A 57,671-nucleotide genomic window follows, 5' to 3' on the forward strand; every position below is an offset into this window, starting at 1 on the left:
CGTCCAGTCCCGCTTCCCGCGAAGACTTGCGCGCGCCGGCCATGATCACCGAATCCGCGACCCGAAAAGCATAGGCCAGGGGCTGTTCGATCACCTGCCGGCGCTCCTGCTCGATCACGCGCATCAGCGTTTCCTGCACCACGTCCTCCATGCCTTCGGGGTCGCGCAGGCGCCGGCGCACATAGCTGCGCAGCCGCCCGAGCCCGGCGGAAAGCTGGCTGGCGACATCGCTCATGTACATCGGCGGCAGTCCGGCAGGAAGCTCTGCATGTCCGGCGATCCATAAAATATCCGGCCCATATGAGGCCTGCGATGAAGAGTGTCGTCAGGACAAAACGGGGACAGGTGAAATCCGTGCATCTCTGTCAGAACCGGTATCGCAGCCCGGCGGAGAACACGCGTCCGCTGCGGGTCCGGGCGAGCAGACGCCGCGCGCTGCGGTCGGTGTACTGGACCACCGGGGCGTCGGTGAGATTGCGTCCCTCGATCAAGGCCTGCATCCTTGCGCCGATTGCCAGGTGAGCCGCGAAATCGAGCGTCAGGCTGGGCTTGATCCACTCACCGATATTGCCGTTGTTGCCGATCCCGACGCGGTAGGTGCCGCGATAGGCCGCGGCCACGCGAGCGTCCCAGCCGCGCCCGGTGTAATAGAGCGTGGTATTGCCCGACCAGCGCGAGAGGTCGATCAGCGGCAGGCGGACAGTACCGCTGTCATAGGTGACCTCGCTCCTGCCCGAGGCGAACGTCACGTTGGCGGCAAGGCCCAGGCGGTCGAGCGGCGCGGGAAGAAAACGCAAGTCGCGCTGGATGGCCGCCTCTACCCCGAAGATGGACGCTCCCGATCCGTTAACCGGCTGGATGACGTTGTAGAGGATCGAGCCGTCCTGGTCCTGGTAGAGGAACTCCAGCGGATAGCCGGTCTGCGCGTAGGGTATCACGCTCGTCTCCGAGGTGATGAAGGAATCGAGGTGCTTGTAGAACAGGCCGAGCGAAGCGTAGCCGTCGCGGCCCCAATACTGTTCCAGCGAGAGGTCCAGCGCATCGGAGGTGAAGGGCTTGAGTGCCGGGTTGCCCGAGGTGATCGTGCCGCCGAAGGGCGTGGCGTTGACTTGCGCCGCGGCGCGCAAGTCCGCCACATCGGGCTGGTTGAGATTGCGGCTGGCCGCCAGCCTCAGCAGGAGATTCGGGCGCAGGGTGGCGCGCGCCTGGAACGAGGGCAGCCACGCATCGCGGTGGCTGCGCTGGGAGACGCGGTACTGGCTGGCGTCGGTGCTGGCCTTGCCGGAAGACAGCATGTCGACGCGCTGGTACTGAAGCCCGATCTCGGCCTTGATCGGCCATGGCCCGAGCCCCGTGTCGAATGCCGCCAGGGCGAATGCCGCGTAGCTGTCTTCGTGAACCGCATAGCTGGTGCCGGGCATGTCGTCGGTGCCGGAAAGCACGCGGTTCTGCCCGGTGGCGGCGAAAGTGCGATCGACATCGGCAACGACATAGGGCGCCAGGGTCTTGCCGGGCAGCAAGGTGGTGACGGCGGCCAGCCCGCTTCCCGCCGGGTAATCGACCCGCACGCGCCGCTCGTAGCCGCCGTTGCCGAAATAGCGATAGATTCCGCCGAGCTTCAGGGTTGCGCCGGGCGTGAGCACGCGGGCCACTTCGAGGCGGGCGGTGGCGTTCTGGTTCAGAATGGCATCCTCGCGCGTGTCGGCCCGCATCAGGCTCCATTGCGCGGCATCGGCCGGATCGAAACCATAGCGATTGCCGGTCTCCGATCCTGTCGCGGTATAGCTGAAACTCTTGCCCTTGGCCTGGAGGAAAACCTTGTCGAACACCGGCTCCTGGAAATCGCTTCGGGCATAGCCGAGCCGGGCGGCGATCGTGGTGGCATCATCCAGCGGGGCTTCGAGCGAAAGCACGGCCTGCGCGAATGCGGTATGATCGGCCGTGCGCTTGCTTTCCGAGCGGAAGTCGACGCTGCTGAACTCGGCGGCGGCCATGGTGTCTCCCGCGATCGTCACCTTTTCCAGGCGCTGCGTGCCGGTGACGTCGGCGGTAAGGCCGTTCGTTCCCGCCGCCGCGAGCGAATATTCCTGCCGGTCGTTCGCAAGCCGCGCATAGAGCATATCGAGCGCGATGCGCAGGCCCGTGTCGCTCTCGTGCTCGATGGCGCCCACGAGGTTCAACCGCTCGAAGTTGTTCGTCCAGGTGGAGTAACTCTGCGCGCGCGACATGTAGACCGGCTTTCCGGTCCCGGTAAGCCGCGCGCGGTCCTCGTCGCCCACACCGGCGCCGATGTTCTCCTCGCCGAAGATGACCGGCACCCAATCCCAGTTGCGATAGCCATATTCGGTCACCCGGTTGCGGCTCCAGGACGCCGCGATCAGCAGTCCCCAGGCCTCGTTCCTGCGCGACAGCTCGGCGGTCACTTGCGGTGTCACGCCGTGGCTGTTGGCACCGGCGCGGCCCTGGACCGAGAGCAGGGTGACCGGCCCGGTCTGTTCCAGCGGACTCACAGTGCGCAGCGCCACCGTCCCGCCGACGCCGCCCGCATCCCGGTCGGCCGACCAGGCCTTGAGCACTTCGACTTCCGAGAACAGCCCGGCATCGAAGATCGAGTAATCGAACCGGCGCTGGCGGCTGACGGAGCCGCGATTGTCGAGACCGGACGCGGTGGTTGCCAGCGTCTCCATGCCGTTCAGCGTGGTCCGGGTGAACAGCGGGCCCAGGCCGCGAAGCGAGACTTGCCGTCCTTCGCCGTTATCCCGGCTGACCGCGATACCGGGCAGGCGTTGCAGCGCATCGGCGGCATTGTGATCGGGAAAGGCGGCGATGTCCTCCGCCCGCGTGACTTCCATGATCGACCGTGCGGTCCGCTTGGTTGCGGCCGCCTGGCGTAGGCTTTCCCGGTAGCCGGTAACGAGGATCGGCGGGCCTTCGGTCTCCGGGGGATGGCTGGTTGGAAGCGGCAACGCAGCCGGTTCGGGCGCGCTCGGCATAGACGCCCGCGCCTCCATCACCACGAAACCGCCCGGCATCCGCCGGACTTCGACCGGGAGGCCCTGCGTCACATGGGCAAGTGCCTGTTCGACCGTCAGGCGCTTGTTCACGGCATGGCGGCTGCGTAGATCGGGGCCGACGGAGGTGACGATCTGCACGCCCGATTTCTGGGAGATCATCCGCAGCACGTCGGCAAGACGACCGGAAGGAATGTGAAAGGCAATCGCGCCGTGTTCGGGGACCGCCTCGCGCGCGGCGGCGCTCCCGGCCGCCATCGGGGCGGCCAGTGCCAGAACCATGCAGCATGCGACGCGCCGACCGCGAACCTTGGGAAACACGAGCCCTCCGGCGCGGGCGGCTATCAGGGCGGGATGACGGTTATGTGACCGTTCCGGGGGCGGCTCGATCGCAATGCAAAGGCGGGGGGCAAACCTTGCCCCCCGCCTTCACTTCATTCGATGGATGCGGTCTGCGCGGCCGTCAGAACTCGAAGCGGACGCCGCCCATGATCGTCGTGCCCGAGCGGGTGTTGACGTAGAGCCGCTTGGTGCTGTCCGAGTATTGCTTCTCGTGTTGGTTGGTGAGGTTGATGGCATCGAGCGTCAGCTGAACACCCTCCATCACCTTGTAATGGGCGGACATGTCGACATAGACCGTTGCCGCATAGCCCGAGAGGTCCTGATCGAGACCCAGCGTGCTGGTGATCGGCGCCGCGCTGTAGACGTAGCTGCTGCGGTAATTGGCAGAGCCGCGAATGTCGAACTTCGCATCCTGGTAATAGAGCGTGATATTGCCGTTGTACTTGCTCAGCCCTTCCAGCGTCGTGTTGGCGCCGCCTGCGTACATCGTCGAGTAATCGTATTTCGAGTTGACGTAAGTGAAGTTCACCGCCGTACCGAAGTGGTCGAAGGGCGCGGGCAGGAACGTGAAGTCGGTCTGCGCGGCGAGTTCCAGTCCCCAAAGGTCGGTCTTGCCCAGGTTCACCGGGCGCGAGAACGTGGTGACATTGGTGCTGCCGGTCACGCCCGCGACGAGGTCGGTGGAAAGACCGGTCTCGCTGTAGGGCACGTCGTTGACGGTCTGGGTGGTGATGAAGCCGTCCAGCGTCTTGTAGAACAGGGCGGCGCTGACGGAGCCGACCTTGCCGAAGTAATACTCGACCGAAAGATCGAGGTCGGTGGACTTGTAGGGCTTCAGCGCCGGATTGCCGATCGAGACCGAGAGTTCGCCGTTGTCCCCCACGGAGACGGTCCCGTTCACCGCAAGCGATCCGAGCGCGGGCCGATTGATGTTGCGCGCCGCCGAAGCGCGGACGACGAGGTTCTGCGTCGCATCGAAGATCAGGTTCATGGCCGGCAGGAAGCCCTGATAGCTCGACGACACGGAGATCGGCGCTTCCGCGCCGCCTACCGTGCCGATCCCCGCCGAAAGAATATCGGTGTGATAATAGCGTCCCCCGATGTTACCCCTGAACGGCATGCTGCCAAGCATGTGGTTCCAGTCGTACTGAAGGTAACCGGCGGCGGTGCGCTCCTCTACCGAAAAGACGCTGTTCTTGCTGATCAAATACTTGCCGCGATCGATCCCGAGCGCGGACAGGGCCTTGTCATAGTCGACGATCACCCAGTCCTGGCCCTTGTAGCCTTCGTAGACTTTCGCATAGTCGCTCATATCGGCGCTGACGGTACCGTTCTTGAACCCGGTCAGCAGGGCATCGTTGTAGGTGCGCTTGAAGCCGGAGTTCTCGAACCGGCGCCACTCGCCGCCGATCGAGATCTTGTCGTCAGGCGTGATTTCATAGGCCAGGCTGCCTTTGACATTATCGAAGGCGCTGTCCTGGAAGCTCTGGTTCATGTCGATTTCGTGGGCGTGATAGTTCGACGTATCGCCGGTGTCCCAGCCGTAAGTATTGGAAAGCGCATAGCTTCCCCCGCGATAGTCGGTCACCACATCGCCGTAGGCCTCGGTGTAGAACTGGTCGCTCAGCGGCATGTCATAGCTGGAACGCTCGATACCGCCGAGGAACGTCGCCTTCAGGCCCGGCACGATCTCGGCGTCGCCACTGAAGGTAAGCTGCTTGAATGTGTTCGTGGCTTTCTGGACACGCGTCTCGGTCGCGGTCTGCCCGCCCGAGACATCGAGGTAGGTCACCTCGTTTTGATCGTTCCACTCGATCGCGTTGATGGTGGAGTTGGGATAAGTCACACCCGCGAAAGTCTGCCCGCCGCCCAGCCAGGTCGAGCCGCCGCCGCCGCGCGAGGCCAGATGGGTCTCGAAACGATCGGCCTTGTACTTGCCGTAGAGGCCGTCCAGCGTGAGGTGGACGGTATCGACCGGATTCCATTGCGCCGAAGCCGTCACGCCGAGGCGGTCCTGCGTGCTGTCCCATACCGAGAGGCGATTGCCGCGCGCGAAGCGCAGCGTGCCGGAGTTGATCTTGTCCCGCTCTTCCTGCGTCAGCGCCGAGATGTCCGAGCCGTTGGCCTTGTTCAGGCGCCAGCGATAGGTGTCCACGCCGGTTTCGCGGGTCTGGCGATGGCTGTAGGCGGCGGAGACGAGAATGCCGAAATCGCCCCAGTTCTTCGAGACCAGTCCGGTCAGGCGCGGCTGGAAGTCCTTGGTCAGGGTGTTGGTGCCGCCCGAAGCGGAGAAGGCGACTTTGGTGCCCTCGGAATCGAACGGGCGCGCGGTATAGAGGCCGACGGTGCCGGCCAGTCCGCCCTCGCTCTGCTCGGCGGAAAACGACTTGCGCACGTCCACGCGGCTGAATAGCTCGGCGGCGAAGATGTTGAAGTCGAAGGCGCGATCGCGCGTGCCCTGGCCCCGGCTGTCCTGCGGGGAATCGACGTTGCCCAGCACTTCCATGCCGTTGAGCTGGACGCGGGTGAAATCGGGACCAAGCCCGCGGAGACTGACGCGGCGCCCTTCGCCCGCCTCGCGATTGATGGCGACGCCCGGCAGGCGCTGCAACGCTTCGGCAAGGTTGAGGTCAGGGAAGGCGGCAATGTCCTCGGCAACGATCGAGTCCTGGATGATCGTCGCGCTGCGCTTGACGTCGCGGGCGCCCTTGAGGCTGGCGCGGAAGCCGGTGACGACGATGTCGCTTTCCGGCTGAGGGGCCTGTTCGTCTTCGGCAAAGGCGGGCTGAATAGCCGTCGCGCTCATGGCGATAGCGGTCGATGCCAGCCAGAGGCTGCGCTTGGTCCACATCTGAATAACTCCCCGATCTTCGGTTTCACAAGGCCACGAGCAGGAACATCCGTGGCGGTCGGGGGTGGAGAGAGTGCGCGGCGGGTATCGGGGACAATAAAGTTGTGAAAGTTAGGGGTCAGTTTTATTGCATTTCCGTTTCAGTGCCTTTTGGTTAGATTTGTTCCTCCGTATGTGACTTGTAAATCTATAATTTGTTATACCATACATTTTAAATAGAGTAGTTGTTTTTGGAGATAATTCATAATCATCTGATATATTAATAGAGATATAGTAAACTGTTTTAATATTCTATTTTAAGTAGTTCATAAGAATCCGAGGAATTCCGGATAAAATGGAAGGCCCGGCTAGGTGCAATTATTGCTCGGGGCCCAAGACTGCCAGGTGCACTCACCGGAAGCGGCGGCTATCCCGGTAGAGGGCGGGAAGCGTGCGTGTCGGGAGACGGAAAATTCCGCAGCGCATCAAAATATATGGGCAGGAACGTCCGTTTGCCCCCTCATTCCTCTAGAATCAGATTAACACCCTGCAAGCCGCTAAATGATTAATTTGGCCGGCAAGAACCCAGAGGATAAAATGCGCCAAGTTATCGCAGTCGCGGACTCCGTGACGGTGCGTTCCGCTCGCGAGTTCGCCAGTGTTCTTTCCAATGAATTCGACACTGGGCGCGATAGTGAACTTGATCTGTCTGCGCTGAAAGATGTGGATCTTGCATTTATAGAAATAGTTTACTCTGCCCGCGCGCAATGGGGGGTGGCGGGTCGTGAACTGCGTCTGACGCATCCCGTCCAGGGCGCGGTCCTGCCGCTGCTCGAACGTGCGGGCTTCCTCACGGATATCACCCCTCGGGATCTCGAATTCTGGTTCCACGGAGAACTGCCGCAATGACCGCCTCTATCCTTACCGTCGACGATTCCCCCAGCCTCCGCATGGCGATCCGTATCGCGCTGACCGGCGCGGGCTACGACGTCACTGAAGCGGGCGACGGCGTCGAGGGGCTCGCTGCAGCAGGCGCCAAGCGGTTCGACCTCATCATCACCGACCTCAACATGCCCAACATGGATGGGCTGACGATGATCCGCGAACTGCGCAAGGCACCCGAACAGGCCGGCATTCCGATCATCTTCCTCACCACCGAGAGCGACGATTCGATGAAGCAGCAGGCCAAGGCCGCCGGTGCCACCGGCTGGCTGGTCAAGCCCTTCGTGCCCGAGCAGCTCATCAAGGTCTCGCGCAAGGTCCTGGGCCGGTGAGCACGCAAGACCCGATCGCGGCGTTCCGCGTCGAGGCGGGCGATCTGCTCGACCAGATCGAGCAGGGCCTGCTCGATCTCGGCCACCGGCTGGACGACCGCGCGCTGATCGACGAAGTGTTCCGGGGCCTGCACACGCTGAAGGGCTCGGGCGCGATGTTCGGCTTCGACGCGCTGGCCGAGTTTACCCACCACTGCGAGACCGCTTTCGACCGCGTGCGCAAGGGGCTGGCCCCGGCGACGCAGGAACTGGTGGCGGTGATCCTTTCGGCGCGCGACCACATGCGCGCGCTGATCGAGGGCGATGGCGCAGGGCTGGAAAGCGCCGGCGCCGCCATCCTCGCGCAGCTTCAGGACGCGATCGAAGGCGCCTCGGACAGCGAGCCCGCCGCTCCTGCTGCTCACGCATCGAAGGGCTGGCGCCTGTTCTTCCGCCTTCCAGCCGAGGCCATGGCCAATGGCACCAACCCGCTGATGCTGCTCGACGAGCTGCGCGACCTTGGCGACTGCCGGATCGTCGCGCGCACCGATACGATCCCGCCGCTGGCGGAACTGGTGCCGACCGAATGCCACATCGGCTGGGATGTCGAACTTCGCGGCGACATCTCGCGCGACGACATCGACGACGTGTTCATCTTCGTGATGGACGACATGGAACTGACCATCGCGCCGCTGGACGTCGAGGCGGCGCCGGATCAACCTGCACTAATATCGGTCGAAGCCCCGTTGGAAGTCCCCTTGGCAGCCAAGGCCGAAGCGCCCGTCGCCGAGGCATCCCCGATGGCGCAGGACGGTCCAGCGAGCCGGACGCCCGCCAAGCCCGCCGGAGAAAGCGTGCGCGTGCCCGCCGAGCGGCTCGACGAACTGATGGACCGCGTGGGCGAACTCGTGATCGTCCAGAGCCGCCTTTCGCAGCTTGCCAATGGCCACGGCGCGGCGGCCGGCAGCGAACTGGCGCTGCGTTCGATCTCGGAGGAGATCGAGCGGCTCGCGGGCGAACTGCGCGATACCATGATGGTGCTGCGCATGGTGCCCGTCGCCAGCCTGTTCAGCCGTTTCCGCCGTCTGGTCCACGACCTTGCACGCGAGACCGGCAAGACCATCGAACTCTCGACCGAGGGCGAGACCACCGAAGTCGACAAGACCATGATCGAGCGTCTGGCCGACCCCATGGTCCACCTGATCCGCAATGCCTGCGACCATGGCCTGGAAACGCCCGAGGATCGCCTTGCCGCCGGCAAGCCCGCCGCCGGGCAGGTCCGCCTCTCGGCCCATCAGGCGGGCGGCGAAGTGCTGATCACGATCCGCGACGATGGACGCGGCATCGATCGCGCCCGCGTGCGTGCCAAGGCGGAAACGCAGGGGCTGATCCAGCCCGGCCAGTCGATCTCCGACCACGACCTGCTCCAGATGATCTTCCATCCCGGATTCTCCACGGCGGCACAGGTGACCAACCTGTCCGGGCGCGGCGTCGGCATGGATGTGGTGAAGCGTACGATCGAAAGCCTGCGCGGCGCCATCGACATCGCCTCGGCGCCCGGCGAAGGCTCCACCGTGGTGCTGCGCATTCCGCTGACCCTGGCGATCATCGACGGACTGCTCGTGCGCGTGGGCGAGGGGCGCTACGTGATCCCGCTCGGCGCGGTCGAGGAATGCCTCGAACTCAGCCTTGAGGAAGACCTGCGTTCGCGCGGCCGCAGCTTCATCACCTTGCGCGACCGGCTGGTGCCGTTCCTGCGCCTGCGCGAAATCTTCGACACCGGCACGCGGCCCGATCCGCACCAGAAGATCGTCGTCATCGCCACCGGCACCGAGCGTGTCGGGATGGTGGTGGACCAGATCATCGGCAGCCACCAGACGGTCATCAAGTCCATGTCCCCGCTGCACCGCGACGTCGCGACCTTCGCGGGCGCCACGATCCTGGGCGACGGCGGCGTCGCCCTGATCCTCGACGTGGCGCAGCTCGTCATGCTCGGCCAGAACCAGGAGGAGCGGCTGCGCGCCGCCGGATAAGCTCTATGCCCGAACAGACAGCCACGCAGTGGGATGCCGCCGGCAATCTCGAAGTCCTGACCTTCAACCTCGGCGCCGAGACTTTCGCGCTGGAGGCCACGCTGGTCCGCGAGATACTGGACCTGCTCCCCGAAACCCGCGTGCCCGGCGCGGCGCCGCTGCTGGGCAGCGTCGTCAACTTTCGCGGCAAGATCATCCCGATCGCCGACCTTCGCCTGGCATTCGCCATGCCCGCCGCCGAAGCCACGGTCGACAGCCGCATCGTGGTGATCGAGACCGAAGCGGAAGGCGAGACGTTCCAGATCGGCATTCGCACCGACAAGGTCCACGAAGTGGCCACGCTGCAACGCGCCGCCAGCGAGGAGCCGCCCGCCGTCGGCATGCGCTGGCGCCGCGATTTCGTTCGCGAGCTGGTGCGCCGGCAGGACGGCGTCGTCGTCCTGCCCGACCTTGCCGCAATCTTTCGGTCGCTGGCCGGGGGGAACGATCCCGCCGTGGCCCAGCCATCCACAGTACATTGAGCCGGGGAACCGAAATGCGCGCAACTATCAAGCTGAAGCTCTGGGGGACTTTCGGGCTCCTGCTGATCATCATGGCCTCCGTCATCGTGGTCGGCGTTTCCCGCCTCGCCACGCTCAATGACGCCGTGGGCGATCTCGTTGCCGGCCCAGCCAAGCAGCTCGACCGCGCCCGCGCGATCGATAGCGGCGTCAGCATGATGGTTCGTTCCGAAAAGAACCTGGTCCTCGCGAGCGACCCGGTGGAACGGCGCGAACTGGAAACGCGCATCACCACTTGGCGCGACCGGGTGGAGCAGGAAGTCGAGCAGGCCAATGCGGTCGCCTCGGAAGGCACGCGGGCAAGCTGGGCGCAGCTGCGCGAGCAGTGGAATGCGTTCAAGCCGGTGAACCAGCAGGTGAGCGAACTCAGCGCCCATGACAAGGCTGCTGCCGCCACCCTGACAATGGGCGAATCCCGCGATCGCGCCCAGGCCGTGACCAAGACCGTCGAAAGCCTGGTCCAGGCCCAGCAGCGCATGATGAGCAAGGCCGACGAGGATACCGAAGCGACTTACGGTTCGGCGCGTTCGCTGATGATCGGCATGGGTCTTGCCGCCGTGGTGATCACCCTGATCGCCGCCGCCTATCTCGCGCTGCTGATCTCGCGCGGGCTGAAGGCAGCCGGAGATGCCACGCGCCAGGTGGCCGAAGGCGACCTGACCCGCACCGCCGAGGTTACCTCCAACGACGAGATCGGTGATCTGCTCGGCAACGTGAACACCATGATCGAGCGCCTGCGCGGCGTGGTCGGCGATGCGACCGTGGCGGCCGAGAACGTCTCGGCGGGCAGCCAGGAACTCTCGGCCAATTCCGAGCAGGTGTCGCAGGGCGCGACCGAGCAGGCCGCCGCTGCCGAACAGGCCTCGGCCTCGATGGAAGAGATGGCCGCCAACATCAAGCAGAACGCCGACAACGCGGCGCAGACCGAGAAGATCGCGCGCCAGTCGTCGAAGGACGCGGAATCCAGCGGCGTCGCCGTGGAGCGCGCAGTCGGGGCGATGCGCACGATTGCCGAGAAGATCGGCATCGTCCAGGAAATCGCCCGCCAGACCGACCTGCTCGCCCTTAACGCCGCCGTCGAGGCGGCCCGCGCCGGGGAACATGGCCGCGGCTTCGCGGTGGTCGCCTCGGAAGTGCGCAAGCTGGCCGAACGCAGCCAGCATGCCGCCGCCGAGATCGGCGCGGTCTCCACCGAGACCGTGCAGGCGGCAGCCGAAGCGGGCGAGATGCTTTCCAAACTGGTGCCCGACATCCGCCGCACTGCGGAACTTGTCTCGGAGATAAGCGTGGCCTGCCGCGAACAGGATATCGGCGCGGCCCAGATCAACGAGGCCATCCAGCAGCTAGACCAGGTGACCCAGCAGAACGCCGGAGCCTCCGAGCAGATCTCGACGACCTCGGAAGAACTCGCCGCGCAGGCGGAGGAGCTTCAGGCCTCGATCGCCTACTTCCGCACCTCCGATGGCGGCAGCCGCCGTTCCATGGCGCCCGCGCCGGTGCGCAAGCCGGCACAGGTGGCACGCAAGGCCGCCCCGGCGGCGGTCCGCAAGCCGCGTGCGCTATCGGTGGCCGAGCAGCAGGCCCGCGTTCGCGGTTTCGCGCTCGATCTCTCGACCGGCGGTCCCGACAGCGAGGACGACGCGTTCAGCACCCACGCGGCCTGACGCCCCTCACACCGACTTCTCATTACCGACTTTCCCCCCAATCCGCCTTCCAGGATTCCCATTGCCATGCGCGCTACCATAAAGATGAAACTGGGCGTGACTTTCGCCATCATCCTGATCCTGCTTGCAGTGGTCGTCGGCGTCAGCCTGACGCGCCTCGGCACGCTCAACACCGCGATCACCGATCTCATCGACGGCCCGGCCGCCCGTCTCGACCGGGCGCAGCAGGTCCAGGTCGTGTTCGGAACGCTGGCGCGCAACGAGCGCAACATGACGATGACGAACGATCCGGAACTGGTGAAGGAATTCGACGACAAGGCCACTCGTTCAATGGCCGAATTCGACCGTCTGCTGGATGAGGGCGAGGCGAATGCCGCAGCCGAAACCAAGCAGACCTGGAGCGAGATGCGCTCTTCGTACGAGACCTTCAAGCCGCTGGACGCGCGCATCAGGGCGCTGGCACGGGCCGGTCAGAACGAGGAGGCGGCAGCGCTGGCGTTGGGCAATGCCCGCGACTCGCTGGACCGCGTGACGAAGCAGACCGAGGATCTCGTGGTCCGCGCCCGTCAGGACATGGAGCAGGTCGATAAGGAAACCGACGCGCTCTACGGCTCGGCGCGCGTGACGCTGCTGACGGTCGCCGCCGTCGCCTTCATCGGCGCGCTGGTCGGTGCGGTGTGGATTTCGCTGATCGTCTCGCGCGGTCTCGGCCGGGTCGGCAACGCAATCAACGCGGTGGCCATCGGCGACCTCGACAACGACGTGGAAGTGACCTCGAACGACGAGATCAAGGACCTTGTCGACACCGTCAACAAGATGACCGCCAACTTGCGCGTCAGCGCCGCCCTGGCCGACAAGATCGCGGACGGCGACCTGACGGTCAGCCATAAGCCCCTGTCGGAACAGGACAAGCTGGGCCATGCTCTCGTCCGCATGATCGAGCGCCTGCGCGGCGTGGTGGGCGATGCCACCGTGGCCGCCAACAACGTCGCAAGCGGCAGCCAGGAACTTTCCTCGACCTCCGAACAGGTCTCGCAGGGCGCGACCGAGCAGGCCGCCGCTGCCGAACAGGCCTCGGCCTCGATGGAAGAGATGTCGGCCAACATCAAGCAGAACGCCGAGAACGCCGCCCAGACCGAGAAGATCGCGCGCCAGTCGGCCCAGGACGCGGAAGCCAGCGGCATTGCCGTCGACCGTGCGGTAGGCGCTATGCGCACCATCGCCGAGAAGATCGGCATCGTGCAGGAAATCGCCCGCCAGACCGACCTGCTCGCCCTCAACGCGGCTGTCGAGGCGGCGCGCGCGGGTGAACATGGCCGCGGCTTCGCCGTCGTCGCTTCGGAAGTGCGCAAGCTTGCCGAACGCAGCCAGGGCGCTGCCGCCGAAATCGGCGCGGTTTCGTCCAATACGGTCGATGCCGCCACCGAGGCGGGCGAGATGCTCTCCAAGCTGGTGCCCGATATTCGCCGCACCGCTGAACTGATCTCGGAAATCAGTGCCGCCTGCCGCGAACAGGACATCGGCGCGGGCCAGATCAACCAGGCGATCCAGCAGCTCGACCAGGTTACCCAGCAGAACGCCGGGGCTTCGGAAGAGATTTCCGCAACGTCGGAAGAGCTGGCGGCCCAGGCCGAGGAACTCCAGGCCTCGATCGCCTACTTCCGTGTCGACGATGCCGGCAAGGCCCCCCGTGCCGCCGCCAGCGCACGTAAGGCAACGCCAATCAAGACGGCCGTGAAGGCGCCCGCGAAGCGCCCTGCGGCGGCCGATGGCCAGGCCCGCACCAACGGCTTCGCGCTCGACCTCGCCATGGGCGGCCCGGACGCCCGCGACGACGCCTTCGGGATGCACGCGGCATGAGCGACGTCCAGGAGATCCAGGCCGTTACCTTCGGCCTGGGAGCGGAGATCTTCGCGGTGCCGGTGACACTGGTCCGCGAGATCCTGGACTACCGCGAAACCTTCCGCATTCCGGGCGGGCCGGACTACCTGCTCGGCCTCACCGACATGCGCGGTGAAGGCGTGACCACGATCGACTTCCGCCTGCGGCTGGGCCTGCCGCAGGCGGAGCCGACCCCGGCGACGCGCATCCTGGTGGTCGACATCCCGCTGGAGGACCGCGTGCTGGTGCTGGGGCTGGTGGTGGACCGTGTGATCGAGGTCACCAGCTTCCGGGCGGACCAGATGGGCGGCGCGCCGGACGTCGGCGTGCGCTGGCCGTCCGAATATATCGGCGGCGTGGTGAAGCGCGAGGAGGGCTTCACCGTGCTGGTGGACATGCCGCGCATCTTCTCGGCCGAGGAAGCCTCGCGCCTGTCCTTTGCTGCCTGACGTCCTTCGCTGCCTGACCCTCAATTCGAATTTCCGGAGCCGCGCAGATGACCGCAACCGCGCAAACGACAGCCTTGGCCAGTCGCAATTCGTCCAGTGCCCCCGCAGCGGCACACCCGGGCAGCGACCCGATGAGCAAGCGCAATTTCGCGCGGCTGGCGGCCTACATCTACGACTATTCCGGTATCAAGATGCCCGAGAGCAAGAAGACCATGCTCGAAGGCCGCCTGCGCCGCCGCCAGCGGGCGAGCGGCGCGCGCACGCTCGACGACTACTGCGATTACATCTTCGCCGCTGAAAACCTGGCGGAGGAAGGGCTCTCGCTGATCAATGCGGTCACTACCAACAAGACCGACTTCTTCCGCGAGCCCGGCCATTTCGACTACCTGAGCAAGGTCATCCTGCCGGAAATGACCGCGCGCGGCGTGCGCACGATCCGCGCTTGGAGCGCTGCCTGCTCGACCGGGCCGGAACCCTACACCCTGGCTATGGTGCTGGACGATCATGCCGATACTCAGGGCGGACCGGACTATGGCATTCTGGCCACCGACCTCGATACCGACGTGCTCGAAGCCGCGCGTGCCGGCATCTATCCGGCGGAACTCGTCGATCCGGTGCCGGATGCCCTGCAGCGCAAATATGTGATGTTCCCGCGCGATCCGGCGCGGCGCGACGTGCGCATGGTGCCCGCGCTGCGCAGCGCGATCGGCTTTGCACGGCTCAACCTGATGGACGATCGCTACCCGGTGGGCGAGCCGATGCATCTGGTGTTCTGTCGCAACGTCCTGATCTATTTCGACAAGCCGACCCAGAAGCAGGTCGTCTCCCGCCTGGTCGATTGCCTGAAGCCGGGCGGCCACCTGTTCCTCGGCCACTCGGAATCGATCACCGGGCACGACCTGCCGCTGACCCAGGTGGCCAATACCGTGTTCCGGAAGGGCTGAGGCGATGCTCGCGAACAGGAAGATCCGCGTCCTCGTCATCGACGATTCCGCCAGTGTCCGCCAGGCGATGACCACGATCCTTCAGGAAGATCCGGAGATCGAGGTGATCGGCGCCGCGCCCGATCCGTTCAGCGCCGCCCGCCGCATCCAGGAGGAAGTGCCCGACGTCATCACGCTGGACGTGGAAATGCCGCGCATGGACGGCATCACGTTCCTGCGAAAGCTGATGTCGCAGTGCCCGGTGCCGGTGGTCATGTGTTCGTCGCTGACGGAAGAGGGCTCCGAAACGCTGCTCCAGGCGATGGAAGCGGGCGCTGTGGACGTGATCCTGAAGCCGCGCATCGGCGTTGCCGACCATCTCGCCGAGCACAACCTCCAGATTCGCGACGTGGTGAAAGGGGCTTCCCGCGCGCGGGTGCGCGGACGGCCCTCAGTGCGCGAGGCAAAGCCGGAAGGCCCGCAGAGGAAGCTGACCGCCGATGCCGTGCTGCCGCCGCCGAGCGGCCGGGCCATGAGCCGCACCACCGAGATGGTGGTCTGCCTGGGCGCCTCCACCGGGGGCACCGAGGCGCTGCGCGAAGTGCTGGAGGCGCTCCCCGCCAATGCGCCGGGCGTCGTCGTGGTCCAGCACATGCCGGAGAACTTCACCCGCGCTTTCGCCAAGCGGCTGAACGGCCTCTGCGAAGTGGACGTGAAGGAAGCGGTGGACGGCGATCCGGTGCTGCGCGGCCATGTGCTGATCGCGCCGGGCGGCAAGCACCTGATGCTGGAGCGGCAGGGCGCGCGCTATCACGTCGCGGTCAAGGACGGTCCGCTGGTCTCGCGGCATCGTCCTTCGGTGGACGTGCTGTTCCGCTCCGCCGCGCGCGCGGCGGGCTCGAACGCGGTGGGCGTCATCATGACCGGCATGGGTGACGATGGCGCAAGGGGCCTGCTGGAGATGAAGCAGGCCGGCGCCCGCACGTTCGCGCAGGACGAGGCGAGTTCGATCGTCTTCGGCATGCCCAAGGAGGCCATCGCGCGCGGCGCGGCGGATCGGGTGATCCCGCTCGGCGCCATCGCCCGCGAACTGCTGGCGGCGACCAACCGCTGATGACGATGCAAGAATACGGCCAGGAACAGAGATTGCAGATGACCGATATCGCCACTTTCCCCGAACCCGTTCTGGCCCCATCCGTCCCGGCTGCGCCCTCGTTTTCAATGTCCCTCGATACCGGACCTTCGCTGGCGGAAATGAGCGAGGCCATCGCCGGCATCGCCGGAGGGCTCGACGCGCGCTTCGTGGCGGCGGGCACGGCACTGGCGCGGGCCTATGACATCGTCGAGGGGCTGGTCGGCGCGCTTGAAAGCGTGACCAATGCCTTCGAGCGCGACGCCGCCGATGCCGCCGTGGGTAATATGCGCGGCACCGCCGATCGGCTGATGCAGTTGCCGGCGATCCAGGCCGCGCGCAAGGAGGCGCTTGTTTCGATCGAGCGGGCCGGAACCGCGCTTTCGCACCAGATCGACCAGGTCAACCGCACGCTGAGCTTCCTGCGGATATGCGGCCTCAACATCAAGGTGGCGGCGGCTGGCTCGGGCGACTTTTCCGGCTTTGCCGATAGCATGTTCGTCAAGCTGGACCTGGGCGAAACCGAAATGGAAGGCCTCTCGCGAGAGATCGCCTGGCTGGCCGAAGCCGTGCCCGCGATGTTCGAGGTGGAACGCCAGCTGGCCGGGGAATGCGCGCTGGTGATCCCGCATATCCCGCGCAAGCTGTCCGACGATGCCGTGGCCTTGCAACGGCATCAGATCGATCTTGCCGAGCGCGCCTTGCGGATCGCGGAAGTGGCCCGCCATATTCGCGCGCAGGTCGGCACCGCGCTGGGCGCGCTCCAGGTGGGTGACAGCACCCGGCAGCGGCTGGAGCATCTGGCCGACGGGCTGATCGATATCGATGCCTTCATCGCCGCCCCCGGCGAGCTTCCGGCGGATGTCGCAGCCCTGATCGCGGACCACGCCGTGGCCCTGATCTCGGCGCAGGCGGTGGATACGCTGGAGACCTTCCAGCGCGAATCCCGCCTTCTCGCCAGCAGCCTGCGCGGCATCGGCCCGAGCGCCGCCAGCCTGCTCGAACTGCGCGAAGGGGGTGATTCCGAAGAAGGAAGCGGAGACGGCGTGTTCCTCCACCGGCTGGAGCGCAGCGTGGCAGACGTGGCGAGCGTGACCGAGCGGCTGCGAGAGGCCGATGCCCGTTCGAACCGTCTGAGCGGCCATGCCTCGAAGACGGCCGAGAACCTGGCGCAGCGTCTGGCGACGGTCCACCGCATTACCAGCGACGTGCAGCAGATGGCCTGGAACACGGACCTTCGCTGCTATCGCATGGGTGCGGAAGGGCGCGGACTGGCCGTGGTGGCGTCCGAAATTCGCGGTTTCGCCGCCACACTGGCGACGATCGCCTCCGGAATCGCCCAGTCATTCGACGGACTGACCGCTGCCGCTGCCGTCATCCGCGGCTCCGAGGACGGCGCTCCCGAGGATGTGGGGGCAGCCCTGACGGTATCGCTCGACTGCATCCGGGACGGCGGCGATCGCATGCGCTCCGGCCTCTCGGCACTCGACGAGGGCGCCGTCTCGGTCACGGCGATCCTGGAGGAAACCACCGGCGCGATCGACTGCGAGGAAGACGTGGGCGGCCCCCTCATGGCGATCGCCGAAAGGCTCTCGGGGCTCGGCCGCGAGGCAGCGGAAATCCCCGAGGCGGGCGAAGCGGCCTTTGGCACCTTGCTGGGATCGATCGCGGCGCGCTACACCATGGCCCGCGAACGCGAGGTGCACCGGGCCTTCCAGCCCGGCGCCGAAGCCGCGCCGAGTGCCGACCCGTTCGACCTCGATGACGACGATTTCGACGACGGTCTGTTTTAAGCAAGACGCGGTTGGGCGGGGTGTCGACACCGCCCGTTCGCGGGAAAGGTCCTCCGGCTTCAGTCACAAGACCTGCCCGGTTACGAGATCGCTCCCTCGCGTCCCGTTAGGCCAGGTCGCGCACTTTGGGTTCGCGGGCCCAGTGCCGCTTGGTACCGACCTTGATGAAGTCCTCCACGGGGATCACGCCATCGTCCTTTTCCACGCCGGCCTTGTCGAGGATCACTTGCGTGCCGGGGCAGTGGGCGATCGTCTTGCAATGGCCGAATGCGTCCATGAACCACTGGACCGCCGCTCCCTGCGTAGCCAGCTTCGCTGCCGCCTCGGGCATCAGGATGGACGCCACCGCATCGAACAGGACTGACGGCGATCCTGCCAGCTGGCCATCCGCCTCCAGCGTGCCGCCCTTTACCACAATGCCGCCGACCTTGGGTGCGACCAGGAAGGCGGTGCCGCCAGCCTTCTCGATCTGCTTGCGCAGAGTGTCGATCGCGGCCTTGTCCGATCCTTCCGCAAACAGGATGCCGACCTTGCGACCCGCCAGCGTATCGGCGGCCTTCTTCTGGATAGACAGGGCATCGGATGGCGCCATCTCGACCGGCGCACGCGCGGCTTTTGCCTTTTCGGGCAAGTCTATCGCCAGCCCTTCCGCCACGCGCTTTGCCAGCGTCTCATCGACATTGCGCAGGCGCGAGACGACCCGCTCGCGCACATGGGCCAGCGCCACCTTCGACAGTTCGAAGACTATGGCAGAGGCGATGTGCGCCTGCTCGTTGTCTGTCTGCGAATGATAGAACAGCGCGGCCTGGCTGTAGTGATCGGCGAAGAGTTCCGGCCGGATCCGCAGCTTTTCGCCGGGATCGTTGCGCTCCGCATTGTCCGGGAATGTGGTGAAGCCGGTTTCCGGGCAGGCGCGCGGGCCGCCGCTTTCGCCCGCATCGGGAAGGCTGTTCGGCTCGTAGTTCGCACGGCCGGTGGGTATCAGCGTTTGCATCATCCCGTCGCGCTGGAAGTTGTGGAATGGACATTTCGGAGCGTTGATCGGGATCTGGTGGAAGTTCGTGGTGCCCAGGCGCGACTTCTGCGTGTCGAGATATGAGAACAGGCGGCCTTGCAGCAGCGGGTCGTTGCTGAAATCGATCCCTGGGATCACATTGCTGGGCAGGAAGGCGACCTGCTCGGTTTCCGCGAAGAAATTGTCGACATTGCGGTCGAGCGTCAGGCGTCCGACGATGTCGAGCGGGATTTCCTCTTCGGGGATCAGCTTGGTCGCATCGAGCACGTCGTAGGGCTGCTTGTCTGCCCAGGCTTCGTCGAAGACCTGCACGGCCAGATCCCAGGCGGGGAAGTCGCCGGCTGCGATCGCTTCGAACAGATCGCGCCGGTGAAAGTCCGGATCCGCACCGGCGATCTTCACCGCCTCGTCCCAGACCAGCGATTCCATGCCCAGTACGGGGCGCCAGTGGAACTTGACGAACCTGCCTTCGCCCGCCTCGTTGACGAAACGGAACGTGTGGACGCCGAAACCTTCCATCATGCGCAAGGAGCGGGGGATCGCGCGGTCGGACATGGCCCACATCACCATGTGGAGCGTTTCGGGCATCAGCGATACGAAATCCCAGAAGGTATCGTGGGCGGAAGCCGCCTGCGGATAGCCTCGATCCGCCTCCATCTTGACCGAATGGACAAGGTCCGGAAACTTGATGGCGTCCTGGATGAAGAAGACCGGAATGTTGTTGCCCACCAGGTCCCAGTTCCCGGCCTCGGTATAGAACTTGACGGCAAAGCCCCGCACGTCGCGGGGGGTGTCGACGGAGCCCGCACCGCCTGCCACGGTCGAGAAACGGACGAAAGCCGGGCAGGTCTTGCCAGCCTCCTGAAAGATCGCCGCCTTGGTCAGTTCGGGTATCGCCTTGGTGCATTCGAAGACGCCGTGCGCGCCCGATCCGCGGGCATGGACGATGCGTTCGGGAATGCGCTCATGGTCGAAGTGGAAGATTTTCTCGCGCAGGATGAAGTCTTCGAGCAAGGTCGGGCCGCGTTCGCCTGCTTTCAGGCTGTTCTGGTTGTCGGCGATGCGGTGGCCGAAATTGTCGGTCAGAAATGCGCTGGCATCGGTCGCCTCGCCTGCGAGATCCTGGTGAAGTTCGCCGCCGTGGCCGGCACGCGCCTTGACGTTCGTCTGGCCGAAGCCGGGGCTGATTTCGTCGAGAAAATTGCTAGCAGCCGGGCTGCGATCCTCGGGGCGGGTTTCCTTGGGGTCGGGCATCGGGAAATCTCCTGACAATCGATAAACGGGCAAGAATAGGCGGGCAGGGGGCGACGGGCCTTCACTCTGCTAGTCAAATTCGCAGCGGCAGGACCCGTTCCCCGCCTGGCTCTCTCCTCGTCGCGCGGTCGGGGGAATTGGGCGCTGGGCCTCATTCGCTTCATGTTTGCGCGGCAGGTGTTGCGTCGCGAGCATATCCAGATGGCCCTCTATCCGCGCGACGCGTTCGTCGCCGGAAGGCAAGGGGGCTGGGACAGGATCCAGCGTCTTCCCCGCAAAGAAGTCGCGGGGAAGCTAACTGCTATTCGGCCTTCTCGGTCGTGCGTTGGGCGCCGTCATGCTCCTTTACGCCCGTTTGCTGTTCCTGCTCGAGTTCTTCGGCGTGCCAGAGGTTGCGTCCCGCGAAGACCAGGACAATGACGGCGAGCAGGATCGCGACCACCATTATTCCGGCGCGCCCGAGGCGACGCGAACTGGGCTTGTCCCCTTCCCGCATCATTGTCCCGTGTTCCGGGCGCGCTGGTCTTCGGGGTAGTCTTCCGGCTTGACGGTTCCCACCGAAGGACGATCCCCGATTTTCTCCGGCTTCTGCGGCCCTTCCGTCTGGTGGTGCGGGTCGACTGCATCGGGACGGGCGTCTCCCAGCGCGCCGCGCCGGGCTCCGGTAGCATCGGTGTCGGACATGATACTCTCCATCAGGTGGCGAAAGTTAAGCGCGCCGCAAGCCGGCTCGTTCCCGCACTGCGGCTTCTTTGATTGAAGATGATATAACGTATCATTGACAGCTGCGACGATGCGCCGCTAAGGCGATGATACATTGTCACATCGGGGGTTGTTTTGCGTTTCAGTGGTTTGTTCGTGTCCGGCGTTCTTGCGTCCGGCTGTCTGGCGGTGCCTGGCTTCGCTCAAGAGAGTTTGTCCGTCGATCTCGACGTGTCTGATCCCAGCGAAAGCAAGGATATCGTTGTGACCGGCAGTCGCTTTGGCGGCCGCACGGTCACCCAGTCGGCAACCCCGGTGGACTCGGTTTCGCGGGAGGCAATGGAACAGAGCGGCCGCGTGGACGTGATCCAGATGCTCAAGGTCCAGGTTCCCAGCTTCAACACGCCCCGGCCGATCGCTTCGGGCGTGGGCGACTATCTTCAGCCACCTTCGCTACGCGGCCTTGGCCCCGGCGAGGTTCTGGTGCTGGTCAACGGCAAGCGCCGCCACACTTCGGCGGATCTCAACGCCAGCAACGGCATCGGCCGCGGCGACGTTTCGGTCGACTTCAATGCCATTCCCTCGCTTGCGCTGTCGCGGGTGGAAGTGCTGCGGGACGGTGCTGCCGCCCAGTACGGTTCGGACGCGATTTCCGGCGTCATCAACATGATCCTCGACCGTTCGGTCGGAACCCGCGCGCAGGCGACCTACCTCCAGACCACCAAGGGCGACGGCGAGACTTACGAAGTCAGCGTGTCGAGCGGGCTGCGCATCGGCGATGACGGCGTGCTGCGGCTGACAGCGGCCTATCAGGATCACGGCGCGAGCAACCGCGCGCGCGCCGATACACGCCAACAGTATTTCGGCACGAACGCGGCGGGCGCCCTGGTCATGCCATCCAGCTATTACGGCTCGGGTACAGGCCTGACGGCGCCGAACGGCGCACTCGATCCGCGCGAGGCGGGCTTCGACCGCAATGTCTTCTTCCAGGGCGACCAGCCCAATACGAACAAGCAGATCTTCTACAACTTCGTGGCGCCCATCCCCGGCGGGGCGGAATTCTACTCGTTCGGCGGATACAATCGCATCGATGGCGACATCACCTATTTCTTCCGGCGCGCCGGACAGGACGAAACCTTACGAACGCTCTATCCGGACGGCTACAGCCCCGGTCTGAAATCGCGGGTCGAGAATTTTTCGACCGCCATCGGCCTGCGCGGCGACGATCTGGCCGGCTTCGGCTGGGACCTGTCGAGCGCCTACGGCGTCAATTCGCAGGATCTGACCTACAAGAACAGCGTCAACGTCTCGCTAGGCGCCAATTCGCCGACCCGCTTCTATCGCAGCGGTGCGGACTTCTATCAGTGGACCAGCAACCTCGACCTTACGCGAGAGATTCCGCTGGGCGATGCCGACCCGCTGAAGATCGCCTTCGGACTGGAATATCGAGAGGAAACCTACCGGCTCTTCTCCGGCGATCCGGCCGGCTATGTCGATGGCGGGGTACCGATCCTCGACGGTCCGAATGCCGGCAAACCGGCAATTCCCGGCGCCCAGCCCGGACCCAGCAACGGCCCGGACGACCGCGCGTCGCTCGGTCGGCACAGTTATGCGATCTATGGCGAGGCGGAGAAGACCTTCTTTGACCGCCTGCTCGTCTCCGGCGCGATCCGCCATGAGAATTACTCGGATTTCGGCACGACCACCAATTTCAAGGTCGCGGGCCGCCTTGGTCTGATCGGGGACTGGGCTTTGCGCGGTTCGTACAATACCGGCTTCCGGGCACCGGCGCTCGCGCAATCGGGATACAACGCCTCGAATACATTGATCCTCAATGGCGCGCAGGCGATCGTGCGGGTTGCGGCGGTCGACACCGCAGCGGCGCGGCTTGCCGGGGCGACCGACCTGAAACCGGAAACATCGAAGAATATCTCCATCGGGACCGTGTACCAGACCGGCGGACTGACGCTCACGCTCGATGCCTACAATATCAAGGTGAAGGACCGCATTGCGATCTCCTCGACCTTCCAGGACAGCCGTCTGACCAACTATCTGGCCGCCAATGGACAGTCCGGCTTCGCGGCAATTTCATTCCTGACGAATGCCGTCGATACGGATACCAAGGGCGTCGATCTGGTCCTCAATTACCGGCACCGCTTCGGAGACGGCAGCCGCCTGGGCCTGACGCTGGCAGGCAATTACAACAAGACGACGTTCGACCGCATCGCAGGAACGCCCGCTCCGATCGCGGCGCTCGGCATCACCACGCCCCTGTTCGATCTCACGCAGCAGTTGCGGTTCTCGGACAGTCTTCCGCGCAACAAGGTGACGCTCGATCTGAACTACACGCGCGGGCCGTTCAGCGTCTCGGTTACGAACACGCGGTACGGTGAGGTTTCGACGGTTGCCTTGACGAACCGGACGCCTGCGCAGATCGCCGTGTTGACGCCCGGCTACGATACCACGCTGGTACCTGTCGCCGGCAGCGCCAACTCCGACATCATCCAGCATTTCGGCGCGAAAGTGCTGACCGACCTGGAACTGTCCTGGCAGGCGACCACAGCGCTCCGCCTGAGCGCCGGCGCCCAGAACCTGTTCGATGTCTATCCGGACGAGAACATTGCTTCCACCGCCGCCAGTGTCGCGGCGGGAACCAACGGCGCCGATAATGCCGGAACGCAGCCCTACAACGCCATCTCCCCGTTCGGCTTCAACGGTCGCACTGTCTTCGTGCGCGCCGGCCTCAGCTTCTGAACAGGCATCGGAGACCATCATGACCCGTACTTCTTCCCGGCGCCTGCCGACACTCGCGCTCGGCCTGCTGCTGACTGGCGTGGTCCCCGCCACGGACGCTCAGGCTCAGACTGCCGATGCATCCCGGATCGGCAGGAGTGCCGTGCCGAAGGCTCCCGAATTCCAGGAGCTTTACGACTTCGACGCCGCAGCGAAAACATTGGCCGATGCGACGTTCCCTTACGAAAGCCGGGTGCATCGCGCTCATGTGGTCATGCTGGCCGAGCAAGGCATCGTCACGCATGCCCAGGCTGCTGCCATCCTGCGCGGCCTTGATCAGGTCGATGCGAAGGCTGCGAGCGATCCTCCCTTGCGCACCTATCTTCCTTATGAGGCGGCGCTCATCAAGGCGATCGGGCCGGTGGCCGGACGGATGCACACCGGCCGCAGCCGCAACGACCTCGCCAACACCGTCAACCGGATGTTCTACCGGGATCAGATCAACCGCACGATCGAGGCTCTGATCGGCCTCCGCACGGCGGTGGTGAACAAGGCGGCGGACAATCTCGACACGGTCATGGTGGTCTATACCCACCGCAAGGAAGCACAGCCGATCACGCTCGGCCATTATCTGATGGCGATCTCGGAGAGCCTCGGAAAGAGCATCGATCGCTACGAGCAGCTCTACGTACGGATGAACCAGAACCCGCTGGGCGCGGCGGCATCGGCCGGCACTGGTTGGCCCCTGGACCGCGAGAGGACGGCTGCGCTGCTGGGCTTCGATGGACTTGTCGTCGATACGATAGAAGGCACGGCGGGCTGGGACCACATCGCCGAGTTCGCTTCGGACAACGCGATCTATCTGAGCGGCCTGAGCCGCCTCGGTTCGGAAATCCAGCTCTGGACCAGCGACGAATATCGATCCGCCGAACTCGATCCTGCTTTCGCGGGCACCAGCAGTATCATGCCGCAGAAGAAGAACCCGGATTCGATAGAACGATCACGCGCCATCGCGTCCAATTCCGTTGGCCAGCTCGTCTCGATCCTGACCTCTCTCAATTCGATCGAATATCAGCACAGTGTCGCGCGCGTGCCGCTGGAGCCGCGCTCGCTGGACGCGATGATCGCCGCGACACATGCCATGACCGGCGTGGTCCGTACGCTGCAACCGAACAAACCGCAGATGCTGCGCTATGCCGCGCAGAACTTCTCCACCATGACCGATCTTGCCGACGCGCTAGTGCGGGAAAGCGGTATCGATTTCCGCGAAGCGCACGAAGTCATCGCGCGCGTGGTCAATGCCGCGATCGATCAGGCGAAAACGGCAGATCAGATCACCGTCGAGATGATCGAAACGGCGGCACAGGCGCAGCTCGGCCACCGGTTGAACCTGTCGGCTGCCGCCGTGCGCGATGCGCTCGATCCTGCAAAGAACGTATCACGCCGCGACGGCATCGGCGGGCCTGCCCCAAGTTCCGTGGCAAGGATGATCGCCGACACGCGCAAGCAATTGGACGAAGAAAGGACGAGGCTAGGCAAACGCGAGAAGAGCGTCGTGACGGCCAGCACGGCTCTCGATCGGAGCGTGAACGAAATTCTGTCCCGGTGAAGCCCTCGGGGGCCGGTATCGTCCTTGCCAACAAAGGTCGCAAATGAAGCGTTTGGGCCACATCAATGCCGGAAAGAGATGGTCATGAAAAAGTATCGGCCCACTTGGTCGTAGATCGTCGTGTCCTTGTAGACGGGGTAGATCTGCGGCGGATCGATGCCGGTCAGATTGCGCACGCCGAGCGATGCAGTTAGGCCGTCGTCCAGGCGGTATGAGATCGAGACATCCGCGTAGGCATGGGCGGAAATCGCGTAGCGGTCGAAGACCTCGCCGGATTCCGCATTGATTTCGTACCGGCTGGCGCCAAGGAAGCGCAGGTCCGTCTGCGCGATGAGCCGGCCGATTTCCCAGACGACCCTCGCGGTGGCCTGGATGCGAGGATGCTCCGAATCTCCCGCATAGCGAACGTTCCCGGTGGTCACCCCCGGCGTGCTTTCCACCAGTTGCTGCAGCAGGTAGGTGCCGTTCGCCTCGATGCCGATCTTTCCGGCGCCCAGCCTGCCGTGATAGCGCATACCGAAGTCGATGCCGCGCGCCGTCAGGCGCTGGGCGTTGACCTGGCTTGTCGATACCGAATTCACACGGCCATCGACGGAGCTTCGGGCTATGGCGTCGCAGAAGATGTTGTCGATCGTCGGCAGGTCGACGCACAGGTTCAGGATCGTGGTATAGCTGAACTGGGTGATGGCATCGCGAATGTCGATGTTCCAATAGTCCAACGTGAGTTCGAACCCGGGCAGCGTCGCGGGGCTAACTACGGCGCCCAGCGTCAGGCTGTTGGACGTCTCGGGCCGAAGATCGGGGTTGCCCCGGGTCGTGATGACCGGGCCGACCTTGAAGTCTCCCAGCGGCACGAGGATGCCCAGCGCCTTGCAGTTCGCCGAACGGGTGGCGCTCTGGAAATAGTCCGCCGCCTCGCACGGGTCGGTGATCGAGCCGCTCTGCCGCGAGATCGGGACTTCGTAGAGTTCGCCGAAGTTGGGCACGCGCACGCTGCGTGAACGCATCGCACGCAGCATCAGGCCCCGTATCGGGGTCCAGGTACCGCCCAGCTTCCAGGTGCCGGTGGCGCCGACCGAACTGTACCGCGAAAGGCGGTACGCTGCCTCGAGATCGACGCTGCGGGCGAGCGGGAGGTCGCGCAGGACGGGCGCCTTGGCCTCGGCGAAGAGTTCCCAGACGCTGAATGCGGCGTCGAGGTTCGGGTGCACGGTATAGCCCGATCCGCCATAGGCATATTCGGATGCGGCAAGCGGGTCGTCGCGGGTGTGCAGGGTCTCGCGGCGATGCTCCAGGCCCAGCACGGCCATGAGCGGGCCTTGCGGAAGCTGCAGGGGCGCGCCATCGATGTCGAGCCCCCAGATCGACTGGGTATTGACCCGGCGCTCCCTGCGCATGCCGAGAACGTAGTCGGACAGCGCGGCAGAGGGCGGGGCAAGGCTGAATATGTCGAGCGGCTCACAGCCCTGCTCACGGGCCACCGGATCCCGGCACGCCGGCAGCCCGGTCTGCGGATCGGTGATGACGTCACGCGCGGCGAGCCAGTGCGATACATAGGGAATATCCGTGGTGCGCACGTTGTCGACCGTGCGGCCATATTGCTGCGAGACCTGCCAGTGGAAGCTGTCTCCCAAAGGGCCTTCCAACTGCTGTCCGACGGTGAGGCTGCGGCGGCGGTGATATTCGCGCATCACCGGGAAATTTCCATAAGTGCGCTCGATGTCGAGCCGGCTCAACCCGTTGGCGACCATGAAATCACGCAAGGCGGGCGGCAAGAAAGGATTGTCGAGATACGCCACCGAGCCACCGGCGCCGTTGAACCACATGGTGCGGCTGTCGTCGCGGTGACGGGGGAAGCCGGCGGTGCCGCGATAGTTCGAGGCGCCGAAATCGGCATAGGCGCGGTACGTGATGCTGTCGGTCAGTTCGTAGTCGAGGCGGCCGAGCGCGGCCAGCGAGTCCAGCCCACCGCGCAGCTGGTCGGTATCGCGCAGGTTCCGGCCGTCACCGCCGTTCCCGTAACTGAAATGGCCGGGATAATACGTCTCGTCATAATGCGCCGGACGTGGGGTTCCGCCATCGACGATCCAGGACTGTCCTGCGAAGTAGAAGCTGGGCTGATATGAAAAGTAGATCTGCCGGAAATCGGGAATGGTGATCTGGTCGGGAATGCCGTCGTTGGCGCCGGTGTTGGCGGGGTTGGCGATGCTGCGGATGTATGTGGGATAACGCTGCGCATAATCGAGCGGAGCGATACGCGAATAGGTCATCCCTAGCGCCAGTGACCCGCGGCGATGGGCGAAGGTGGTCCCGGTGGACAGCGAGAGGCTGGTTTCGGAAGCATCGCCTTCCTGGGAAATGCCCTGCGTCGCGGAAAGGTTGAGGCCTTCGAGCCGCTTCTTCGTCAAGATGTTGATCGCGCCGGTCACGGCGTCCGCGCCGTAGATCGCGGTGGCGCCTCCGGTGATGATCTCCATGCGTTCGATCATGGCGGCCGGGATCATCGTGATGTCGACGGCCGAGGATCGCGCCGATCCCGACACGCGGCGCATTCCGTCGATAAGGGTCAGGCTGCGGGCCGTGCCGAGGCCGCGCAGCGATACCGAGGAGACACCGGCGTCCCAGCCCTGACCGAAGGCATTGCCCAGCCCGATCCCCACGGCAACGGCGGGCTCGCGCGTCAGCACGTCGTAGGCGGTCGTGCGGCCCGCGCGCAGCCCCACTTCCATGTCGATCACGCGCAGCGGCATGGCGGTCCTGGCGGAATCCTGGGGAATACGCGATCCGGTGACGACGATCGGCTCCGCCGCTTCGACGATGGGCGGCGGCACCAGCGGCATGGGTTGGGCCACCAGAACCGCAACGCTGCCGTCGAACGACTGGACCCGCAAGCCGGATCCCGCGAGCAGCCTTTCGAGCGCCGCGCGCACCGGCAACCGTCCGCGCAGCCCCGATGTGCGGCGGCCCTTCACCGCCTCTCCGCCGACCAGCACCTGGATGTCCGCCTGGCGCGAAAACACGCGGATCGCATCGGCGGCCGGGCCGGGAGGGACATCGAAGCCGCGCTCGCGCGCCTCGGCGGGCGCGGCGCAGGCGATGCCCGCCACCAGCGGCACCAAGATCAGACGAGCGCGGGAAAGCATCGCGTGGCCGCCCTATGCCCGGCTCATTTCTTCTGGATGACGAGCATCCCTTCGCGCTCGACCACCTGGGCTCCGGCGAGGGCGGCTGCGGCCTTGGCGAATTCGGCGGGGCGGTCAGGCTTGAAGCGGCCCATGATCGTCATCCTGCCGATCGCCGGATCGGCGACCACGATCCGCGTGGCGTTCGCAGCGTTGAAGCGCGCGGCAGCCTCGGCAATCGAGGTGTCTTCGAACCAGAAACTCTGCGCCGAGGCAGCAGCCTTGCGCACGGACTCGGGATCGAGCGTCAGGGCATGGCCGGCGTGGAGCATCACCGCCTTGTCGCGCGCACCTTCGCTCCACACCCGGACGGTACCCTCGGTGACGCGCACCGCGCCGCCGTTGTCGCCTACCCGGCGCACCGAATAGACGGTGCCGGTCGCCTCGGCATAGACTTTGCCCGACTGGACGATGAAGGGGCGCGAGCGGTCCTTGGCGACGTGGAAGGTCGCCTCGCCGCGATCGAGCGTGATGCGCCGCGAACGGCCGTCGATGGCCGAACGGATCACGCCCCCCTTGCCCAGATCGACCGAGGAACCGTCCGCCAGCTGCGTGACGTGTGCCGAAGATGCCGAAGGGGCCCGCAGCACCGGGAGGGAGAATACCAGCGCGGCGAGGCTGGCCGCCACGGCCAGCCCGATGGCCACCGCGCGGCGCGGCATTTGATTAGGTGCCCTGGCTGGCTCTTCGGCTTGAATGGTCCGCTCGCCCGGCTCGTCATCGTTGCTGGGGGTCGGCACCGGGCTCGCGAGCGCGGCTTCTTCCATCGCGTAGTAGGACGCCTGCGCGCGCAGGTAGGCACCGGCGTGGCGGCGGTCCTGCGCCAGCCAGGCATCCAGTTCGGCCTGCTCGGCTTCGGTCAGTTCGGCGAGAGCATGGCGCGCGGCCCATGCCGCTGCCTCGCCGTCGATGCGTTCGCGCGCCTCGGGATCGGTCACGTGCTCGAACCTCCCCTGGTGTCGCGATCGGTGACGTCGCCTTCCGCATCCGCGAGCATCTTCATCACCCGGCGGATGCCGCGCGTGACGTGGTTTTCCACGCTATGTTCGCTGATGCCCAGATGCTGCGCGGTCTCCTTCTGCGACAGCCCATGCAGGCGGCGCAATTCGATGACGCGGCGGCATGTAAGCGATACCGTCGATAGAAATCCGTCGATGCGCAACAACTCCTGCCTGGCTTCCGCCGCGCGATCGGCGCGGGGATAATCATCCTCGACGCCGCACAGCTCGTTTTCCGTCAAGGATTTCTCACCCGCGACTTTGGCCCGGCGAAAAATGTCCATCGCGATCGAGCGCACAGTGGTGAAAAAATAGGCGCGGCCGTTGTCGATGTGGTCGGTCGAGGCGAGTGCGGCCAGCCGGCAGTACGCTTCCTGCACCACATCGTCGACGTCAAGCGAAGAGCCGTAGCGACGCGCCAGCCAGCCGCGCACGGCTCCTTCGTGAGGCAGGATTTCCCGCGCCACCCATCTGGCAATATTGTCGCGTTCTGCCGTCATGGCCGCGCCCGAATCCCGATTTTCTTATCAGCGCCGTCGACCCATGCCGACCTCGCATCGCGCCCTAGGCTTGGTTGTGTGACGGGATGATTACACTCGCCGTGGACGGCGCCACGGTCCACCGATTACGCAAAAGTGCAATAAATTCGACCACAAAGTGTAATTTAATTTCAGGTGACGGAAACTTTTTGGAACGTCGTCTCAGGGCTGTCTGCTGGTTGCAGGGGGGCCGATTTTACCATGTCGTTTTCGCATTACCTGAATTTCGCATCGCTGGGCGCCGTTGCGCTCGCCACCAGCCAGCCGGCATTCGCCGCCGAGGAACCCTCGGGCGACATCGTCGTTACCGGCAGCGCCCTGCGCAACAAGGAAGCGATCACCCAGCGCCGCGAAGGGCTGGGCATCGTGGACTCCGTCAGCCAGGACGACACCGGGGATCTTGCCGACGAGACCGTGGCCGAAGCGCTGATCCGCCTGCCGGGCGTCAACGACATGCAGACGCTCTATGGCGAGCAGACCGCGAAATACCTGTCGATACGCGGCATTTCGCCCGATCTCAATTTCGTCTCGTTCGACGGCATCGGCATGTTTTCCGCCGCCAACGACGGCGCGGGCAGCCGGCGCGTGGACCTGGCGCTGATCCCGACGCAGGTGGCGCAGACCACGCAGGTCTTCAAGACTTTCACCCCCGACATCGACGGCGGCGTGATCGGCGGTGCGACCAACATCGTGCCCTACAGCGCGCTCGAAGGCCGCGACCAGTGGTACGTCAGCTCCCGCGCCCAGTACCGGCCCAGCTCCACCGACGTCTATGCCAGGAACAGCCTGGGCGATTACGTCGATACGAAGTTCGGCGGCACGCTCAAGGGCCTGTGGGTCAAGCGCTTCGGATCGGAAGGGCAGTTCGGCGTCGTCGCCAGCGCGGTCTACACGCAGGAGAGCTGGACCGCCTCCAAGCCCAACGTCAACGCCCGCACCTACCTCAACGATGCCGGCAAGGCGGCTGCGGCGGATCTGTCGGACTGGGACGGCAATGCGGCGATGCCCAACCGCATTCGTACGCTGAACTACACGAAGTTCCGCAGGCTCTACGGTGGCTATCTCGGCCTCGAATACCGCGCCGCGCCGAACGTGACGCTGTCGGCATCGGTGTTCGACTACCGGCAGGACGAGGACCAGACGCTCAACGACTACCGCGTCGATTCGATCGCCAGCCCCACTTATCTCAGCCCCACCGTCGCACGCATGAAGATCGGCGTAATCCGGCCTTTCGTAAACTACGACCGCTTCAACACCGAGTTTCGCGGCGGCATCCTCAAGGGCAAGTGGGAGATCGACCCGGCGACCGTCCTGGAGGCGCGTGGGGGCTACGGCCTCTCCACCTTCCGCAACACCGATCTCGGCGTCGGCTACTCCTACAGTCCGAAGGCTGACTACGTCACCGTGGACATGACGAACCCGCGCCCGACTTTCGTGTTCGAAAACCCGGCGGACATGACGAACATCGCCAATTTCACGGGCTATTCGGCGGCCGACATCACCAACCGGGCGGACTTCGAATCCTGGGAAGGCCGCGCCGACCTGAAGCACAACTACGGCGCCGACACGCTCGGCTTCGGCTTCGCGGCGGGCATCGACGCACGCACCGTAGACGCGGTGCGCGACCAGACGACGATCAACTACAACAAGCCCGCCGGCGGCCTCGGAGACCTGGGCTTCGTGCCCGAGCAGACCTCGTTCGGCTTCCCGTACCAGTCCGTCTACATCGACCTTGCGAAGTTCAATGCGGCCGTGAAACCCTCGCTCACCGTCAACGAGACGTCGAGCCTCAGTGCATCCTACGCGGGTGACTACGGCTATCGCGAAACGATCCTGGCGGGTTACGCCAGCGCCATGTTCGCCACCGAGCGGACCCGCGTGATCGCGGGCCTGCGCCTTGAGGACGTGGACTACCGCGCGGACGTTCCGCAGCGGGTGGGAAGCGTCTACGACGGCACCACGCAGGTCTACAACGGCGGCTACCGCTATGTCCTGCCATCGGCCAGCGTGTCGCAGGAGCTTGGCGACATGCTGCGGCTGCGCGCTGCCTACTCCAAGTCGCTGGGCCGCCCGGCCTTCTCCGACATCGCGCAGGCCGAACTCGTCAACAACGAGAGCCTGACGATCACCAAGGGCAACCCCGACCTCAAGCCGCGCAAGTCGAACAACTTCGACCTCGCGCTGGAACAGTATTTCAACGGGGGCAACGGCCTCGTCGCGGTGAGCGGCTTCTACAAGAAGATCAGCGACGAGATCTTCGACTTGCGCACCCAGCAGGAGCGCGGCGGCGTCCTCTACGACGTGACGACGCCGCTCAACGCCACCAGCGCCTCGATCAAGGGCATTGAGTTCCAGTTCATCGACAACGGCATCGGCTGGCTTCCCGATCCGCTGCGGGACCGGCTCGGCGTTTCGTTCAATGTCGCGCGGATGTGGGCGCACATGAGCTATAAGTCGGGCGAGGACACCATCGAGCGCGACAACCTGCTGTTCCAGCCCGACTGGGTGATCAACGGCAGCGTGTTCTATCGCATCTTCCACGATGGCGAGATCCGCGTCGCTTACCGCTGGGCAGACCGCAATCTCAATACCGTCAACGCGCAGCCTTATGCCGACTACGTGCTCAAGGCGCGAGGCCAGATGGACGCGTCGCTGCGGCTGCCGGTGACGCCGAACCTGATCGTCAAGCTGGAGGCGAACAACCTGCTGGGCGACGACTACTCGATGATGCACGGCTATTATTCCGAGCGCTACACGCTGAGCCAGGACCGCAAGTTCTTCCTCGACATCGTGTTCAAGCACTGAGGCGCTGGACATGAGCACTTTCACCCGCCGCCGCCTGTTGCAGAAGTCCGCGCAGGGCCTCGCGTTCTCCGCCGGGGCCACGCTAATGCCACCCAACGTGCAGAAGGTGCTGGCGCAAGGTCCGCGCCGCAGCGGATCGATCCGCGACATCAGGCATGTCGTCATGTTGATGCTGGAGAACCGCAGCTTCGACCACTATTTCGGCACCCTGCCGGGGGTGCGCGGCTTCGGTGATCCAAGCGCGATGACGCTCTCGACCGGGCGCAGCGTGTTCCATCAGCCGGATGCGCTGAACCCGGACGGGTACATGCTGCCCTTCCACCTCGACACCGCCGACCATGCCGAGCTGATCCCCTCCACCAGCCATGCCTGGGCCACGCAGCACGCGGCGTGGAACGGCGGCAGGATGGACAACTGGCTCCCCGCGCACCGCGCGGCGGACGGAGCGCATGGTCCTTACACGATGGGGTACTTCAGGCGAGAGGACATCCCGTTCCACCACGCGCTCGCCGATGCCTTCACGATCTGCGACGGCTATCACTGTTCCGTCCTCAGCTCGACCCGGCCCAACCGGCTCTACTACCTGACGGGCACGATCGACCCCGAGGGACTCTCGGGCGGCCCCCACACCACCCAGAAGACCCCGCCGGAGGGCCTGCGCTGGAAAACCTATGCAGAGCGCCTGGAAGAAGCCGGCGTCAGCTGGAAAGTCTATCAGCATGCGGACAGCGGCACCGGCTTCAACGTCCTGCGCCTGTTTCGCCAGTTCATGGACGCTGCGCCGGGCTCGCCGCTGCGGTTGAAGGGAATGCCGTCCGCTTCCGACGGCGAGTTCGAGTGGGACGTGATGCACGATGCCCTGCCTACGGTGACGTGGCTCTGCCCGAGCCAGGAAGCGTCCGAGCATCCCCACGATTCCATCCCCTCCGCAGGCGCGGAGTTCATCGCCGGCAAGCTCGATGCGCTGGCCGCCAATCCCGATGTCTGGGCCAAGACCGCGTTCATCATCAACTACGACGAGAACGACGGCCTGTTCGATCACGTAGCCCCTCCGGTCGCACCCGAGGGCACGCCGCACGAATACGTGAACGGCGTGCCCATCGGCGCGGGGTTCCGCGTGCCGTGCATCATCGCCTCGCCGTGGACGGCAGGTGGCTGGGTGTGCAGCCAGAACTTCGACCATACCTCGGTCCTGCAATTGCTCGAACAGGTGACGGGCGTGCGTGAACCCAACATCTCGCCGTGGCGGCGGCGCACTTTCGGCGATCTGACCGCCGCCTTCCGCTTCGGCGAGGCTCCGGCCCAGCCGCCGCAACTGCCCAGCACTGCCGGGCGGTTCCACCGCGGGCGCCACGCGAAAGGTCACCTGACCTCGCCGCCGCTGCCTGCCGAGGCGCAGCAGCCGCCGGTGCAGGAGCGGGGCTCGCGCAACCGCATCACCTGAGCGCGCCGCCGCTCCACCAGTTTTTGAAAGGCCGCGCGACTGCGGCGATTTTCGGGGGTAAGTTCATGAAATCTCGGTATTCGATCCTGCGCTGCGGGGTGGCGGCGATCGCCATCGCGCAGGCCCTTCCTGCGGCAGCGCAAGCGCAGGAAAAGCCCGTCCCTGCGGCGCCGCAGAAAGCGGATGGCGCCATACGCGGCCGCGTGTTCAACACCGTCACCAAGGAATACGTCCGCAATGCCGAAGTGCGCATCGCGGGTGAGAAAACGGTCGTCTATTCGGAAGAAGGCGGGACTTTCCGCCTCAACAACGTGCCCGCCGGCGATGTGCGCGTGATCGTCCATTATACCGGCCTTGAGGACCAGGCGATCGTCGTGAAGGTGGTTCCGGGCGAGACGTCCGATGTCGATTTCCGCCTGAACGCGCCCTCGTTCGACGCTGCCAGCGGCGTCGACGGTGCAGCCATCACCGTCACCGCGATCCGCGACGGCCAGGCCGCCGCGATCATGGAGCGCCGCGCCGCCACCAATGCCAAGACCGTCGTGGCCGCCGACAACTATGGCCTGCTGACGATGGGCGACGTGGGCGAGTTCATGAAGCAGATGCCCGGCATCTCGCTCGACTACACCGAGGTGGACGCGACTGCAGTGCGCATCGGCGGCCTCGACCCCAAGTATTCGACCTTCACCACCGATGGCGCGCGCATGGCGACGGCCACCTCGAACAACAACAACGGTCGCCAGAACTCGTTCGAGCAGATGTCGATCACCGGCATCGAATCGATCGAACTGAACAACACGCTGAATGCCCGCATGGACGCTGATGCACCGGGCGGGACGATCAACTTGCGCTCGAAATACGCCTTCCAGCGCAAGGGCCGCCTGTTGCGCCTGCAAGTGGGCGGCGTCGGCACATCGGATTCGGGCTTCTTCAACAGCATCTACCTGCCCGACGATAAGAAGCACGCGACGATCAAGCCCTCGGTTTCGTTCGGATATGGCGACGTGTTCCTGGACGGGCGGCTCGGCGTGGCGTTCAATGCCAGCTACAACGCCAACTACGTCCAGCAGGACCGCATCCAGACCGACTGGTCCTACCTCGCCGATGGCCGGGTGATCCCCTATCAGGTGATGTGGCGTCCGGGGCCGAAGGAGACCAGCCGTACCGCTGCCAACCTGACGGTCGACTTCAAGGCAAGCGACAAGCTGACTCTCTCGCTGCGGGGCACTTATTCGTTCTACGAGGTCGAGTACTTCAACCAGTACACGTACCTGATCTTCGGCACGACCTCGCGCTCTTACGCGACGCCGGATTCCACATCGACGCATATCGAGGTCAATCCCAACGGCACCAACACGCGCCTGCACACGCAGTATTCGCATCGCTACGCGGGCACCCCGGCGATGCTGCTGGCGCCCAAGATCGAGTACAAGAGCGACACCTGGGAAGCCGTGGCGCGCGGAAGCTACTCCAGCTCGGAGTTCAACTTCCGGGACAACGACAAAGGCTTCTTCCAGCGCACCGACAGCCGCCTGACTCGCATCGGCTTCACGCTCGACCGGCCTTCGGAAACCTCGAACGAATGGACCCTGACGCAGACGGCTGGCCGTCCCTGGGGTGATCCGAACAGCTACAACCGCGACGACGACATCGGCAACAACATCCGTACCGCGCAGTCCGACGCGCGCAACGAAATGTACGGCGGCAACCTGGACCTCAAGAAGATGGCCGATTTCGGCGCGGTCCCGGTCACCTTCATGGCCGGCGCGGGCGCGCGCGTGAACGAGTGGTGGACCAACGAAGGCTCCTACCAGCAGTTCCAGTACGTCGGCCCTACGGGCGACCTGTCGCAGAAGGCGCTGGAAGCGGTGATCCCGGCGACCGAGAAATACAAGTTCGAGATCATCGGCTTCGACGCCGGCAACCTCAACGCCCAGAACTGGCGTGCCGACAGCAACTACGCCGTCTACGACATCTACAAGGACCATCCCGAGTACTTCGTCCCCGACACCGTTGGCAACCTCAAGCGCGAGCTGGACAACAACAAGCGCGTCAGGGAGGATATCTACTCCGCCTACGCCGAAGTCCAGGGCCAGGCCGGTCGCCTCAAGTTCGATCTGGGCCTGCGCTACGAGAGCACCCGGACCGGCGCGCGGGTGGCCGACATCCGGCCGGTCAGCGAAGTCGAGGCGGCAGGCTACAAGACCAACACCGTCGAAGGGCTTCTCTATCAGTACAACGGCGGAACTTACGGCACCCGTCGCGGCAAGTACGACGACTGGTTCCTCTCGGGCGGCCTGAAGTATGACTTCACCGACAAGCTGGTCGGCCAGGTCTCCTTCAGCCAGGCGATCCTGCGCCCGGACTACGGCAACCTTGGCGGCGTGGTCTCGATCAACGACGACAGCCAGACCGTCAACGTACCCAACCCGCTGCTCAAGCCGGAGCACTCCACAAAGTACTTCGCCAGCCTGCAGTACTACCTCGAACCCTCGGGCATCCTCGGAGTTTCTTACTACCGGCTCGACCTCAAGGACATGCAGGTTACCGGGATCGAGGTCGATCCGGCTGCGGTGGGCTTCGATCCGAACGAATATGCCGGTTACATCTTCCGCAGTGCGCAGAACCTGCCGGGCACCAGCACCAACACCGGCGTCATCCTCGAATACGACCAGCAGCTGACTTTCCTGCCCGGCGCGCTCAAGGGCCTGGGCCTGCGCGGCTCGCTGACCCTGCTCGATCCGGACGGTCCGCGCGTGAACATGCCCAAGCAGGCGGCCAACTGGGGCCTGCGCTATAGCTATGGCGGCTTCGACCTTCAGCTGACGGGCAACTGGCAGTCGAAGTACCGCATGAGCTCGCTCAGCAACACCGAGACGACCGCCAACAACGGCATCCTCTATCACACCGACCGGGCGCTGTGGAACCTGAGCCTCAGCTACAAGATCAGGAAGAACCTGGAAGTGCTGGTCGCGGGCCGCAACATCTTCAACGCGCCCGACATCGTCTACTCGAACGTGCGCAGCCGCGTGCGCCAGTACACGGTCTACGGTTCGATGTGGAACGCCGGCATCAAGGCGACTTTCTGAGCTGACATACCGCTCCCCGTGCCGGGTCGCGCGCGGGGAGCCCCCCTTTTCTACCGGAGACGATTTTCATGGTTCTGACGACGGATCGCCGCTCGCTCTTGCTTGGGGCCGGGTTGGGCCTGGGCGCCTTCATGCTGCCTGCGGGAAGCGCGCTCGCCGCCGGGATGCTGGCGGCGCAGGGCTTCACCCACGGCGTCGCGAGCGGCGAGCCGGCATCGGATTCCATGCTGTTGTGGACGCGCTACGTGCCCGCTGCGGAGACCGACAGCGTTCGCCTCGATGCCGAAATCGCGCTCGACCGCGAATTCACCAGGCCGGTGCCCGCAGGTTCCGTGCGCACCGGATCTTTCCGCGACTGGACCGCGAAAGTGACGGTGGACGGCCTCCGGCCCGGCACCGTCTACTGGTATCGCTTCGTTGCGCCGGACGGCAGCAGGTCGCCGGTCGGCCGCACGAAGACGCTTCCGGTCGGCGACACCGCGCGGTTCGGCCTCGGCGTGTTCTCATGCTCCAACCTTCCTTATGGGCGCTTCAACGCCTATGCCCATGCCGCCGCGCGCGACGACCTCGATTTGTGGCTGCACGTGGGCGACTACATCTACGAGAACGGCAACGCCACGGTGAACGCGGTCACCAGCATCGCCGGACGCACGCTGCAACCCGATCACGAAATCCTCGCGGTGGCGGACTATCGCCTGCGTTATGCCTGCTACCGCGCCGATCCCGACCTGCAGGCCTTGCACCGGCAGGCACCGATGGTGGCCCTGTGGGACGATCACGAGTCCGCCAACGACAGCTGGGAAGGCGGTGCCGCCAATCACCAGGGCGACAGCGAAGGCGACTGGAACATACGCCGCGCCGCTGCGATGCAGGTCTATCGCGAATGGATGCCGGTCTCGGACGAACCGTGGAAGGCGTACACGATCGGTTCGCTGGCGACGCTCTACCGCACCGAATCCCGCCTGCTCGCGCGGACGCGCCCGATCGACATCAACGCCGCCTTCAAGTCCGGCGATCCGAATGCGCTCAAGGCATTTCGCGACGGTCCCTGGCAGGACACTTCGCTGACCATGCTCGGCTCCACGCAGGAAAGCTGGCTGGCGCATGCCTTCAAGGCGAACGCGCGCACGACTGCGTGGCAGCTGGTCGGCATGGGCACGATCATCGGCCGGACGGTAATGCCGCGCCAGATCACCGATTGGCTTAAGCCCGATGCGAAAAAGGGCACCGTCGCGCGCTACCGCAACGGCGTGCGCGCCGCGGCGCTGGGACTGCCGCTCTGGATGGACCGTTGGGATGGCTATCCCGCCGCCCGGAAACGGTTGCTCAATGCAGCCCAGCAGGCCGACGCCGATCTCGTGATGCTGGCAGGCGACAGCCACAACGCCTGGGCCTATGCACTGGTCGAGGACGGAAAGCCCGCAGGCGTCGAGTTCGCCGGTCAGGCGGTGACATCGGGCGGCATGGAGGGTGATCTCGGCCTCGATCCGAAGATCGCGGCCGCCGGCTTCATTGCCGCCAATCCGGAGATGAAGTTCGCCGATACCAGCCGCCGCGGATATATGATGATCGAGGTAACGCCCGAACGCGTCACCGGCGAATGGCTGTTCCTGCGCACGGTCAGGGAGCGCAGCATGGCCTTGTCCGGAACGCATCGCATGTCGGTAGAGCGCGGGCGCCGGGTGTTCTCGGCATGACGGCCCGCCTCATCGCGCCGTTGTTCTTGTCCGCTCTTGCCTGCACCGCCGTCCCCGTCGCGGCGCAGGCCCCGGCCTATCCCACGACGCAGCACGCAGGTCCGTTCAAGTCGGGGCACGTCCAGGGTATCGCGGTGGATCGCAAGGGCGGCTACATCTACTATTCCTTCACCAACATGCTGGCGAAGTACGATTTTCACGGGAGGCTGGTCGGCACCCTTACCGGCTGGAGCGGCCATCTGGGCGATCTCGACTTCAACGACGCGGACGGCAAGATCTACGGCTCGCTGGAATACGGCAAGCAGTCGGCATTCTACATCGCGGTCATCGACGGCAGCCGCATCGATCGGGTCGGCATCCCGGCCGAGGGCAATGACGTGCTGCGAACCGTCTACCTTCCCGAAGTGACGCGCGACTTCGCGGCTCCCGGCCATCGCTACGGCTGCTCGGGGATCGACGGGGTCGCGTTCGGCCCGGCGTTCGGACGTACCGGTGGCCCGAACTACCTCACGGTGGCCTACGGCATCTACGGCGACAACGCGCGCAGCGACAACGATCATCAGGTCTTGCTGCAATACGATGCCTCGGACTGGACGCGGCTGGCCCGGCCGCTCGTCGAAGGCCAACCCCATCATCGCGGGCCCTCGCGTCTGCGGTCGAAGGTCTTCGTGCGTACCGGCAATACCCGGTATGGCGTCCAGAACCTCGCGTATGACGAAAGCCTGAAGCGCTGGTTCATGGGTGTGTACGTCGGCGCCAAGCCGTCTTATCCGAACTACGGACTCTATGCAGTGGAGGCCAGGTCGAAGCCCGTTCGCGGCGCGCTGCTTGGCGTCCCGCGCCCTGCGGGCAAAGGATGGGAACAGGGCCTGCTACTCCCCCTCGCGAGGGATGGAATCGAACATGGCCCTAGCGGCATTCGCGGTTGGCGGCAGAAAGCCGATGTCGGATTTCAGCCCTTGGGGAATGGTCTCTATTTGCTCGCCGACAATTCCAAGGATGAGGCAGGACAGAGCGCGACCCTGAAGCTTATGCGCTGGACGGCCAATGCAACGGCGCCTTTTGCGAAGCTCGATCAATAAAAAGGGTCTCTCTCAGGACAACTCGAAAAGGATGGGCACAGTCAGTTCCACGATGCCGGGCCGGTCTGCGGGAATGGCGGGCAGAGGCTGTGCGCGCGCGATCGTATCGAGTGCGGCCCGATCGAGCGAGAAGAAGCCCGATTTGCGGACGAGGGTTCTGGCCAGAACGGTGCCGGTCCGGTCCATCGTGAAGCGGATATAGGCGACGCCTTGCTGGCGCGCGGCGCGGGCGCGGGGCGGATAGCGGCGAAAGCGTTCGAGATGGGCGAGTACCGATGCTTCCCAGTTTGGGAGGGTTTGGCTGGAGAGGCGCTCCGCGGCGGGGGCGGCGATGCTCTTGGGTGCCGTCGTTTGCGGAACCGGGGGGCCGGGATCGACGGGTTCGAGCGGCTTCGGCGTGGCCGGCGCGGAAGATGAGGGCTCTCTCAGCACGATCGGCGGGGGTGGAACGTCCTGATCAGGCGGCGGCTTGCTGTCCGTCCTTTCCATCTGGACGGGCCCCGGCGGCAGTTCGCGCACCGGATCCGGAGGCGACGCGAGCGGCTGGAACTCGACCATGAGAGGGGCGGGAGACGGGGAAACCGGCGGCCGCACGATCTGCCAGGTGAACAGCAGGGCAAACACTGTCAGCGCGGCAATGCAGACGGTTCCCGAGAGCCCGGCAAAGCGGGAACTCCAGGCCGTTGGGCTTTCGCTGTAGCGTTGCCGACCATCGTCCTGGAACGCGGCAGGAGCAACGTCGGAGCCGGTCGGCGCAAGGAGCAGGTGCGGCTTCATGAACTGGTTTCCAAAAGGGTATCCGGTTCTGGACGCCTGACAATCCAGGCCGCCCAGAACAGCATGAAGCCGCCGATCGCGGCGGCCGTCAGCGGTCGGGGTTGGACGTGGAACCAGAACAGCGCGAAGCCCGTCGCCATGCCGATGCAGGCGGCGATCTTGGCCCGGCGCGGCACCGCGCGCTTCTGCCGCCAGGCGCGCAGGCCGGGGCCGAAACGGCGGTGGTTCAGCAGCCAGGCTTCCAGTCGCGGTGATGAGCGCGCGAAGCAGGGCAGCGCCAGCAACAGGAAGTCCATGGTCGGCAGCAGCGGCACGAAGATGCCGATGAACCCGACCGCGACCAGCGCCAGACCGAGCACGAGCCAGGCCGTGCGTGCGAGGCGCCCCCGTTTCAGCAGGTCCGCTGAAACGGGCTCGGCTGCCATGAGTTCAGGCGACGTGGGCATGGATATGGGCCTGCACCCGCGCGAATGCGGCAAGCGCGCCTTCGTCTGCCTTCGCCTCCTGCGCTTCCGAGAGCGCCACGGCATCGAGCGCGGCGATGAAAGCGCGCCAGTGCGGGGCGGGCCCGGCTTCGGCGGGGGCGAGATGGCGGGCGCCGAAACTATCGGACAGCGCAAGCTTCTGCGCTTCCTTGCGCAACAACGCCGCACCCATGTTGGAGCCTTCTGCTACATAGAGCCAGCCCAGCGCGGTGCCGAGGTCTGCGGGCTCGTCGAGAGCAAAGACCGGCGTTTCGGCGGCGGGCGGTTCGAGGCCGAGGTCTTCCATGTCGGCGATCACGCGGGCCATGCGGCAACGGCTCGCAAGATCGGGAAAGGCATCGCGCAGGCGGGGGTCGGCGTAGAGCGCTTCGACGTCGCGGTGGAACAGGTACTGGATCCTCAGGAACCGTCCGTAACCCTCCAGCGAAGCGAAAGAGGCGGCCGACATGATCGAGCGGTCCACCCCTTCGTGGACCGGACCGGTGGCGGCCTTGAGCCGCTTGGCCCGGCTTTCCGTGGAATCGGTGATGGTCATGGTCATCATGGTCTCCTGTTGGGTGGTGGTTTCAGAAAGTCCGGCTCAGGCGCAGGCTGGCGCTGGTACGGCGGTAGGAAAAGAGCCAGTCGATCGTGCTTTCGACGCGGGTGTGCTGGAGCACCAGTTCGGGGACCAGCCGGGCGAATTGCAGTCCGGGAAAGCGGGCAATGGCGGTGGCGTTGTACTGGTCCTCGCGGCGACGGGCGGCGAAGACCTCGTTGAAGGCGCGGGTATCGCGGTGGCGCCAGGAACCGATCAGCAGCAGGCTTGCGGCGTTGCCGAAGGCCTTGTTCACCCCCAGCCGCGCGCCCCACTGGCGATAGGCATCGACGGCTGCGGGCGCGTCCTTGTTGGCGAAGTCCGGACCGGCAAACACGCTCCAGCCGGGGGATGGGGCATACCAGGCGGTCAGGCTCAGGTCCGTCAGCGCTCCGTCCTGGGAGCGGAAGCCGCGCTGGCGGTAGCGGTAGTCGCGGTAGTTCGCCTCGATCCGCAGCAGCGTTCTCGGCGAAAGAACGTGTTGCCACACCGCATTGCCGCCGGGTGCCTCGTAAAGCAGGTTGGATCCGAACGTGCCGAGATCCAGAGAGGGCGACAGCGTTACGGTGTCGCGCGCGGACTGGTACTGATAGCCGGCGCGCAGCATCAGCGTGGTTTGCGAAAAGTCGTGGTGCCCGGGGTAGACGTCCCCGAACAGCAAGGCGCTGACCCTTGCCGCCTGGTGGCCGGAGAACGGCAGGGTGCGCCCGAGCGTGCCTTCGAAGTTGAGGCCCATGGCGCGGATCGGATCGGGTACCTTGCGTTCGAATAGGCAGGAGCCGTCGAGTGCGGCCAGAAGGCAGGTGTAGCTGGCGGAGGACTGGTTGAGGTTGGTGCTATAGCCGGGCCCCAGCGCGAAGCTGCCTTGCCAGCTGCGCCGCTGTTTCAGGGCGCCCAGGAAGGCGTCGACCGTGGCGAGCACGCCGCGCGATTGTTCGCCTCGTGAAGCGAGCAGCCCGCGTATGTCCTCGAAAGCACGCCGTGCTTCGCGGTCCTTGTGGTTTTCGAACAGGACTCGTGCCAGTTCCAGGCGGGCGGGCATGAAGCCTGGGCTCAGCCTGAGCAGTTCGCGATAGCGGCGTTCGGCTTCGGCCAACTTGCCCTGCTGGCGCGCCAGCGCGCCCTCGGCGCTGAGCACCAGCATCGGGTCTTGATCCGGGTAGCGGCGATAGGCGGCGAGGAAACGGCGGACGTCACGCCACTGCTTGCGCCCGATCGCGATGTAGAGCGCGCGGCCCATGTCGTCGACATTATCGCGGACCTCGTAGGTGGTGCCGTCCAGTTCCAGCGAGGTGGGCAGGGTGTCCCAGTCTTCGGCATCCTTCAGCCGCTCGCGTTCGGCCTTGCGCCGCTGGACCTCGCCCTGCTGGTCGAGGCGCAGGCGCGTGTCCTGATCGCTCGCGCTCTGGGCCGCGGCGTGGACCGGCAGCAACATGGCCGCCACGCCGGTCGAGAGGAGGAGCCGAAAGGAAGTGCGCGGAAGGTTCATGTGTCGCCCGAAAAGCGGTGTCGGAAAACGGGACCGGACCGTTTGTGCCGGATAGTCCGGTCCCGTCTTCAGTTCATCCAGCCGTGATTACTGGGTCCCGCCAAAGGCGGTGTCGTACTGCCGGGCGCCCGCGAAAGTCGCGACGCCTGCCAGTGCCTGTGCAGCCGAGCCGAAGAACTGGCCGCTGACAGTGCCGCCGGACGCCAGAGTGGCGTTGGTGGCGGCGTTCGAGGCCGTCGCGGTCACGCCGGATATCTGCGAGCCGAGGATATCGGCGGTGCCGATGTCCACTTTCAGCGCGGCATTCTGGATCGAGCCGGTGAGCGTGCCGGCGCCGAAGTCGGCCGTGAAGCTGCCGGTCAGCTGCGCGCCGCTGCCGACGTAGTTGCTGATGCCCTTGACGGCATAGGTCGCGGAGCCGCTGGCGGCAGCGGTGGCGCCGGTGCCGCCGTAGTAAACGGTGTGGTCGCCCGCCGTGGCACTGCCGGTCTGCGACCATTCGCCATAATAGACGTCGTAGGAGCCGACCTTGGCATAATCGAAGCGGCCGTACTTCGAGTGGTCGGTGGTGGCCTGCGTGGTGTTGACGAAGCTGGTCACGCCGTTCGCGTCCGTGCCCAGAATGCCCTGGAGGCCCTGGAAGTCGATGAACTGATCGGATCGCATGCTGGGCACGTTCACGCCGACGCGACCGGGAACGTGGATCGAGCCTGCGGAAACGGTGCTGACATCGATCTTCACTTTGCCGGCGTCGCTGGATTCACCGACGATTTGCGCATGGGCAGCACCGGAAAATGCACCGGAGATTGCAAGGGAGAGGCCAAGAGCCTTGAGATGAGAGAAATTCATTCTACTTCTCCTGCGTGTTGGTGCGCCTGATCTTCAGGCGCGTTCATCCAGGGTCGCCTTCGCTGTCCGGGTCTTGTCAGGGATTGCTGGACACGAGGGCGGCCCTGAAATTCGTCTCAGAACCTTCCTGTCAGGCTGAGCCGTACCGTTCTGCCCGGAGCGGGCAGCATGGAGCGCGACAGGGGATCGAGATAATAGCGGTTGTTGAGGTTGAGGCCGGTCACCTCGGCGCTGAAGCGCTCGTTTATCCGAAACCTGGCATAGGCATCGAGCGTGACGATCTCGCCCCAGGTGTAGGGGATATTGAGCGCACACCCGCCCACGCAGTCGTTCTCCTGCGTGAATTCCGAAAGCTGCGGATTGTCATAGGCGCTGTACCAGGTGAGCCGTCCGCCCAGTTCCAGGCGGCGATCGAGGAAGCGCCCGCCCATGGTCCAGTTGAACGAGTCCTCCGGAGTGGCCTGTGTCAGCAGAAAGCCGGCGATGAAGCCGTATTTCACGCAGTCCGGCACCCGCCCGCGCGACGGGTCGAGCTGGGTGGCGATGGATTCATCGCAGGCCTTGTTGGTGGTCATGTGACCGGCGCTGATGTCGGTGAAGAAGCGGCCGTTGTCGAAGCGGGCCTGAAGTTCGAACCCGGCGATCACCTGACGGTCGAGGTTGGAGAACATCATGTTGGTGCTGCGCTCGATCACGTTGCGCGTGGTGTTGTGATACCAGGTGAGCTTGAGGTCGGCGTGCTGGTCCTCGCCGCCCAGCCCCAGCAGCGGGCGCAGGTCCTGAATGAATGCGGCTTCCCATGAGTGCACGCGCTCCGGCTTGAGCTTCGCCAGCGGGTTGATCGAAGCGCCGAAGCCGATCGTGCTTTCGAACATGCTGGGGAAGCGCAGCGCCTGCGCATAACGCAAGTAGGCGCGGCTGCTTTCGCTGAAGGTCATCGTGGCCGATACGTTGGGCGTCCACCCTTGCGCGGACTTGCGCGTCGCTTCGGTGATGGGAACGGCTACGAGACTGGGGCTGACGACGCATGAACCGGCCACGAGATTGGTCAGGCTGTCGAGCGAACCGTTCAGGCAGATGTTGTCGGCACGCCTGTACCGGCCGTTCGCGCCTGCCTCCCATAGCGGGCCGGTATGGGTCCATGTAAAGGGCTTCGGGTTGGCGGCGTATTGGGCCACATTACGGGCAATGACACGTTCGATCGCTGCGGGGTTCGCGCCGCTGGAGGCGTACTGTTCGCGCAGTGATGCTTCATAGGCCGCAACGCCGAATTCGTTGGTCCGGTACGATGTCTTCCATTCTCCCACCATGTAGGTGTTCACCGAACCGCCTTGCAGCGCGAGATACTTTGGGAGGAAGTCGTCCTTCGCCCAATAGCCGGAGTAGGCGATGCCCGCGTTCAGCTTGAGGAAGCGCGTCGGCTTCCATTCGCCGCTGAAGGCGATGCGGTATTCCTCACGCCGTCCGGCGCGCGGCAATTGGCGCCAGCCGTTGGCGGCGGCATCGGTATATTCGTCATCCGAACGCAGCTTTTCGTGGCTCCAGTTGCCGTCGATCAGGAAGTTGAGCGCGTCTGACAGCGCGAACTGGTTGCTGGCGGAGAAGCCGAAGCGGTCGTTGCGCGCGTTCATGATCGCGCTGTTGATGATGATGGGATCCGCCAGCGAGGCCGAGTTGGGGAAGCCGCCGGAGCTGTAGGTGTCGCTGACGGTATCGGTTACCCAGCCGGTCAGGCGGAAATCCAGCCAGCGGCTGCCCGGCTGGAACTTGTACTCGGCATTGTAGGCCTGCGCATGGACCTTGCTCAGCGGCCACTGGATGTTGCCGAAATAGCGCCCATCCGTGGTCATGATGCGCGAGGGCATGATCTCGCCGAACTTGCTGCGGCTGTCGCGAAAGCCGAATTGAAGGGCCTGGTCGTCGGCGATGTGCCAGGTGGCCTTGAGCAGCACCGATTCCAGTTTGCTGGAGGTGTTCGGCACTTCATTGCCGGGCTCGTAGTTGAGACCCAGGATGCGCACATACGTGTCGGCATTCTGCGGCAGGCCTTCCTGCCGATAATACCCTGCGCCTGTCTTGCCCGAGAAGTAGTTGCCCCTTTCGCGGAAGGCGTAGGCGCCCATCAGGTCGAGATCGCCGACGCGACCCGCCACCGCCAGCCGAATCGCGCGGTCGCCGAAGGAGAAGCTCTCGTTGTCGTCCGAGTCGCGCAGGTTCACCCGCAGCGAGGAATCGCAGTAGGGGAAAGTGGGTGAGCCGCCGGTTCCGCACAGGAAGCCCGGCACGTCGTTATAGTTCTGCCCGGTGAGCAGCGTGGGCAGGCGCGGGTTGGTGGAGTTGTTGCCGCCTTCCAGCCTGAGTTCGAAGCCGAGGGTCACTCCCGGTTTCAGGATGTCGTCGGCATCGAGAGTGTTGATCACCACCGCGCCGCCGGTGGATCCGTGGATGCCGCGCGTGGAGACCGGCCCCTTGAGCACTTGGATGCCCGAGATCAGGCTGGGGTCGATATAGCTGCGGTTGCTGGCGCCGTTGTAGCCGCGCCAGACGGTCAGCGCCTGCTCGGTACCGTCGATCACCACCGGTACGCGGCCCGGCCCCTGGATGCCGCGAATGCTGGGATCGATCGCGCCCCCGTTGCGGGCGTCGCCGCTGTAGACGTTGACCATGCCCTTCAGCACGTCCGCGGTGTTGACGCCTTTGTAGCGTTCGACCTCGTCCTTGCCGGCATAGACCGAGGAGATGTCCTGATCGTAGACGGCGTCCTTGCGCCGCGCGTCGCGCTGCGCACCGGTTTCGGTCGTGGCCTCGATGCTCTGGCCCTCGACCCGCAGAGTGCCCAGGCTGACGACACCGGCTTCCGGTGCCGCGTCACTGACGACCGGTTGCGCGCGGGCCAGAGTGACGACATTGCCCTCTACCCGGAACAAGAAGCCGCTCCCGGACAGCAGCCGGGCCAGGGCATCCTGCGCGGACAGTCTTCCGCGCAGGCCCGCGCTGCGCTGGCCATGCAGGTCGGCGGCGTTGATGCTGACCTGAAGGCCGGACTGGCTGCCGAAATCCATCAGCGCCTCGTCAAGAGCCTGTGCCGGTATGTCGAAACTGTGGACCGAGCGAGCGGCATCGGCCCCTGTCGCTGCAATGGCCGGGCTCGCCAGCACGCCGACCGAGGCGGTCGCCAGCAGAAATACCGATATTCTCCGGACTTGTCCGGAACGTCCCCATTTTCCCCCCGAAATCACACTATCGCTCCCTCTGCCGATGTCGATATTCATAAAATGCTAATGATTAGCATTCGCATATCGTTGACGGGTGGGTGCTTGGGATTTCCGGAAAAAAATTACAAAGTTATATGAAGTATATGTTTTAACGTGAGAAAAAGTCTGATCCCGCAGCCTATCCTCAATCCACCGTGATGATCTTCAGCCACGGCGTGATACGCCGCATCCGGATCGGATGCGCCTTGCCCAGCGCCGAGAGGGCAGCGTCCGGGTCGCGGAGATCGTAGATCCCGGTGACGCGCCGGGACGCCAGTCCTGCTCCGCGGGTGATGATATAGCCCTTGTACCAGGGATGCAGGGCATCGATCACTTCGCCGATCGGGCGGTCCTTCACGAACAGCCTGCCTTCGACCCACCCCGCGACGCGATCGGCCCGCACGGCGCTGCGTTCGGCATGGCCATTGGCGGCGAGCGAGGCCCGTTCGCCTTTATGAAGCACGGTATGTCCGCCTTGCCCGGCGTAATCGACGGCGACGATGCCCCGGCGCACGGCAACCGTGGCATCGCCGGAGAGGCCATCCACTTCGAAAGCCGTGCCCAGCACGGTAACTACGGTGTCCGAGGCCATGACCCGGAACGGCCGCGCCTTATCATGTGCGACGTCGAAATAGGCCCGGCCCCGGAGCAGGCGCGCGGATCGCGCCCTGTTGCCGATATCGAAGGACAAGGCGCTGTCCGGAGCAAGGGTCACGCGGGTACCGTCGCCCAGTGCGACGGATCTGACTTCGCCCGTGCCGGTCATTTCCTCGGCGCGAAGCCTCAGCATCATCTCGGGTGCGAATGCAAGGCACAGGCAGGCGGCCAAGCCAAGGCCGCCGACCAGACCCCAGCGTCGGGTGGGTGAAAGGCGTCGGGTGTTCCTGCGGGGCAGGGGAACGACATTGATCGCTTCGAGACCATCGCGGGAAGGTGCGTTGTCCTGAACGATGGCAGAGGGAAACGCCGCTTCGACCGCTCCGGCCAGATCCAGCGCCGCTTCCCAACTGGCCCGATGCAGGGGGCTGCGTTCCAGCCAGGTATCGAACGCCGCGTGCACCGCATCGTCGCCCGGCTGATCGTCGAGGCGTATCAGCCAGTCCAGGGCCTCTCGGTCGAGGGAGTTCATGTTCCCGTCTTCGTTGATCATGGAGCCTGCGTCTTTTCCGTCGAATGCCCGAAATTTTCTCGCTCTTTATCTGGACGACGAATGATGCCGCTATTTTTCCGGAAAAATGTGATCACCTTGGTCATCCTCCCTGTCGCCGGGCTTCGCGGCAGTGTTCCAGCGCGGAAACGACCAGTTCGTGGACGAGGCTTTTCGATAGCCCGAGCCGCGTTCCGGCCTCGACCAGCGTCAGCCCTTCGACCCGATGAAGAAGGAAGGCCTGGCGTGTCCGTTCGGGCAGGCGCGAGACGGCGGCCATGATACGGGCCAGTTCTTCTGCCGCTTCCGCGCTGGTCTGCGCCGAGGGCGCGTCGCTGGGGATCCGCTGCGCCGCGTCGGTTTCGTCCTGCGCGAACAGGCGGCTCTCGAAAGTGCGCCGACGTTTGGCGTCCAGCGCAAGATTGCGCACGATCCGGAACAGGAGGCCGGTGGGTTCCTGGATCGTCTGCACGGCGGCAGCGGAGACGAACCGCGCCCAGGCGTCCTGCACCATGTCTTCAGCCAGTCCGACGTCTCCGGTAATAGCGGACGCGTAGCGGATGAGTGCGGAGCGGTTCTTGGTGAACACGCTCACGTGATCTGGCTTCTGTTCAGCCGTGATGGTGCCAGGAAGCTGTTCCATGCCCCGCAGCTAGCAGAACAGTTGTTGCGAACCAATCGCAAAAGAGTGTGGGCACGGCTTGGGCAGCTAATAGGCCAAAAAAGAGAGGGTTATATCGCTAGGGCATCGCAATAGTCGTCCCAGGAGGCCGAAAGCCGGCAGCGAATGTTCACGGACCACCGGCGCGACGTGGCCGCTTATGGCTCGACGCCGGTTAGCTACCGTTCCGACGAAGAGACCTTTCGATCAACCAGAAGTGAAGAACCTGGATGAAAACGAACGTGGCACCAAGCCCGATCAGGGTGGGAAGCACCATGCCTTCCTGCCCAGGCCGAGGCGCTACGTTGCGGGACAGGACGATCAGACTTGCAAACACAAAGAACGCCAAGGCGGGGATAAGAGCGAGGGCAATCGGGCGCGGCGCAGTCCACGTGACCTCGCCGTTCAACCACCACTGCATTGGCAGACGATCTTCACCCCGGAACCGTGGGTTTGCCCTCCAGGCAAGACCGCAAAGCGCTAAACTGAAGATCACAGCAGTGATAACCAAGCTCATAGGCCAAAACTCCCACGACTTCAGAATAGCACACGGGGCATCGTTCCACTACTGCCTGATCATTTGAGGGCGCTTCCGGGTGGAGCAATCCACCCGCGTGGATTGATTGCGTTTTCTTTTCGGAACGTATCGAGCACTTCGATCAGGTGTTTCGCTTCTTCGGGATGCTTTGCGCTCACGTCGTGTGCCTCGTTGTCGAGGTCGAGCGAATAGAGCGAAGGCTTGGCATTGTAAGGTTCGCCGCCCGCACCCACAGGTGAATCGTTCGGCACGATATCGCGGTACTTGAAGTGACGGTCGCGCACGCCGGCGAAGCGGCCTGACCAGGTGGTTGTGTAGTACAGATAATCGTGCAGGGTTTCGCCGCCGGCAAGGAGCGGCTTCAAGTCGGTGCCGTCTATCGTGCGGTCTGCGGGCAGGGGGATATTCAGGGCGCAGAGAATCGTGGGGAGGACGTCGAAGTTCATCCCCATTTCCTGGCTCACCGAACCGGGTTTCGTTACCCCCGGCCAGATCACGAAGGCCGGTATGCGCTGACCGCCCTCGAAAGTCTCTCCCTTGCGGCCGCGGAGATTGCCGGCGCTGCCGCCCCAGTCGCCGCCGTTGTCGCTCATGACGATGACGATGGTGTTGTCTTCCAGTTTCAAGTCTCTGAGGGTCTGCATCAGGCGGCCGACATTGGCATCGAGATCCTCGATCACGTCTCCATAAGTCCCGCCTTCCGAAATGCCCTGGTGCTTGGGATTGGGATGGTGCGGAAGATGCGGCGCGGTGTAGGGGACGTAGGCGAAGAAAGGCTTCTTCGCGTTCTTGCGCACGAAGGCGACCGCCTCGTCGGTGATGCGCTCGGTGAGCGTTCCCTGATCGGTCTTTTCGGCAGGCGTGTCCACGACATTGCCGCGCCAGAGCGTCTCCGGCTTCATGTCGTTGCTATAGAGGATGCCGAAATAGTCCTGGAAGCCGAAGTCCGTCGGCCGATGGCCCGGCTGATCGCCGAGGTGCCACTTGCCGAAAGCTCCGGTGGCGTACCCCGCCCGCAGCAGCACCTCGGGCAGCAGGATCTCGTCTTGCGGCAGGGCATTGGCCCAGCCCAGGCTGCGCCGGATCGTTGCCATGGGATGACCGCTGGGGAAGAATACATGATTGGCCGCGTGCGCCCGCTCGGGATAGCGGCCGGAGAGCAAGGCCGCGCGGGATGGTGTGCAGACCGGGGAGGCGGAATAGAACTGTTCGAGCTTCACGCCGCGCTGGGCCAGGGCGTCGATGTTCGGCGTCTTGATAAGCCGGTTGCCGTATGACGAGAGATCGCCGAAGCCGAGATCGTCGAACAGGACAAGGACGATGTTCGGTTTCTTGCCTGCGACCGGCTTGATGCTCTTCAGATAGGCCTGCTTCTGGGCAAGGTGCTCCACCGCCGGTTCGCCATGCGCCTGCGCCGCGCGCTGCAAGGCGTCGCTGCGTTCCAGCCTGACCGTAACCGTCTGCCCCATCGCTACCGTCTGAAGGGCCGGGCGGAACCCTTGGGCACTGACCGTCACCGCCATGTCCCCGCTCGGCACGTCGGTAAGAACCGCCGCTCCGTCCGATCCGCTCGTTGCGTTCCGCAGCACCTCGGGCGCCGCGACACGGGCCCCCGGTACGGGCTTGCCGTCAGGCCCCTCGATCCGGATCGCGATTTCGCCTGCCAATGCGGAACTGCTGGCGAGGACGGCGGCTATGGCGGCGATACGCATGAAGGTGGAGCGCATGGATGATCCTTTCGGGAGAGGCGTGTGGGCGGCGTTCGAATGGGCGATCAGAAGCGGAACCGCGCGCCGAGCATGTACTGGTGGCCCACGTCGTAGTAGTCGACCGGCAGGTCTCCCAGAGTGGTGCGGCTCTTGTCGACATCGTCCAGCACATTGGTGCCCTGGAAGATCACCGAGACCTGGCTGGTGACGTTAACGGTCACGTTGAGGTCGAGATTGCCGCGCGCCTGCGTGGTCACGCCCAGGCCGCCGAAACCGCCGGGCAGGCCGGACGATACGAACTTGTCCCGCCAGGTATAGGAAGCGCGCAGGGCGATCCGGCTGTCCTCATAGAAGCCGCTGAGGTTGAAGTTGTTCTTCGAGGCCGCAGTGAGCACGTCCGGGTCGGAGTTCGAGATGTAGGTATAGTTGGCTTGCAGGCCGGTGTTCGCCAATGGTCCCGGCAGGAAGCTGAAGACCTGCTGGTAACCAAGCTCGAAGCCCTTCAGCGTCACGCCTTTCGCATTCACCGGCCGGGTGCGCTGGAAGACCTGATCGCGCAGTTCGTAGGTATTCGTCGATGCGGTGTAGAACGTGACCGGCAGCGTCACGGAATCGGTTTCCGACCGGACGAGGGTGGCCAGGTCCTTGGCGAACAGCGCCAGCGTCACGGACGTATCGCGATTGGGATACCACTCGGCGGTCAGATCGTAGTTCGTCGAAGTGAACGGTTGAAGCTGCGGGTTGCCGGCGGTGATGGTATAGTTGCCGCCGCCTCCGCTGACGGTGGTGGAAGGCGAAAGCTGGGTCAGGGTGGGGCGGCTCAATGTCCGTGAGAAACCCGCGCGCAGGATGATCTCGGGCGTGATTTCGAAGCGCAGGTTCGCCGAGGGCAGGAACTTGGTGTAGGAATTGCTTGCGGCAACGGCGCCGGCGGGTGGCACCGTGACCGTTCCGCCGGTTTCGCGCTGGACGACCAGGCCGTTCAGGTCCGGCGACACGCCGGCTGCGGTTTCACGCGTATTGACCACGCGCAGCCCGATGTTGCCGGTGATCCGCTCATCGTCGGAAGCGAAGTCCATCTGCGCGTAACCGGCGAAAATTCGCTCGCGCACGTCGACGACGCTACTGAGATTCTCCTGAATGGCACCCGGCACGGCGGCAAGCTGGTCGCGCGATACTGCCGCCAGCAGCGCGCGGGTATCGGAGGCACGCCAACTGGTGGGGAACGCTTCGCTGCCGTCATAGGCCCCGAGGAATGCCCCGCGGCTCGCCCCGGCCAATTGCGTATAGGGGCCAAGTCCCCAGCCGGTCGCCTGAACCGTGCTGCGGCTCAATCCGGCGAGCGACGCCAGAGCCGATGCCGGGACCACCAAGGTCGTCGCGTCGGCGAACGTCTTTCGCCACGAGGCTACGCCGCCGATGGAAATCCGGCGGAGCCAGCCGCCGCCGAATTCGCGGCGCAAGTCGCCCTTGAGTTCGTTGACCCGGTCATAGGTCTTGCGTCCGAACGCGCCGTTGAGGCTGGCGACGACGCCCTGCGCCGGATCGAGGTAGCGCGCCTGCGATTCCGGAGAGAGCGAGATGCCGCAGATGTCCTGGCCGGGCTGGCAACTTTCCGCGACCTGGAAGCGCTGGATCTGCGCCAGGTTCAGGTTGTCGCCGACCTGATCCGACTTGGAATAGGCAAAGCTCGCGCCGCCCGACCATGTGTCGTTCCTGAAGTCCGCGCCGAGCTTTCCGTAGTACGTCTTGGCGACCGAATCGTTTATGCGATCGTTCGCCCGAACATCGGTATTGGTAAGGCCCAGGTTGGTCGCATAAGGTATGCCGTAGGCCAGCTGAGCGGGATCGATGCCCTCGATCGTGGTGAACCGGGTGGAGGAAGGATCGTAGACGCCGCCCGTCGCTCCGGTAAAGATATGCAGGTTTTCCAGGCTTTCGACGGTCACGTCGAACTTGCTGTAGAAACCTTCGGCATAGAGCTTCAGGCTGTCGCTGGCCTGATACTCCAGGACGCTGGTGAAGACGGTGCGCTTGCGATCCTCGCGGGCGATCTCCGTTCTGATCTGGCTGGGCAGGTTGAACCGGTCCGCCAGATCGCCGTCGCCGTTCAGGTCCTGTCTGAGCGTCGCCTCGGGCGTGACCGCCCATCCGACATTGGCGACGCTATGGGTTTCGGTTCGATCGCGGCTGTAGCCCCCGGCGACCAGCACTCCCAGACGTCCGTCTGCCAGCGTGGTGGAGAACAGTCCGGAGGCCTGCGGCGTCGCCTTGCCGGAGTTCGAGTTCCAGACCCCGAAGAGCGAGCCCACCGCCGTGGTCTTGCCGAGTTCCAGCGGACGCACGGTCTTGACGTTGATGGTGCCGGCCAGGCCGCCTTCCTGCATTTCCGCCGTCTGCGACTTGGTCACTTCCACGGCGCTGACGAACTCGGTCGGCAGAAGGCGGAAGTCGAAGCTGCGGCCGATGTTGCCGCCGGCCCCGCCGCCGCGCAGGTCCACGATGGCCGAGGACAGCGTGCTGCCGTTCAACTGGACGCGCGTGAAGTCGGTAGGAAGGCCGCGGATGCTTACGCCGGTGCCGGAACCGCGTGTTCGGGTGATCTGAACGCCGGTAATGCGCTGGCTTGCATCGGCGACGTTCTCCGTCGGGAACTTGCCGATATCTTCCGAAGTGATGGCGTCGATGATCTGCGGCGCATTGCGCTTCCGATCGGCGGCAGAGCGCAGGCTGGCGCGCACGCCGGTGACGATGATGTCGTGATCGGAATCGTGCGCTTCGTTGCCCGGCGCGGCCTGGCCGAAGGCCGGAGCGGCGAAAAGCGTGGTCGCAAAAAGCGCGAACGCTGAAGTCAGCGTCGAATTCATGGATGCCCCCTGTCGGCTGTCAACTTCACTCGGATCGAGTCAGCTGACCTCCGGCGATCCGGTGGGCCTATGCTTTTTCGCTGCGCGACATCTTCGAATGTCAGCGCTGACATTTGTGTAGCGAGGGCTTTCCGATCAGGAAAGAGGACGATTGCCATGGTCGGCATAGATTTTCTATTGGTGTCGCAACCGGCTGCAATATGCCGTCCCAAGGAGCCCGCCGGACGATGCGCGCAGTAACGCTGGACGATATCGCGGCCATGGTGGGGGTTTCGGCCAAGACCGTGTCGAGGGTCGTCAACCACGATACGCGCGTAAGCCCGAAGACCCGGCAGCGGGTGACTGAAGCTATCGCGCGATCGGGGTACCGGCCGAACCTGGCGGCGCGATCGCTTGTGACATCGCGATCGCGCCTCATCGGTATATTCGTGCCGCCTACCGGCTCTCACTTCTTCAGTGAGCTGGTGCGTTCGGCCATGCGGGCTTGCCGGGAACTCGGTTACAACCTGGCGCTGGAGGAATTCGACGGCGGCCGGGACAGTCCGCTGGGCATTTACATGGAAGGGATCAGGCAGCTGCGCTGCGACGGCATGATCCTGCCGCCGGTCGTCGGGGACGATATCGATTTGCTCGACCAGTTGGACCGGGACGGGGTGCGTTATGTGCGGATATCGCCGGCGCGGCAGCTTGATCGTTCCCTTTCCATCAACGCCGATCATGCGCAGGGTGCGGCGGCCGTGGCCGATCATTTCTGGGAAAACGGCCATCGCCGGTTCGGCCTGATAGCCGGAAGCGACACCGTCGCCTCGGGCCGAATTCGGCGCGAGGCGTTCGTGCGTGCTTTGCTGGCAAAGGGCGCAAGCGCCGACGCGATAACGATCCTCCCCATCGAACAGCTGGTGAAGACTCGCAAGGACGGAGATACCTCGCTGATAGAGCTTGGCCGGCGGGGGGGCAGCCACCTGCTGAAAGCTGAGTATCCGCCTACCGCTATCTTCACCTACAATGACGAACTGGCCGCAGGCGTCGTCGCGGAGGCGCACTCGCTCGGCATCGAGGTTCCGAAACAGCTCTCGGTCGCCGGCTTCGACGACAGCGATGTGGCAAGGCTCTGTTCACCGCCCTTGACGACGGTTCGGCAGCCCATTGCGGAGATCGCAGCAAAGGCCGTAGCCCTGCTGGCGGCGACACCGCAGGAAGAGGTCAACACGATCCGATGTCCCGTTTCGCTTGTCCTCAGGCAAAGCACAGGATCTGCATGCACGCAGGCTTTTCGGTGTGATCCTAGCGATAGCTGACGCTGCCGTCGAATGTGCGCGGCTTGTCGTCATGTTGCGAAACGAAGGTTTCTATGTCCGCTCTGTCGGAGGCGGCGTCCCATCGCGCATTTAACCGGCCTCCACTATCGAATATTCCAGCCGCACATCGTCGAGCAGTCGCTCGATCGCGGCACGCTGTGCATCGGTGCCACTAAGCCTGAAATCCCAATTGCAATGGGCATGGGTCTTGGTGTCGCGCACAATGACCTTGCCAAGGGCGCGCCGCCATGTCTGCGAAGTGCCGCCTCTCTCCCGGACGAGGCGGGCGACAAGCAGCTGTTCGAGGTCGGATGCGTTCATGCCTATCGCTTAGCCATTGTTGGCGGCCAAGCAAGCCGGGCCTCTTGCGCTAGCTGGATGGATCGACGACAGGTTTCGAGTTTACGGCCTAGCCGCGGAGCGGCAAACGTCGGTGCGGTTGACGGTCGCTTTCGGAGCGCTCAAATCGTCTCGCTCGGGCGGTTCGTGGCCTCTGCCGCTGTGCGCCGATCATCGCCAGCTTCTGCACGCCCATTTACACGCGCCCTATTGGACCGATCTGCATCCTGGGCTAGGCAGCAGGGATGCGGGGGCTGAACATTGCGATTGCCGGCTGTGGGCCGTGCGGGCTGGCGGCGGCGCTGCTGCTTCACGAGGCTGGGCATCACGTTACCCTGTTCGAGCGGTTCGAGAAGCCCCAGCCGATCGGTTCCGGACTGATGATCCAGCCCACGGGGATGGCGGTGCTCGCGAGGCTCGGCTTGCTGGATGCCGTCCTGGCGCGCGGTGCGCGCGTCGATCGGTTGTTCGGGATGGCGGGCAAGCGGGTCGTGCTCGACGTGCATTACGCCGCGCTGCGTCGACCCGACACCTTCGGCATCGGGATACACCGGGCCAGCTTGTTCGCGGTCCTGCACGAGGCCGTGCTGCGGTTGGGCATTCCCATCCATTCCGGGCGCACGTTGGCGGGCAGTACGCCGCTGGGAACGAAACGCGCGTTGCGCTTTGCCGATGGACAGAAAAGCGATCGCTACGATCTCGTCGTGGACGCCCTCGGTACGCGGACACCGCTGGCTCCGCCGACGGGCCGGGAGCTGGCTTATGGAGCGCTATGGGCCAGCCTCGACTGGCCCGAGGATGCCGGCTTCGATCCCCACGCCCTTGCGCAGCGCTACGACCGGGCGAGCATCATGGCCGGGGTTCTGCCCATCGGGACACCGCCCGATGCCACTGCGCCCAAGGCGGCTTTCTTCTGGTCGCTCCGGGCGGATCGGCTGGACGAATGGCGCGAGGCCGGACTGCCCGCCTGGAAGGCGCGCGTCGCCGCACTCTGGCCCGATTGCGCGGCGCTGCTCGACCAGATCACCGATCCGAGCCAGTTGACCTTCGCGCGATACGCGCATCGCACCCTGTCCTCGCCGGCAGAGCAGGCGCTGGTCCATATCGGCGATGCATGGCATTCCGCCAGTCCGCAACTGGGTCAAGGCGCCAACATGGCGCTGCTCGATGCCTGGGCGCTCGCCCGCGGTCTGGACCATGCGGGCAGCGTCGACGAAGGTGTTCGGCAGGGCATCCGGCTACGCCGCCGCCACGTTCTGACCTATCAATGGCTCACTGCGCTGTTCACCCCCGTCTATCAGTCCGACAGCCGCCTGCTGCCGCTGATCCGCGACCGGCTCGTCGGCCCGCTGTCGAAGCTATGGCCGGCCACCGCCATACAGGCGTCGATGGTGAGCGGACTCGTCGGCAATCCGCTGCGGCCGTTGGGACTGGAGGGCGACCGTCAGATGGCTCGGCCCACCGTGGAGGCGGCATGACCGCCACTTCGGGGCCGATCATCGTTTTCGACGCGATGTGCGTGCTCTGCTCGGCCAATGCCGCCTTCGTGCTGCGGCACGACGCGGCCGGACGATTCCGGCTGGCGTCGATGCAGGGTGAGGTCGGAGCCACGCTCTATCGCAAGTTCGGGATCGACCCGGCGAATCCGGAAACACTGATCG

At 64.8% G+C, this 57,671-nt stretch carries 40 protein-coding genes (2 of these 40 running past the window's edge); 20 read left to right on the plus strand and 20 right to left on the minus strand.

The genetic code is table 11. The features are described from left to right. From ACI3K3_RS01000 to ACI3K3_RS01010, 3 genes are all read right to left on the minus strand, one after another. Positions 1–235 carry the 5' end (the start) of a sigma-70 family RNA polymerase sigma factor gene (locus tag ACI3K3_RS01000; protein WP_313438383.1) on the minus strand. Its footprint begins 293 nt before the window's first position, so the window shows 235 of its 528 coding nt (coding positions 1–235); its start codon is at positions 233–235; the stop codon falls past the left edge of the window. A gap of 130 nt (positions 236–365) precedes the next feature. Next, positions 366–3,293, minus strand: a complete 2,928-nt coding sequence (locus tag ACI3K3_RS01005) for a TonB-dependent receptor (RefSeq protein ID WP_404911508.1) — start codon at positions 3,291–3,293, stop codon at positions 366–368. A 181-nt stretch (positions 3,294–3,474) separates the two neighbouring features. Continuing rightward, positions 3,475–6,204 (minus strand): TonB-dependent receptor, encoded by a 2,730-nt coding sequence (locus ACI3K3_RS01010; protein ID WP_404911509.1) that lies wholly within the window; start codon positions 6,202–6,204, stop codon positions 3,475–3,477. A 540-nt stretch (positions 6,205–6,744) separates the two neighbouring features. Between ACI3K3_RS01010 and ACI3K3_RS01015 the strand changes: the two genes are divergently transcribed. From ACI3K3_RS01015 to ACI3K3_RS01060, 10 genes are all read left to right on the plus strand, one after another. Then, positions 6,745–7,092 carry an STAS domain-containing protein gene (locus ACI3K3_RS01015; protein ID WP_404911510.1) on the plus strand — a complete coding sequence of 116 codons (348 nt, stop codon included), beginning with the start codon at positions 6,745–6,747 and terminating at the stop codon, positions 7,090–7,092. Next, positions 7,089–7,457 carry a response regulator gene (locus ACI3K3_RS01020; RefSeq protein ID WP_313438372.1) on the plus strand — a complete coding sequence of 123 codons (369 nt, stop codon included), beginning with the start codon at positions 7,089–7,091 and terminating at the stop codon, positions 7,455–7,457. Before ACI3K3_RS01015 ends, ACI3K3_RS01020 begins: the two co-directional genes overlap by 4 nt. Next, positions 7,454–9,469: a chemotaxis protein CheA gene (locus ACI3K3_RS01025; RefSeq protein WP_404911511.1), complete on the plus strand. Its 2,016-nt coding sequence runs from the start codon at positions 7,454–7,456 to the stop codon at positions 9,467–9,469. Before ACI3K3_RS01020 ends, ACI3K3_RS01025 begins: the two co-directional genes overlap by 4 nt. 5 nt (positions 9,470–9,474) lie before the next feature. After that, on the plus strand, positions 9,475–9,990 hold the full coding sequence (locus ACI3K3_RS01030) for a chemotaxis protein CheW (RefSeq protein WP_404911512.1): 516 nt from the start codon (positions 9,475–9,477) through the stop codon (positions 9,988–9,990). 14 nt (positions 9,991–10,004) lie between these two features. Beyond that, positions 10,005–11,693: a methyl-accepting chemotaxis protein gene (locus ACI3K3_RS01035; protein WP_404911513.1), complete on the plus strand. Its 1,689-nt coding sequence runs from the start codon at positions 10,005–10,007 to the stop codon at positions 11,691–11,693. A gap of 66 nt (positions 11,694–11,759) precedes the next feature. Continuing rightward, on the plus strand, positions 11,760–13,553 hold the full coding sequence (locus tag ACI3K3_RS01040) for a methyl-accepting chemotaxis protein (RefSeq protein ID WP_404911514.1): 1,794 nt from the start codon (positions 11,760–11,762) through the stop codon (positions 13,551–13,553). Beyond that, positions 13,550–14,023 carry a chemotaxis protein CheW gene (locus ACI3K3_RS01045; protein ID WP_404911515.1) on the plus strand — a complete coding sequence of 158 codons (474 nt, stop codon included), beginning with the start codon at positions 13,550–13,552 and terminating at the stop codon, positions 14,021–14,023. Before ACI3K3_RS01040 ends, ACI3K3_RS01045 begins: the two co-directional genes overlap by 4 nt. Before the next feature lie 131 nt (positions 14,024–14,154). Next, positions 14,155–14,967, plus strand: coding sequence for a CheR family methyltransferase (locus ACI3K3_RS01050; protein ID WP_404911560.1), 813 nt, complete (start codon positions 14,155–14,157; stop codon positions 14,965–14,967). 4 nt (positions 14,968–14,971) lie between these two features. Beyond that, positions 14,972–16,060 (plus strand): chemotaxis response regulator protein-glutamate methylesterase, encoded by a 1,089-nt coding sequence (locus ACI3K3_RS01055; RefSeq protein ID WP_404911516.1) that lies wholly within the window; start codon positions 14,972–14,974, stop codon positions 16,058–16,060. After that, a complete protein-coding gene (locus tag ACI3K3_RS01060) occupies positions 16,060–17,871 on the plus strand; it encodes a hypothetical protein (RefSeq protein WP_404911517.1) in 1,812 nt (603 codons plus the stop codon). The genes ACI3K3_RS01055 and ACI3K3_RS01060 overlap by 1 nt, the downstream gene beginning before the upstream one ends. Before the next feature lie 106 nt (positions 17,872–17,977). Here ACI3K3_RS01060 and ACI3K3_RS01065 read toward each other — a convergent pair whose 3' ends face one another. The 3 genes from ACI3K3_RS01065 to ACI3K3_RS01075 all read right to left on the minus strand — a co-directional run bounded on the left by ACI3K3_RS01065 (position 17,978) and on the right by ACI3K3_RS01075 (position 20,824). Further along, positions 17,978–20,140 (minus strand): catalase, encoded by a 2,163-nt coding sequence (locus ACI3K3_RS01065; protein ID WP_404911518.1) that lies wholly within the window; start codon positions 20,138–20,140, stop codon positions 17,978–17,980. 301 nt (positions 20,141–20,441) lie between these two features. After that, positions 20,442–20,639, minus strand: a complete 198-nt coding sequence (locus ACI3K3_RS01070) for a hypothetical protein (RefSeq protein WP_404911519.1) — start codon at positions 20,637–20,639, stop codon at positions 20,442–20,444. Next, the gene (locus ACI3K3_RS01075; protein ID WP_404911520.1) at positions 20,636–20,824 is read right to left on the minus strand and encodes a hypothetical protein; all 189 of its coding nucleotides are present in this window, start codon (positions 20,822–20,824) and stop codon (positions 20,636–20,638) included. Before ACI3K3_RS01075 ends, ACI3K3_RS01070 begins: the two co-directional genes overlap by 4 nt. A gap of 249 nt (positions 20,825–21,073) precedes the next feature. On the opposite strand from ACI3K3_RS01075, the gene ACI3K3_RS01080 reads away from it, so the two are divergent. Together ACI3K3_RS01080 and argH are read left to right on the plus strand one after the other, a co-directional pair. After that, entirely contained in the window at positions 21,074–23,596 is a 2,523-nt protein-coding gene (locus tag ACI3K3_RS01080; protein ID WP_404911521.1) for a TonB-dependent receptor plug domain-containing protein, read from the plus strand. Positions 23,597–23,615: 19 nt separating this feature from the next. Continuing rightward, positions 23,616–25,184, plus strand: coding sequence for an argininosuccinate lyase (gene argH / locus ACI3K3_RS01085; protein WP_404911522.1), 1,569 nt, complete (start codon positions 23,616–23,618; stop codon positions 25,182–25,184). 62 nt (positions 25,185–25,246) lie between these two features. Here the strand turns inward: argH and ACI3K3_RS01090 are convergent, their stop codons facing one another. Genes ACI3K3_RS01090 through ACI3K3_RS01100 form a run of 3 tightly spaced genes read right to left on the minus strand, consistent with a single transcriptional unit; the run spans position 25,247 to position 29,864 of the window. After that, on the minus strand, positions 25,247–28,327 hold the full coding sequence (locus tag ACI3K3_RS01090) for a TonB-dependent receptor domain-containing protein (RefSeq protein WP_404911523.1): 3,081 nt from the start codon (positions 28,325–28,327) through the stop codon (positions 25,247–25,249). Positions 28,328–28,350: 23 nt separating this feature from the next. Continuing rightward, positions 28,351–29,304 (minus strand): FecR family protein, encoded by a 954-nt coding sequence (locus tag ACI3K3_RS01095; protein ID WP_404911524.1) that lies wholly within the window; start codon positions 29,302–29,304, stop codon positions 28,351–28,353. Beyond that, on the minus strand, positions 29,301–29,864 hold the full coding sequence (locus tag ACI3K3_RS01100; protein WP_404911525.1) for an RNA polymerase sigma factor: 564 nt from the start codon (positions 29,862–29,864) through the stop codon (positions 29,301–29,303). The genes ACI3K3_RS01095 and ACI3K3_RS01100 overlap by 4 nt, the downstream gene beginning before the upstream one ends. A gap of 240 nt (positions 29,865–30,104) precedes the next feature. Here ACI3K3_RS01100 and ACI3K3_RS01105 point away from each other — a divergent pair, with 240 nt between their 5' ends. The 5 genes from ACI3K3_RS01105 to ACI3K3_RS01125 all read left to right on the plus strand — a co-directional run bounded on the left by ACI3K3_RS01105 (position 30,105) and on the right by ACI3K3_RS01125 (position 40,020). After that, positions 30,105–32,708, plus strand: coding sequence for a TonB-dependent receptor (locus ACI3K3_RS01105; RefSeq protein WP_404911526.1), 2,604 nt, complete (start codon positions 30,105–30,107; stop codon positions 32,706–32,708). Positions 32,709–32,718: 10 nt separating this feature from the next. Further along, complete coding sequence (locus ACI3K3_RS01110) at positions 32,719–34,152, plus strand: alkaline phosphatase family protein (RefSeq protein ID WP_404911527.1); 1,434 nt, start codon at positions 32,719–32,721, stop codon at positions 34,150–34,152. Between the two features lie 65 nt (positions 34,153–34,217). Further along, on the plus strand, positions 34,218–37,241 hold the full coding sequence (locus ACI3K3_RS01115) for a TonB-dependent receptor domain-containing protein (protein ID WP_404911528.1): 3,024 nt from the start codon (positions 34,218–34,220) through the stop codon (positions 37,239–37,241). 68 nt (positions 37,242–37,309) lie between these two features. Continuing rightward, complete coding sequence (locus ACI3K3_RS01120; RefSeq protein ID WP_404911529.1) at positions 37,310–38,938, plus strand: alkaline phosphatase D family protein; 1,629 nt, start codon at positions 37,310–37,312, stop codon at positions 38,936–38,938. After that, the gene (locus ACI3K3_RS01125) at positions 38,935–40,020 is read left to right on the plus strand and encodes a hypothetical protein (RefSeq protein WP_404911530.1); all 1,086 of its coding nucleotides are present in this window, start codon (positions 38,935–38,937) and stop codon (positions 40,018–40,020) included. Before ACI3K3_RS01120 ends, ACI3K3_RS01125 begins: the two co-directional genes overlap by 4 nt. Before the next feature lie 12 nt (positions 40,021–40,032). Here the strand turns inward: ACI3K3_RS01125 and ACI3K3_RS01130 are convergent, their stop codons facing one another. The 10 genes from ACI3K3_RS01130 to ACI3K3_RS01175 all read right to left on the minus strand — a co-directional run bounded on the left by ACI3K3_RS01130 (position 40,033) and on the right by ACI3K3_RS01175 (position 54,373). Further along, the gene (locus ACI3K3_RS01130; RefSeq protein ID WP_404911531.1) at positions 40,033–40,797 is read right to left on the minus strand and encodes an energy transducer TonB; all 765 of its coding nucleotides are present in this window, start codon (positions 40,795–40,797) and stop codon (positions 40,033–40,035) included. Next, a complete protein-coding gene (locus ACI3K3_RS01135; protein WP_404911532.1) occupies positions 40,794–41,243 on the minus strand; it encodes a YbaN family protein in 450 nt (149 codons plus the stop codon). Before ACI3K3_RS01135 ends, ACI3K3_RS01130 begins: the two co-directional genes overlap by 4 nt. After that, the gene (locus tag ACI3K3_RS01140; RefSeq protein WP_404911533.1) at positions 41,227–41,823 is read right to left on the minus strand and encodes a biliverdin-producing heme oxygenase; all 597 of its coding nucleotides are present in this window, start codon (positions 41,821–41,823) and stop codon (positions 41,227–41,229) included. Before ACI3K3_RS01140 ends, ACI3K3_RS01135 begins: the two co-directional genes overlap by 17 nt. Positions 41,824–41,848: 25 nt before the next feature. After that, positions 41,849–43,348 (minus strand): surface lipoprotein assembly modifier, encoded by a 1,500-nt coding sequence (locus tag ACI3K3_RS01145; RefSeq protein WP_404911534.1) that lies wholly within the window; start codon positions 43,346–43,348, stop codon positions 41,849–41,851. An 87-nt stretch (positions 43,349–43,435) separates the two neighbouring features. After that, positions 43,436–44,197: a Slam-dependent surface lipoprotein gene (locus tag ACI3K3_RS01150; RefSeq protein WP_404911535.1), complete on the minus strand. Its 762-nt coding sequence runs from the start codon at positions 44,195–44,197 to the stop codon at positions 43,436–43,438. Between the two features lie 116 nt (positions 44,198–44,313). Beyond that, positions 44,314–47,436, minus strand: coding sequence for a TonB-dependent receptor domain-containing protein (locus ACI3K3_RS01155; RefSeq protein WP_404911536.1), 3,123 nt, complete (start codon positions 47,434–47,436; stop codon positions 44,314–44,316). A gap of 160 nt (positions 47,437–47,596) precedes the next feature. Then, a complete protein-coding gene (locus tag ACI3K3_RS01160; protein ID WP_404911537.1) occupies positions 47,597–48,601 on the minus strand; it encodes a FecR family protein in 1,005 nt (334 codons plus the stop codon). Between the two features lie 100 nt (positions 48,602–48,701). Next, positions 48,702–49,241: a sigma-70 family RNA polymerase sigma factor gene (locus tag ACI3K3_RS01165; protein WP_404911538.1), complete on the minus strand. Its 540-nt coding sequence runs from the start codon at positions 49,239–49,241 to the stop codon at positions 48,702–48,704. A gap of 594 nt (positions 49,242–49,835) precedes the next feature. After that, positions 49,836–51,524: a sulfatase-like hydrolase/transferase gene (locus ACI3K3_RS01170; RefSeq protein WP_404911539.1), complete on the minus strand. Its 1,689-nt coding sequence runs from the start codon at positions 51,522–51,524 to the stop codon at positions 49,836–49,838. Between the two features lie 47 nt (positions 51,525–51,571). Beyond that, the gene (locus ACI3K3_RS01175) at positions 51,572–54,373 is read right to left on the minus strand and encodes a TonB-dependent receptor (protein ID WP_404911540.1); all 2,802 of its coding nucleotides are present in this window, start codon (positions 54,371–54,373) and stop codon (positions 51,572–51,574) included. 227 nt (positions 54,374–54,600) lie between these two features. Here ACI3K3_RS01175 and ACI3K3_RS01180 point away from each other — a divergent pair, with 227 nt between their 5' ends. Further along, positions 54,601–55,671, plus strand: a complete 1,071-nt coding sequence (locus ACI3K3_RS01180; RefSeq protein WP_404911541.1) for a LacI family DNA-binding transcriptional regulator — start codon at positions 54,601–54,603, stop codon at positions 55,669–55,671. A gap of 90 nt (positions 55,672–55,761) precedes the next feature. Here the strand turns inward: ACI3K3_RS01180 and ACI3K3_RS01185 are convergent, their stop codons facing one another. Continuing rightward, positions 55,762–55,992: a hypothetical protein gene (locus ACI3K3_RS01185; protein ID WP_404911542.1), complete on the minus strand. Its 231-nt coding sequence runs from the start codon at positions 55,990–55,992 to the stop codon at positions 55,762–55,764. 263 nt (positions 55,993–56,255) lie between these two features. On the opposite strand from ACI3K3_RS01185, the gene ACI3K3_RS01190 reads away from it, so the two are divergent. Next, positions 56,256–57,488, plus strand: a complete 1,233-nt coding sequence (locus ACI3K3_RS01190) for an FAD-dependent oxidoreductase (protein ID WP_404911543.1) — start codon at positions 56,256–56,258, stop codon at positions 57,486–57,488. Then, on the plus strand, positions 57,485–57,671 hold the beginning of the coding sequence (locus ACI3K3_RS01195) for a thiol-disulfide oxidoreductase DCC family protein (protein WP_404911544.1). It continues 218 nt past the right edge of the window; only the first 187 of its 405 coding nucleotides appear in the window; its start codon is at positions 57,485–57,487; the stop codon falls past the right edge of the window. Before ACI3K3_RS01190 ends, ACI3K3_RS01195 begins: the two co-directional genes overlap by 4 nt.

It is taken from the genome of Novosphingobium sp. ZW T3_23 (genome assembly GCF_044987305.1).
Lineage (GTDB): Bacteria > Pseudomonadota > Alphaproteobacteria > Sphingomonadales > Sphingomonadaceae > Novosphingobium.

Bases quoted from the DNA above. Each gene is read 5' to 3' on its own strand.
- ACI3K3_RS01005 (WP_404911508.1), bottom strand. From the start codon at position 3,293: ATGGTTCTGGCACTGGCCGCCCCGATGGCGGCCGGGAGCGCCGCCGCG.
- ACI3K3_RS01090 (WP_404911523.1), bottom strand. From the start codon at position 28,327: ATGCTTTCCCGCGCTCGTCTGATCTTGGTGCCGCTGGTGGCGGGCATC.
- ACI3K3_RS01070 (WP_404911519.1), bottom strand. From the start codon at position 20,639: ATGATGCGGGAAGGGGACAAGCCCAGTTCGCGTCGCCTCGGGCGCGCC.
- ACI3K3_RS01165 (WP_404911538.1), bottom strand. From the start codon at position 49,241: ATGGAACAGCTTCCTGGCACCATCACGGCTGAACAGAAGCCAGATCAC.
- ACI3K3_RS01050 (WP_404911560.1), top strand. From the start codon at position 14,155: ATGAGCAAGCGCAATTTCGCGCGGCTGGCGGCCTACATCTACGACTAT.
- ACI3K3_RS01075 (WP_404911520.1), bottom strand. From the start codon at position 20,824: ATGTCCGACACCGATGCTACCGGAGCCCGGCGCGGCGCGCTGGGAGAC.
- ACI3K3_RS01185 (WP_404911542.1), bottom strand. From the start codon at position 55,992: ATGAACGCATCCGACCTCGAACAGCTGCTTGTCGCCCGCCTCGTCCGG.
- ACI3K3_RS01065 (WP_404911518.1), bottom strand. From the start codon at position 20,140: ATGCCCGACCCCAAGGAAACCCGCCCCGAGGATCGCAGCCCGGCTGCT.
- ACI3K3_RS01190 (WP_404911543.1), top strand. From the start codon at position 56,256: ATGCGGGGGCTGAACATTGCGATTGCCGGCTGTGGGCCGTGCGGGCTG.
- ACI3K3_RS01110 (WP_404911527.1), top strand. From the start codon at position 32,719: ATGAGCACTTTCACCCGCCGCCGCCTGTTGCAGAAGTCCGCGCAGGGC.
- ACI3K3_RS01115 (WP_404911528.1), top strand. From the start codon at position 34,218: ATGAAATCTCGGTATTCGATCCTGCGCTGCGGGGTGGCGGCGATCGCC.
- ACI3K3_RS01010 (WP_404911509.1), bottom strand. From the start codon at position 6,204: ATGTGGACCAAGCGCAGCCTCTGGCTGGCATCGACCGCTATCGCCATG.
- argH (WP_404911522.1), top strand. From the start codon at position 23,616: ATGACCCGTACTTCTTCCCGGCGCCTGCCGACACTCGCGCTCGGCCTG.
- ACI3K3_RS01130 (WP_404911531.1), bottom strand. From the start codon at position 40,797: ATGAAGCCGCACCTGCTCCTTGCGCCGACCGGCTCCGACGTTGCTCCT.
- ACI3K3_RS01160 (WP_404911537.1), bottom strand. From the start codon at position 48,601: ATGATCAACGAAGACGGGAACATGAACTCCCTCGACCGAGAGGCCCTG.
- ACI3K3_RS01135 (WP_404911532.1), bottom strand. From the start codon at position 41,243: ATGCCCACGTCGCCTGAACTCATGGCAGCCGAGCCCGTTTCAGCGGAC.
- ACI3K3_RS01180 (WP_404911541.1), top strand. From the start codon at position 54,601: ATGCGCGCAGTAACGCTGGACGATATCGCGGCCATGGTGGGGGTTTCG.
- ACI3K3_RS01125 (WP_404911530.1), top strand. From the start codon at position 38,935: ATGACGGCCCGCCTCATCGCGCCGTTGTTCTTGTCCGCTCTTGCCTGC.
- ACI3K3_RS01045 (WP_404911515.1), top strand. From the start codon at position 13,550: ATGAGCGACGTCCAGGAGATCCAGGCCGTTACCTTCGGCCTGGGAGCG.
- ACI3K3_RS01020 (WP_313438372.1), top strand. From the start codon at position 7,089: ATGACCGCCTCTATCCTTACCGTCGACGATTCCCCCAGCCTCCGCATG.
- ACI3K3_RS01145 (WP_404911534.1), bottom strand. From the start codon at position 43,348: ATGAACCTTCCGCGCACTTCCTTTCGGCTCCTCCTCTCGACCGGCGTG.
- ACI3K3_RS01015 (WP_404911510.1), top strand. From the start codon at position 6,745: ATGATTAATTTGGCCGGCAAGAACCCAGAGGATAAAATGCGCCAAGTT.
- ACI3K3_RS01040 (WP_404911514.1), top strand. From the start codon at position 11,760: ATGCGCGCTACCATAAAGATGAAACTGGGCGTGACTTTCGCCATCATC.
- ACI3K3_RS01060 (WP_404911517.1), top strand. From the start codon at position 16,060: ATGACGATGCAAGAATACGGCCAGGAACAGAGATTGCAGATGACCGAT.
- ACI3K3_RS01150 (WP_404911535.1), bottom strand. From the start codon at position 44,197: ATGAATTTCTCTCATCTCAAGGCTCTTGGCCTCTCCCTTGCAATCTCC.
- ACI3K3_RS01035 (WP_404911513.1), top strand. From the start codon at position 10,005: ATGCGCGCAACTATCAAGCTGAAGCTCTGGGGGACTTTCGGGCTCCTG.
- ACI3K3_RS01105 (WP_404911526.1), top strand. From the start codon at position 30,105: ATGTCGTTTTCGCATTACCTGAATTTCGCATCGCTGGGCGCCGTTGCG.
- ACI3K3_RS01055 (WP_404911516.1), top strand. From the start codon at position 14,972: ATGCTCGCGAACAGGAAGATCCGCGTCCTCGTCATCGACGATTCCGCC.
- ACI3K3_RS01100 (WP_404911525.1), bottom strand. From the start codon at position 29,864: ATGACGGCAGAACGCGACAATATTGCCAGATGGGTGGCGCGGGAAATC.
- ACI3K3_RS01120 (WP_404911529.1), top strand. From the start codon at position 37,310: ATGGTTCTGACGACGGATCGCCGCTCGCTCTTGCTTGGGGCCGGGTTG.
- ACI3K3_RS01170 (WP_404911539.1), bottom strand. From the start codon at position 51,524: ATGCGCTCCACCTTCATGCGTATCGCCGCCATAGCCGCCGTCCTCGCC.
- ACI3K3_RS01140 (WP_404911533.1), bottom strand. From the start codon at position 41,823: ATGACCATGACCATCACCGATTCCACGGAAAGCCGGGCCAAGCGGCTC.
- ACI3K3_RS01175 (WP_404911540.1), bottom strand. From the start codon at position 54,373: ATGAATTCGACGCTGACTTCAGCGTTCGCGCTTTTTGCGACCACGCTT.
- ACI3K3_RS01030 (WP_404911512.1), top strand. From the start codon at position 9,475: ATGCCCGAACAGACAGCCACGCAGTGGGATGCCGCCGGCAATCTCGAA.